This window comes from Luteibacter sp. UNC138MFCol5.1 (genome assembly GCF_900110505.1).
In the GTDB taxonomy this organism is placed as follows: domain Bacteria; phylum Pseudomonadota; class Gammaproteobacteria; order Xanthomonadales; family Rhodanobacteraceae; genus Luteibacter.
The window spans coordinates 2,499-58,817 of record NZ_FODZ01000007.1; the positions used below are offsets into that span (position 1 = coordinate 2,499).

Sequence of the window (56,319 nt, forward strand, 5' to 3'; positions counted from 1 at the left end):
CCTACCGAAGGGTGGGAGCCGATCGCATCGGCGATCCCGCGGCAGCGGGCACCCTCGCGAACACCACCAACCGAAGCGGGCAGCCGCCACTCGCATCGAGTGACGGTTCACCCGCGCCATGCGACAGTCCGCACATGCGCACCTTCATCTTGCTCGTCATCGGCAGCTTCGTAGGCACCGCCCAGGCGAACGCGATCGACCTCGCGCGTCCCGACGCCACGCTGCGCGTCGCGACGACCAACGCGACGCTCGACCCCACGATCCGCAAGACCGCCACCGGCGAGCCTCTCGTCGCCGCCACCTTCAACCCGTCACCCAGCCCCGCGCTGACGCTCACGCCGGCGCAGGGCGCCTGGCACTGGCCCGCGAACGGCACGATGCGTCTGCGCGTGCAGAACGGCATGCCGTGGCCCGTGACGCTGACGATCGACGTCGCATCCGACGACAAACACCTCACGGCGACCGTCGGCCTGCCACCGGGCCCGCCGCAGACGCTGTCGCTTCCGCTGCACGCCACCTCGCCGCGCGCCTTCGGCATGCACGCCGGTCCGCCGATGCCATTCGACGACGGCACCACCCGGCGCCTCGTCGCCACCAACGTCGACGGCGCCATCGACGCGAACGCGATCACGCGCGTGACGTTCTCCATGCCGCAGCCCGGCGCGCCGCAGACGCTGCTCTTCGGCACGCTCGACGACATCGCGGGCGACGACGATCTGCGCCGCGCATATACCGGCATCGTCGACCGCTACGGTCAGTTCACCCGCGCGACCTGGCCGGAGAAGATCGCCGACGACGCCGCATTGAAACAGCGTGCGAACGCGGCGTCCGCCGCGACACCCGCGGCGAATCTCGATCGCTATGGCGGCCGCACCGACCTTCCCGCCATGCAGGCGACCGGCTGGTTCCGCACCCAGAAGCAGGGCGATCGCTGGTGGCTCGTGACCCCCGAAGGCCATGCCTTCTTCTCACTCGGCGTCAACGCCGTGAACCTCACCGACGGACGCACGTACGTGCAGGGCCGCGAGTTCATGTTCACCGCGCCGCCGAAAGCGGGCGCCCCGCATACCGGTAGTGCAGACAGCCGCAGCGACCAGGGCTCGCAACGCGACATCGGCATGAACCACGGCCTGTGGTGGGACATCTATGCCGCCAACGTCGCCCGTTCCCTCGGCGACGATGCGAACGCCGCGTGGCGTCGGCGCACGGTCGACCGCCTGAAGCGCTGGCGCTTCAACACGCTCGGCAACTGGAGCGATCCCGCGTTCGCCGGCGACCACCGCATCGCGTACACCGTGCCCATCCTGATCGTCGGCAGCTACAACACCGTCGCCACCGGCTTCGATTACTGGGGCCGCATGCCCGATCCCTTCGATCCGAAGTTCGCCGCGGCGACCGACGCCGCCGTGGCGAAGGCGACGAAGGGCGTGCGCGACGATCCCTGGCTGCTCGGCTACTTCGCCGACAACGAACTCGCGTGGGCGGGGCAGGGGCCGCAAGGCCGCTGGGCGCTGGCGGCCGGAAGCCTCGCGCAGGGTCCGGAAAGCCCCGCGAAACAGGCCTTCCTCGCTTACCTGAAGAAAACCCATGGCGACGCGGCCGCCTTCGCGAAGGCGTGGGGCGTCGCGGTCACGTCGTGGGATCAGGTCGCGGCGAGCGGGTTCAAGGCGCCGGATCCGAACGAAGCACACCCGGCGATCGCGGCCGACGACATCGCCTTCCTGAAGCTCTACGCAGGGAAGTACTTCGAGACGGTCGCGACGTCACTGAAGAAGGCCGATCCGCATCACCTCTTTCTCGGCGGACGCCTCGCCGTGCGCACGCCCGAAGTGGAGGAAGCGAGCGCTCGGTATGCCGACGTCACCAGCATCAACACGTACACCGACGTGCCCGAACATGGCTTCGACATCGCCGCGTTCCGCCGCTACGACAAGCCCGCGATGATCACCGAGTTCCACTTCGGCTCGTCGGATCGCGGCCCGTTCGGCAACGGCGTCGCCGCGGTGGCCAGTGAAGAGGAGCGCGGCAAGGCCTATGCGCGCTTCGTCGATGCCGCCATGGCGTCGGGCATCCTCGTCGGCACGCACTGGTTCCAGTACGTCGATCAGCCGGTGACGGGGCGTGTGCTGGACGGCGAGAACGCGCACATCGGGCTGGTCGGCATCACCGACATTCCGTTCGAGGGTTTCACGCGCTCCGTGACCGACACCAACGCCCGCGCGGGCGGTGGGTCAGGCGGCGGCCGATAGGCGAAGGCCGCCTTTGTCGCCGCGGGACATGTCCCGACCCAACGCGAACGCGATGGGCTCGGCGATGCCGACGATCGTGCTGATCGCGACGTTCTGGTTCACGGCGTAACTCATGGAAAACGCGATGCTGAAGTGCGTCGCGGCGAACTTGATCTTGCGGGCCATGGCGAGTCACCTCAATACGAATGACTCTCATTATGGGGTCGGCGTCCCCCGAGTCCAATGGTTCTTCCGAATGGTGCCGATAGTCCGGCGCTATCGGTGCAGCGCGGTGCCGCCGATCATGGCCACCACCATCACCAGGGCCACCACCATGCAGGCGCTGGTCGGCTTCACGCGGCGGGCGTCGACGCGCGGCACGAGCCGCCAGATCAGCCAGACGCCGGCGAGCATGTCCAGCACCAGCGCGGCGCGCATCCAGGGCAGGGCGAAGACGGACTGGCCCACGGCCTGCCCATGCTGCGCGGCGATCACCAGACCGCCCGTGAGCACCGCCAGCAGCATCCACAGCAGGCTGGCCAGGTAGACACGGTTAAACACCACGGGCACCCGTTCGAGCCAGCGCAGGGCGAACCAGCCGATGACGGCGGGGACGACGGCGGCGGCGCTCGAATAGATCACCCACCAGATCGCGGCGGAAAGCAGGGTCAGGAGGGTCTGGGTCACGTCGGGTCGTTCAGTAGGACGGGCCGAACCGGCCGAGGGCCTTGCTCATCAGCCACGCGGGGCCGATCAGCAGGTACTGGAGGTCGGTGAGGAAGGAGGGCCGGCGGCCTTCGATCCGGTGCCCGATGAATTGCCCGATCCACGCCACCACGAACACCACGATGGCCAGCCAGAGCAGGCCGCCGCTGCCGATGGAGCGATAGAGCATGTCGGTGAACAGCGCCAGCACGATGAACGCCCCGGCCATGGCCAGGCCGATGCGCCGCGACAGGCGGAAATAGTAGAAGCAGAAGGCCAGGAACATGGCGAGCACGGCCCAGAACCCGGGCCGGCCGAGCCAGCCGGGCACGGGGATCAGCCAGACGAAGGCGACCACCGTCCAGGTGATCGCCGGCACGCAGATCCAGTGGATCAGGCGATTGGTGGCGTTCTGGTGGTCGCGGCTGTAGTTGCCGAACCAGGTGGCTGCGTCGCGCATGGCTTCCCCTCCGTGCTGCCTTCGTTCCGCCAAGCTTAGTCCAGTCGGATGCCGGCCAGCTTGTCGAGCGCCTCGGCGTACTTCTCGGCGGTGCCGCCGATGACGTCGGCGGGCACCTTCGGCGCGGGCGGCGTCTTGTTCCAGCCGATCTGCTCCAGGTAATCGCGGACGAACTGCTTGTCGTAGCTGGGCGGGCTGATGCCCACCTGGTAGTCGTCGGCGGGCCAGAACCGTGAGGAATCCGGGGTGAGCATCTCGTCCATGATGTGCAGCACGCCGTTCTCGTCCGTGCCGAATTCGAACTTGGTGTCCGCAACGATGATGCCGCGCTTCGCCGCGTATTCCGCCGCGAAGCGGTAGATCTCGAGCGTGGCGTCGCGCACGGCGTTCGCCAGATCGGCGCCCACGGCCGCCACCACGCTGTCGAAGCTCACGTTCTCGTCGTGGTCGCCCACGGCCGCCTTCGTCGACGGCGTGAAGATCGGCTCCGGCAGCTTTTCCGCCTGCTGCAGACCGGGCGGCAGCGTGATGCCGCAGAGCGCGCCGGTGGCCTGGTAGTCCTTCCAGCCCGAACCGATGAGGTAGCCGCGCGCGATGGCTTCCACCGGCACCGGCTTGAGACGTTTCGTGATCACGGCGCGCTTCGCGTACAGCGCCGGGTCGACGCCCGCGGGAAGCACCAAGGCCACGTCCTCGCCCGTCAGATGGTTCGGGATGATGTGCTTCGTCTTGTCGAACCAGAAGTTGGAGATCTGCGTCAGCATCTCGCCCTTGCCCGGAATCGGATCGGGCAGCACCACGTCGAACGCCGACAGCCGGTCCGTCGCCACCATCAGCAGGCGGTTGCCGGGCAGGGCGTAGACGTCGCGCACCTTGCCGCGGTGGATGAGCTCCAGGCCCGGCAGGTCGGATTGCGAAAGGGTGGTGGGCACGGCAAAGCTCCGGTGAGGCGGGGAATCCGCCCATTGTAGCGGTGTCGCCGCGAACGGTCGGCGTCCCGCCTACCGAAGGGTGGGAGCCGATCGTATCGGCGATCCCGCGCCAGCGGGCCCAGGCTCACCACCCTGCTAGAATTCCCGATCAACGCCCCCATAGCTCGCCCATGCGCATCCTCACGACCGCGGCAATCGCCCTGGCCCTTTCCGTCCCTGTCCTCGCCGCACCGCCTGCGAAGCCGGCGCGCCTCGGACTGTGCGCGGCCTGCCACGGCGAGGACGGCGTGGCGAAGATCCCCGGCGCGCCCAACCTCGCCGGGCAGAAACTCGACTACCTGCGCGAAGCGCTGCGCCAGTATCGCGACGGCCGCCGCGACATCCCCGTGATGCGCGCGGCGACCGGACCCCTCACCGACGCGGAGCTCGACCAGCTCGCCCAGTGGTACTCCGCCCTGACCCCGCCCCGGGCCGCCCCATGAATTTCACCGCCACACTCATCGGCGCCGTCATCGGCATGTCGGTGACGCACAACCTGCTCGGCGCGCTCGTCGGCGGCATCCTCGGCTTCATGTTCGACGCCAGCCGTCAGCAGCGCCAGCGCACCCCGACCCAGGGCGGCTACGTCGCGCCGCTGTTCGCGTTGATCGGCGCGGTCGCCAAGGCCGACGGCCGCGTGTCCGAAGCCGAGATCGCCATCGCCGAACGGCTCATGGCGCGCATGGGCCTCGACCAGGATGCCCGCCGCGTCGCTATCGAAGCGTTCAACGAAGGCAAGCAGCCCGAATTCGACGCCGCGGCCGTGATCGACGAACTGCGCCAGTGGGTCGGCCACCGTCGCGATCACGCGTTCCCCGTGATCGACGTGGTGATCGAGACGGTGCTCGCCGAAGGCCAGCCGTCCCCGGAGAAGATGGCCATCCTGCGCCAGCTCGCCTTCGCGCTGCGCGTCAGCGACATGGAGCTGATGGCGCTCATGGCGATGAAGGGCTACGCCTGGAACGCCAGCGCCGGTGGCCGCTCCTACGGTGGCGGCCGCGCGAATGGCGGCGGCTACGTGCCCCCGCAGCGCAACCCGCAGGGCCCCGATCCCTACGCCGTGCTCGGCATCCAGCGCGATGCCGACGACCGCGCCATCAAGCGCGCGTACCGCAAGCTCATCTCCGAACACCACCCCGACCGCCTCGGCGATCTGCCCGAAGACATGCGCCGCCGCGCCGAAGCCCGCGCCAGCGAAATCAACGCGGCCTACGAGCGCGTCAAGGCGGAGAGAGGCTTCAAGTAGGAGCGCGCCCTGCGCGCGACAGCTTTTGAGGCCGAGTGCAACAGGGCCCAGGCTCGCGCGCGCGGACGCGCTAATACGAAAGAGGCCGCGGCGACCGATTCGTCCGCGTCGACAGCCGCCCGACGCGTTACCCTTAATGTTCCGCCGCCCGAACCCGGTACCCACCATGGCCAAGCAGTCCCCCGTCATCGCCCCGTCCATCCTCTCCGCCGATTTCGCCCGCCTCGGCGAATCCACGCGCAAGGTGCTCGACGCCGGCGCGCAGTGGGTGCACTTCGACGTGATGGACAACCACTACGTGCCCAACCTCACCATCGGTCCGATGGTGCTCAAGGCATTGCGCGACTTCGGCATCACCGAGCACATCGACGTGCACCTGATGGTCAAGCCGGTGGACCGCATCGTTCCGGACTTCGCGAAGGCGGGCGCCCGCAGCATCAGCTTCCACCCGGAAGCCACCGAACACGTCGACCGCACCATCCAGCTGATCAAGGACGAAGGCTGCGAGGCCGGCCTCGTGTTCAACCCGGCCACGCCGCTCTCGTGGCTCGACTACGTGATGGACAAGATCGACATGGTGCTCATCATGTCGGTGAATCCGGGCTTCGGCGGGCAGAAGTTCATCCCGACCGCGATCGACAAGATCCGCCACGTCCGCGAGCGCATCGACGCCAGCGGCCGCGACATCCGCCTCGAAGTGGATGGCGGCGTGAACGCCGACAACATCGGCCAGATCGCCGCCGCGGGCGCCGACACCTTCGTCGCCGGCTCCGCCATCTTCGGCGCCCCCGACTACGCGGACGTCATCCGCCGCATGCACGCCGCGATCGAAAAGAACTCCTGACGCAGTCTCAAGGCCGCGCGCGGCAGGCCCCGATGCTCTGCCGCCGCCACCCGCCAGCTAAACAAGATTTCACGAGCAAAAAGCAAACTCTGTAGTACTGTAAACTCTGCTCTCGGGTGAGCCCATGGAGGATACGCTGATGAAGTCGTCGTCCGTTCTTGCCTTGCTCCTCGTTCTGGCCACGCCGATGGCGGCCCTCGCCGGACAGCGTCCGCAGCCCTTGCCCGATCAGAAAGACGTCGTCGCGAAATCGCTGATGCCGTGCCCCGGCGGACTCGAGCGCTTCCTCCCGGGCGATTACTACTTCTGCTCCGCGGCTCGCAGCTACTGGAGCGGGCACGAAGGCCTCGCCCGCGAAAGCCTCAAGGATGCCGCGCGCTGGGCCAGCAAGCCCGCGCAGTACGCGCTCGGCGTCATGTACTTCAACGGCGACCACGCGCAGCGCAACCGTCCGCTCGGACTCGCCTGGCTGGCGCTCGCGGCGGAGCGTCACGATCCGTCCTACGAGCCCGCGTTCATCTCCGCCTTCCAGCAGGTCACGCCCGAAGAGCGTGCGCAGGCCAATGCGTACTGGCAGGAGCTGAAGGAAACCTACGCGGACGCCGTCGCCGCTCCCCGCGCGGAGCGCCGCTTCGATCGCGAGTACCAGCAGATCGCCTGGGCCACCAACTTCGGCGGCAGCGTCTTCATCGACGGCGTGACGATCCCCTACGGTTACGGCTTCGCCGAGGACGCACCGTTGCAGAGCGGCTTCTCGCTCGGCCGCCTGCTGCAGAGTCAGAAGGCCATCTACTTCTACGGCTACAACAGCCACGTCTTCGTGGGCGACGCCGAACTCGTACCCATCGGCACCATCGCGGCCCGCACGCCGAAACCCTCCAGCGACTGACCCGGTAGGAGCGCGCCCTGCGCGGGACATCTTCTCGCGAGGAGCCGCCTCCTACCCACCCACGGAAACACGACCACGGGAGAAGGACATCATGTCGGTAAGGCGTATCGCGTTATCCCTGCTCTGCACCGTCTTCGCCGCTGGCGCGATCGCCGGCGAGGCATCTCCCTCGAATCCCAAGGACGTGATCCGCCAGACCGTGCGTTACTGCGCCACCGGCCTCGAGCGGCTCCTCCCGGGTGAATACTATTTCTGCGCCGCGGTCCGCGATTTCGGCAAAGGCCACAACAACCTCGCCGCCGAGCGCCTGCGCGACGCTGCCTACTGGGCCAGCAAACCGGCGCAGTACATCCTGGGCCTCATGTACTACAACGGCGACGAGGGCAGGGTGAACCGTCCGCTCGGCATCGCCTGGCTCGCCATCGCGGCCGAGCGCCACGATCCGACGTACGAAGCAGCCTTCGCCCGCGCGTATCTCGAAAGCACGGCCGAGGAACGCGCCCAGGCGAACGTGTACTGGAAGGATCTGCGCGAAAACTACGCCGACACCAGCGCGGGCGTCCGCGCCCACCGTCGTTACCAGTCGGAGATGCGCATGATCGAGGCCGCCTCGTTCTTCGGCGGCTCCGTCTTCATCGCGGGCCTCACCCCGCCAGGCGACCCGACCGGCCAGTTCGGGGACGGCACCGACACCTCGCGCATCGGCGGTGTCTCGGGCTACTCCGTCGGGAAGATGATCAAGAACGACGCCGACGAGTACTTCCGCGGCATGGTCGGCACGGTGACGGTCGGCGAGGTGCAGCCGGGCTACGTGGCGATCGGCCAGGTGGCAGGTGCGGTCAGGGCGCCGCGGTGACGCGCGACAAAAAGCTCCCCCGGCCAGGCGGCTGGGGGAGTGAAGGGAGGCTCCGTCAGGAGCGTCTCAGGGGGAAAGGGTGACCGGTCAGACCGGCTGCCAGTTCGGGTCGGGTTCCGCCGCCCCGGCGACTGGCGCGCTTCCGTGCGCGCCAGCCGCGCCATGACCTTCCATGGCCGGTTCCACGAAGTCGTCGAAGAGATCCATGAGCTTCCTCCGTCAATGCATGCCGAAGAGCAGGCCAAGAGCCAGGGCGCCAAGGGCGAGGGCCACGCGCAGGGGCTCGAAGTCGCGATCGAGTTCGGTGTTGTCGGCGTCGGGTTTGGTCTTCATGGGTTCTCCTCCGGCGCCGGTCGGTGCGCCGTCATGGACAGTTGAACGCCGATGACGGCGGCAGGAACGTCCCCTGTAGGGCATTCCGCAGACGGTTTATGGCAAATGGATGGCAAAGTTTTCGTGACGTGGCGGACGCGGCCCGGACCCGGCGCGCCACGGGGCGAAACGCGGGCAAATCGGGCACGGGCCTTGCAGATGGGGCGGCCGCATAGCACCCTGCGCGCAGTCCGATCCACTCACCGGAAGCGCCCCATGGCCCGCAGTATCGCCATCGTCGAAGACGAACCCCTGATCCGCGCGAATTACGTCGAGGCGCTGAACCGTTTCGGTTACGAGGCGCGCGGCTATGGATCGCGCGGCGAGGCGTCCAACGCGTTCGCCATGCGCCTGCCCGAGCTGGTGATCATCGACATCGGCCTCGGCGACGAGCCGGAAGGCGGTTTCGACCTGTGCCGCGAGCTGCGCGCGAAGTCGGCCACCTTGCCGATCATCTTCCTCACGGCGCGCGATTCCGATTTCGACGTGATCTCGGGCCTGCGCCTCGGCGCCGACGACTACCTCTCGAAGGACACCAGCCTCCATCAGCTCGCCGCGCGCATCGCGGCGCTGTTCCGTCGCATCGAGTCGCTGAAGACGCCGACGGCGTCGGAGACCGTGATCGAGCACGGGCCGCTGAAGCTGGAATCCGAACGCATGCGCGTGCTGTGGAACGGCATCGAGATCCCGCTCACCGTCACCGAGTTCTGGATGGTGCACACCCTCGTGCGTTTCCCCGGCCACGTGAAGAATCGCGACCAGCTCATGCGCGAAGCGGAGCTCGTGGTCGACGACGCCACGATCACCTCGCACATCAAGCGCATCCGCAAGAAGTTCGTCGCGCTGGCGCCCGATTTCGACGCGATCGAAACCGTGCACGGCGTCGGCTACCGCTGGACCCCGTGACACCCCCGACCATCCTCGGTAGGAGCGCGCCCTGCGCGCGACATCTTCTGGAGCCGTGCGCGACAGGTCCTGCGGCTCTTCGCGAGAAGCTGTCGCGCGCAGGGCGCGCTCCTACGGGTTCCCCATGACCCTCCGCCAGAAACTCCTCCTCGTCGCCCTCTGCACGCTGGCCCTCCCGGTCGCCGGCTGGCTCTACGTGCGCCAGATGGAAACGCTCCTGCGCGAAGGCCAGGCGCAGGCGCTCGTCGCCTCCGCGCGCGCGATGGCCCGCAGCCTCGTCGTGGTCGACGCGCCGCTGCCGCCCGCGGGCCCCGCGTGGTACGTGCAGCGCACCGCCGTCCCCATCGCCGTCGACGGCTACGGCGACGACCTGGCCGCGCTCAGCCCCTGGGCGCAGACCTTCGGTCGCAACGCGCGGGTGATCCTCGCGGAGGACGACCACTGGCTCTATTTCTTCATCGACGTCCGGGCGCCGCAGCGGCACCGCGCCGACGCGACCGACCGCCTCGCGCTCAACGCCGACCACCTGATCGTGGCCATCGGCAGCGGCGACGACGCGCAACGCTATCTGCTCGCCAGCGCGGCGCCCGGCGCCACCACGGCGATCGCACTCGACGCCGAGGCCGGCGTGCTGCCCGACCGCATCAACGCGCAATGGCAGGAAGACGGCAGCGGCTTCCGCGCGGAGTTCCGCCTGCCGCGCGGACTGCGGCTCGACCGCTTCGGCCTCGGCGTCCATGTCATCGCCGATGGCGACCACGAGCCGCTCACCGCGGAAAGTCGCCCGTTGCTCGACTTCTCGCCCGCGCTGTCCCAGGAAATCGCACGCCTCGCGCCCGACGGCGTCCGCGTGCGCGTGCTCTCGGACGGCGCATGGCTGATGGCGCAGAGCGGCAAGCTGCAGCTGCCGGATCTTCCGTACAGCGAACGCCCCGGATGGTTCGCGTCGCTCGTCTACCGCTCGCTGCTCGCCACGCGGCTCGATGCCGACAGCGCCTGGGCCGAAGACGCGCCGCGCATCGATCTGCCCGAGGTGCGCGAGGCCCTGCAAGGCAAACCCGCCACCGCGTGGCGCGCGGGCGAAGCGCGCGGCAGCGTCGTGCTCGCCGCCGCGATGCCGATTCAGATGCGCGGCAAGCTGCACGGCGTGGTGCTGCTCGAACAACCGAGCCGCGCCGTGCCGCTGCTCGCGAACCGCGCGCTGTTCGGCCTGCTGCTGACGAGCTTCGCCGTGCTGCTCGTCGCGGGTGGCGTGCTGCTCCTTTTCGCCACGCGCCTCACCATCCGCCTGCGCCGCCTGCGCAATGCCGCCGAGCGCGCGCAGGACAACGACGGCCGTCTCGACGGCCCGTTCCCGCTCACCGACGCCACCGACGAACTCGGCGACCTGGCGCGCAGCTTCGAGCGATTGTTCGAGGTGGTGGGCGGCTATACGGATTACCTGCGCACGCTCGCGTCGAAGCTCTCGCACGAGCTCAACACGCCGCTCGCGATCGTCAAATCCTCGCTCGACAACCTCGACCACGCCGGCCTGCCCGCCGAAGCCGAGCCCTACCTCGCCCGCGCACGCGACGGCGTGGCGCGCCTCGGAGCGCTGGTTCGCGCCATGAGCGAAGCCAGCCGCATGGAACGCGCGATCGCCGCGGCCGAGGCCGAGGACGTCGACCTCGCGGACATCGTCCGCGGCTGCGCCGAGGGCTACCGCAACCTCACGGGCAACCGGAAGCTCACGGCCGAGATGCCCGCAACACCCGTCTTCATGCATGTCGCGCCCGAGCTCATCGCGCAGGCGCTGGACAAGCTGTTCGACAACGCGCTGTCGTTCACGCCACCCGGCGGCTGGATGCGCATCGCGCTCCGCCCCACGCCCGAAGGCGCCGACATCGAGCTGGCCAACCAGGGTCCGCCGCTGCCCGCCGCCATGCAGGGCCGCCTGTTCGATTCGCTGGTGAGCCTGCGCGACAAGGCCACCCCCGGCGACGCCCCGCACCTGGGCCTGGGCTTGTACGTGGTGCGCCTCGTGGCCGAGCGCCACCAGGGTGTCGCCAGCGCAAGAAATATCGACGACGGCGTGGCTTTCACCCTCCACCTCAAGGGCATGCCCCGCCAGCGGCTGGCGTGAACGCCGCGCTGCGCAGGAGATCGCCGATACGATCGGCTCCCACCCTCCGGTAGCCAGTCCCACCCACCGAAGGGGTAGGAGCCGATCGCATCGGCGATCCCGCGCAGCGGGCACCCTCGCGAAGGACTCACCGACCGAAGGGGTAGGAGCCGATCGCATCGGCGATCCCGCGGCAGCGGGCCAGATCGCCGTTACAATCCCTGATTCACCCCAACACGTCGCCCCCACGACCCCATGATCTCCCGCGAACAGTTCGACGCCTACGCCGCGCAGGGCCACACCCGCATTCCGCTGGTGCGCGAGGTCTTCTCCGACCTCGACACGCCGCTGTCGGTGTACCTCAAGCTCGCCGATGGCCCGTACACATTCCTCTTCGAATCCGTGGAAGGCGGCGCGACCTGGGGACGTCACTCCATCATCGGCCTGCCGGCCCGGCGCGTGTATCGCCTCCGTGGGCACGAGCTCGAAGTGGAGGAGAGCGGCGAAGTGGTCGAACGCCGCCACCTCGACGATCCCCTCGCGGAGATCGAAGCGCTGCGCAAGCAGTACGACGTGCCGAAGCTCCCGGGCCTGCCCGACTTCACCGGCGGACTCGTCGGTTACTTCGGCTTCGAGACCATCGGCTACATCGAAAAGCGCCTCGCCCAGTGGGACAAGCGCGACGAACTCGGCACGCCCGACGTGCTGCTGATGCTCGCCGACGAAGTCGCGGTGTTCGACAACCTCAAGGGCCGCCTGTACCTCATCGTCCACGCCGACCCGTCACGCCCGCAGGCGTACGCCGAAGCCTCGCGCCGCCTCGACGCGCTCGCCTTCCGCCTGCGCCAGGCCGGCGTCTCGTACCCGCAGATGCTCCAGCCAGCCGCGCTCGACGAATCGGATTTCAAATCGTCGTTCACGCGCGAGGAGTACGAGGACGTGGTGCGCAAGGCGCAGGAATACATCCGCGCCGGCGACATCTTCCAGGTGGTGCCGTCGCAGCGCCTGAGCATCGGTTTCAACGCACGCCCCGTCGATGTCTACCGCGCGCTGCGCGCCACGAATCCGTCGCCGTACATGTATTTCATCGACATCGGCGCGACGCAGATCGTCGGTTCGTCGCCGGAGATCCTCGTGCGCCTGAAGAACGGCCGCGTGGTGCTGCGCCCGATCGCCGGCACGCGTCGTCGCGGCAAGGACGACGCCGAGGACATCGCGCTGGAAACCGAGCTGCTCGCCGATCCGAAGGAACGCGCCGAGCACCTCATGCTGATCGACCTCGGGCGCAACGATGTGGGCCGCGTGAGCCAGACGGGCAGCGTGGAGCTCTCGGAATCGTTCGTCGTCGAGCGCTATTCGCACGTGATGCACATCGTGTCGCAGGTGGAAGGCGACATCAAGGACGACCTCAGCTACATGGACGTCATCAAGGCCACGTTCCCCGCCGGCACGGTCAGCGGCGCGCCGAAGATCCGCGCGCTGGAGATCATCCAGGAGCTCGAGCCCTTCAAGCGCAACATCTACGCCGGCGCGATCGGCTGGCTCGGCTGGTGGGGCGACGCGGATACCGCGATCGCCATCCGCACCGCCGTCATCCAGGACGGCCGCCTCCACGTGCAGGCCGGCGGCGGCGTGGTCTACGACTCCGACCCCGGCGCCGAGTGGGAAGAAACCATGAACAAGGGCCGCGCGCTGTTCCGCGCGGTGGCCCAGGCCGCCAAGGGCCTCTGATCATTCGACCGACCCCGTAGGAGCGCGCCCTGCGCGCGACATCTTTTGGGGCCGTGCGCGACAGGTCCTGCGGCGCTTCGCGAGAAGCTGTCGCGCGCAGGGCGCGCTCCTACGAGACCATCGTCCAGACAATCCGGTACAGGCATCGCCAACCATGACCACCCGAACCCTGATCGCCGCCACCTCCCTCGCCGTCCTCGCCGCCACCGCGCAAGCGCGCGAACCGTGGAAGGACGACGTCGCCTCCCGCACGCAGGTGCTGGCGCTGCTGCAGTCGTTCAACGCGGATCTGCTCAGCCATCCCAGCGCGACCCTCACGCTCGAACGCTGGTGCGGTGCCCATGGACTGGCGCCGGAAGCGAAGATCGTCGCGCATCGCATCAAGGGCCAGGACAAGCCGTTGCCGGACGACGCGCGCGAAACGCTCGGGATCGGCAAGGACGAACCGGTGCGTTACCGCCGCGTGCAGCTCGCCTGCGGCGAGCGCGTCCTCTCGGAAGCCGACAACTGGTACGTGCCCGCGCGCCTCACGCCGGAAATGAACCAGATCCTCGACACCACCGACCAGCCGTTCGGCAAGGTCGTCCAGGCGCTGCATTTCCGTCGCCAGACGATCAGCGCGGAGCTGCTGTGGTCCCCGCTGCCTACCGGCTGGGAGATGGACGCGCCGCTGCCGCCCGCACGCGACGCCCGCCTCGCGATCCCGCACGACGTGCTCCGCCATCGCGCGGTGCTCTACACCGAGACCAACCAGCCCTTCAGCCTGGTGGTCGAAACCTACACCGACGAGGTGCTGGCCTTCGGCCGTCGTTGATACCTGCGGGCCGCGCTTCGCAGGAATCGCCGATACGATCGGCTCCCACCCTCCGGTAGCCAGTCCCACCTACCGAAGGGGGTGGGAGCCGATCGCATCGGCGATTTCCCGCGGCAGCGGGCACCCTGGCCGCACCCCACCAACCCGCGTATCCCATCCGGCCGACTTGGCACCCGCGCCGGACCGCCGGAAGCTGTCCCCGACCCCTCCCGGAGCGCGACCCGTGTCCTCGGTGCCGATGCCAAAGCGCAAGCCCCCTGCGCCCGCCTTCCGCGGCGCGAGTGGCTATGCCTCGCTGCTGAGCATCAGCAACGCGCCGAAGCTCGGGCCGCAGCCCAATTCCCTCGACCTTGCGGTCAGCTGCGCCACGCATTGGGTGCGCATGTCCGACGGGCGCCGGCCCGACGCGATGTGGCTCGAAGCCGGCGCGATGATGCAGAAGCTCGTCCCCCGCGCGGAGTGGGTGCGCTACCTGCGCAAGATCCGCCTCGATCGCGGGGCGCTCGTCGGGCGCGAATGGTTCGAAGTCACCCGCGTGCGCGATCCCGCCGGCCTGCCCGCGGGCGATTACCTCAACGTGATCTTCGTCGCGCACTATGCCCGCGCGGTCATCTTCGAAACCGTCTCGCTCGCGCCCGGCAGCGGCGGCTGGCTCCCGGTGGGCTACGTCATTCGCCCGGTGCAACGCGAGATCAGCCTCTCGCAGTAATCGCCCACCGACCTTCGGGGGGGAGCGCGTTCACGCGCGACGGGTGCTCGCGATCCCGTCACAACACGCCATCCAGCGCCCGATAGAACCGCTCCGGCGCCTCGATCATCGGCGAATGCCCCAGCCCGTCCAGCGGCACCAGCGTCGCGCCGGGAATGCGCGACGCGGCCTCCTTGCCGAGCGTCGGATAATCCCCGAGCTTCGCCGCGACATCGGCGGGCGTGCCGTCCTTGCCGATCGCCGTGCGATCCCGCTGCCCGATGATCAACGCCGTCGGCACGCGGATATCGGGAAACTCGTACACGACCGGCTGGGTAAAGATCATGTCGTACGTCAGCGCTCCGGCCCATGCGGACGCCTCACGCCCGTCGCCTTCGTACATCCCCGCCTGCATGAGCGCCCAGCGGTCGTACTCCGGCTTCCACTTGCCGTCGTAGTAGCTCTTCAGCTGATACGCCTTGATGCTCGCGTACGACGTCTTCAGCTCGCTGGCGTACCACGCGTCGACGCTGCGCCAGGGCACGCCCTTAGCCTTCCAGTCCTCAAGCCCGATCGGATCGACGAGCACGAGTTTCTCCACGCCCTGCGGATACATCAGCGCATACCGCGCGCCAAGCATCCCGCCCATCGAATGCGCGACCACCGTCGCCTTGCCGACGCCGAGGCTCGCCAGCAGGTCGTGCGTGTTCGCCGCGAGCTGGTGAAAGCTGTACTGATACCCGCGCGGCTTCGACGATTTGCAGAAGCCCACCTGATCGGGGATCACCACGCGGAAGCCCTTCGCACGCAGGTGTTCGGCCGTCGCCGCCCAATACGGCCCGCAGAAATTCTTTCCATGCAGAAGCACCGCCGTCCGGCCGTTCGGGTGTTCCGGCTTCAGGTCCATGTACGCCATCTCCAGCGCCTGCCCCTGACTCTTCACCGGGAACATCGACACAGGATAGGGATATTCGGCACGTTCGAGCCGCGCGCCGAGGGCTTCGGCCTTCGGAGCGTCGTCGGCGAGGGCGGGCAGGGTGGCGGCGAGGAGCAGGGCGGTGACGAGTGGGCGAAGCATCGGAAGTCTCCGGTGAGGCATCGGTGCAGGCTACCGCAAGGCCTGCAACGTTCCGTCACGTAGGAATCGCCGATACGATCGGCTCCCACCCTCCGGTAGCCAATCCGACCTACCGAAGGGTGGGAGCCGATCGCATCGGCGATCCCGCGCAGCGGGCAAGCTCGCCCCACCGACGCGGGCACCGCCGGGCATGGAAAGCCGATACCGCCCCGTGATCCCGCCATATTCCGATAGCCATCCCCGAGGCCGATGGCATACTCCTCGAAACGCGCCACGCAGGAAGCTCGAGATGCCCGACTTCGACTCAACGAACCACGTCTATACCCGCCCTCCGATGACGCGCGGCGTCGATCCGCAGCGCATGAACTGGCTCTGGCAGCTGATCCTGCAGGCGACGGATCTCGATCCGTCCGACGTGCGCGCGGCGCTCGTCGCCGCCGGCGTGGGTGGCGCGGAAAAGCGCATCGCCAGCTGGCAGGCGCGCGAGGGCGACGACAACTACTTCCCGCTGACGATCGCGGAACTGGAGCGCAATCTGCGCTCGGTCGTGGCGTGGAAGGAAAAGCGCGCGCAGCAGAGCGAAGCGGTTGGCGCGGGGGATGGCGATACCGAAGGTTGACCTCGCCTTTGGATGCCGCGCTCCGCAGGAATCGCCGATACGATCGGCTCCCACCCTCCGGTAGCTAACGACGGGTGGGAGCCGATCGCATCGGCGATCCCGCGGCAGCGGGCACGCTCGTGAAGAACTCACCTACCAAAGGGGTGGGAGCCGATCGCATCGGCGATCCCGCGGCAGCGGGCACGCTCGTGAAGAACTCACCTACCAAAGGGGTGGGAGCCGATCGCATCGGCGATCCCGCGGCAGCGGGCACGCTCGCGAAGAACTCACCTACCAAAGGGGTGGGAGCCGATCGCATCGGCGATCCCGCGGCAGCGGGCACGCTCGTGAAGAACTCACCTACCAAAGGGGTGGGAGCCGATCGCATCGGCGATCCTGCGGCAGCGGGCCTATCGCCGATGACGCCGCTCCGCGAGATCAGGAATACCGCTCCGACAGGAACCGGAAAAACGCCCGCAATCCCTGCGCCTCGCCTCCGCGCGGATGCGCCGGCCGATCGCCGTCGTTCCACGAGTACGTGTCCAGATGCATCCAGTTCTGGCTGTCCGGCACGAAACGCTCCAGATACAGCGCCGCGGTGATCGCACCGGCGTGCCTCGACGGCCCCGCGTTCGCGAAGTCCGCGATGCCCGACTCCAGCATGCGCCGGTACGGGCGCCACAACGGCAGACGCCACAACGGATCGTGCACGGACTCGGCCGCGTCGATCACGCTGTCGGCCAGCGAATCGCGATTGGTGAACAGCGCCGGCAGCTCGGGACCGAGCGCCACGCGCGCGGCGCCCGTCAGCGTGGCGAAATCCACGATCAGGTCGGGCACCTGCTCCACGGCGTAGGCCAGCGCGTCGCACAGCACCAGACGGCCCTCGGCGTCGGTGTTGTCCACCTCCACCGTATGGCCCGCGCGCGTGCGGATCACTTCGCCCGGACGCATCGCGTTGCCCGCGATCGCGTTCTCCACCGCGGGCACGAGCAGCGTCAGGCGCACCGGCAGCTTCGCCTGCATCACCAGGCCGGCGAGCGCGATCGCGTGCGCGGCGCCGCCCATGTCCTTCTTCATCCAGCGCATGCCATCGGCCGGCTTGATGTCGAGGCCGCCGGTATCGAAGCACACGCCCTTGCCGACGATGACGAGCTTCGGGTTCGAGTTCTTGCCCCAGGTGAGCTCGATCAATCGCGGCGCACGATGGCTCGCGCGACCCACGGCATGGATCGTGGGGAAGTTCGCCTCGAGCAGTTCGTCGCCCACCCACTCCTGCACCTTCGCGCCGTGCGTGTCGGCGTGCACGCGGATGGCCTTGGAAAGATCTTCCGGCCCCATGTCCTCGGTGGGCGTGTTGACCAGGTCGCGCACCTGCGCCGTCGCGGCGATGAGTGGAGCGACCGCCCGCAGCGTCGCGGGCGTGACGGCCAGCTGCGCCGGCTTGCGATCGTACGTGCGGTAACGATCGAAGCGATAGGCGCCCAACGCCCAGCCCAGCGCGGCGAGCTCGACGTCGTCGATCACGCTCTCGGCGTCGAGATCGTACACACCCTCGGGCAAGCGATACGGCAGGGCGCCCAGCGCCATCAGCGGATGACGACGATCGACGCCGACGAGCACGCGGGCGATCTCGCCCTTCGGGCCCGGCACCACGACCAGCGAACCGGGTGTCGGACGGAATCCGGTGGAGGTCAGCCAACGACGCTGTGTCGCGTCCAGTCGGCCCTCGGCGGCTGCCATGCTCGAAGCGTCGACGGCCTCGATGGCGATGCGTTTTCCGGATTTGCGTTCGATGAGCGGTGACATCAGGCCTCCCGTGCCTCGCGGTTGCCAACCGCGTCAAATGTTTCGTCGGTGAAACGCTATTCTAGCGGCCGTCCGCCGCCGCTGCGTCAATCCAGTCGGCGAGCGATGCCATGTCGGCGAATTCGAGATCCGGTGCCGGCCCATGCGACCAGCGCTCGCCCGTGCGGTTGAGCCACACCGTGCGCATGCCTGCTTCCCGCGCACCGACGACGTCGAGCAGCGGATCGTCGCCAACGTGCAGGATGTCTTCGGGCGCCATGCCGAGGGCCTCGGCGGCTGCCAGGAAGATCTGCGGATGCGGCTTGGCCACGCCCACGCCGCTGGCGTTGAGGCGCGTATGGAAGAGGTGGTGTAGCCCGATTATTTCAAGATCCGCATTGCCGTTGGAAATGCTGACCAGCGGCATGCGCGACGCGATGCGCTCGAGGGCGGGCAGGGTGTCGGGATACAGCTCGACATTGTTACGAGCCGCGAAATAAATGCGCCACAGCTCGTCGACGGGCGCGTCGTCGATGCCGCAGGCCGCGAACGCCTCGCGAATGGTGATCCGCCGCTGTTCGCTGAAATCGTGCGAGAGGTGCGTGTGTTCCCGCGCCACTTTCTCCCGGAGCTCGCGCATGGCCTCGATGGGCCATGCGGTCGCGACATCCGGGTGGTGTTCCTTGAGCCAGCGGTCGACGCAGTGCTCGGCCTCGATCAGGGCCGGAAGCACCGGCCACAAGGTGTCGTCGAGGTCGAGCGAGACGGCGCGGACGGGCACGGCTTAGCGCGCGCCGACCTTCAGCACCTGGCCGAGACGGACGTTGTTGTCCTTCAGGCCGTTCATGGCGCGCAGCTGGTTCACGTCCACCGCGTTCTTCTTCGCGATGGAGTAGAGCGTGTCGCCCTGGGCCACCTTGTAGGTGCGCGAGGCGGCGGCCGGCTTCTTCTCCGCTGCCTTGGCGACGGCGGCCTTGGCCGGCTTCGCGGCCGGCCTGGCTTCCGCCACCTTCGGCGTCGCGACGGCGTTCGACTTCTCCGAGGCGTCCGCCGGGGCGGTGACCACCGGCTTGGCGACCGGCTTGCCCTTCACGGTGACGGCATCGGCGAGCACCTTGGCGAACTTGCCGCCGGCCTTCGCGTTGTCCGAAGCGGTGAACGCTTCCGAGCGCACGCCGAAGAAGCCCATGTGCGCCGTGGTGGTGACGCTGGCGACGACGTGGGCGAACTGCGACGGCTCGGCCGTGGTGGCGACCGACGCCTTGGTGTCCTTCGCGGCCTTGGCGCCCTTGCCGGCGACCTGTGCCTTGGCGACCGCGGCTTCCTTCGCGACGGCCGAGGCGGCGAGCGCCGGTGCGGCGGCCGGAGCGGCGCTCGGGGTGGTCATCGCCTGGCCCACGTTGGCACGCGTGCCGACGGTGGATGCGATGGCGGCGCGGCGGGCGGCGTCCTTCGAAGCGAGCGCCGCGCCATCGGCGTACGGCACGAGGCTGTGCGCACGCAGCAGTGCGCTGCCGGCGCTGGAGGTGACGAACGACACGAAGTCCTTCGCTTCCGCGGCCTTCGGGCCGGTCTCGTTGGTGACCAGGTAGATCTCGGTGTACAGCGGGTAGGTGCCGCTGCCGACCGTCGACATCGAGGGCGCGACGCCGTCGATCGAGAGGATCTTCACCTTCTTGTTCGAGGCGACGCCCGCGAGGGTCGTGGCGCCGAGGCCCTGCTTGTCGAGGGTGACGCCCTCTTCGAGCTTCGCCACGTTCACGTAGAGGCGCGGCGCGGCCACCGGCTGGTTGCCGCGACCGAAGAGCAGCTTGCGCAGGCTGTATTCCACGCCGTCGGCCGGGCTGGCCACCGCGTAGAGGTTGATCGGGGCATCGTTGCCGCCGAGCTCCTTCCAGTTGGTGATGTGCCCCATGTAGATCTCATGGAGCTGCTTGAGCGTGATGTTGCTCACCGGGTTGGACGGGTAGGTGACCATGACCAGGGCGTCCCACGCCACCGGCGTGAAGGTCAGCGACTGCTCCGCGCCGCCGATGCCCGGGCGGGCCGAGCCGGCGAGGTCTGCCGTGCCCTTGGCGACGGCGTCGATGCCCGAGGCCGTGTTGAACGGCTGCAGTTCGAGCTTGCCCTTGCCGGCCTTCTCGTAGGCCTTGGCGACGTCGGTGACCACGCCGCGCGCGGTGGTGATGTCGCCGCGCCAGACCAGTTGCGGTCCCGCGGCAAGAACGGTGGCGGAGGCGCTAAGGCCGATCAGCGTGGCGGTGAACAGTCGCGCGAGACGAAGAGACATGGACGGCAAGAACCTCGGATGGGGCTGGGACAGGCAAGCAAGGCCGCAATTGTGGGCCATCGAGGCCCCGCGCGCCATTGACGTCATTCAACATCCTGCCGAGGCGAAACGGAACGTAGGCTGTCGGAACCCCACCGACCTGCCCTCCGGGTAGGAGCGCGCCCTGCGCGCGACATCTCTTGAGGCCGAGCCCAGGAGCTGGCGCGCGCGGTCGGCACACCAACGCCGCCCCCCGTGTAGGAGCGCGCCCTGCGCGCGACATCTCTTGAGGCCGAGCCCAGGAGCTGGCGCGCGCGGTCGGGGCACACCAACGCCGCTCCCCCGTGTAGGAGCGCGCCCTGCGCGCGACATCATCTTGAGGCCGAGCCCAGGAGCTGGCGCGCGCGGTCGGGGCCTGGCGCGAGAAGATGTCGCGCGCAGGGCGCGCTCCTACGGGGAAACGGCGCCCCCGAAGGGGTGCACTACAACACCGCGTAATACACCCCACCATCCCGCACCACGGTCAGCAGCAGCTGCCGCCCGCCCAGCTTGCCCGTGGTGGGGAAGCTCTTCACCCCCATCACCCGCTGCTGCGACACGGCCACCACGATGTCGCCATCCTCCAGCCCCGCGGCGTCGGCACGCGAACCCCGCTTGATGCCGCTCAGTGCCACGCCGTACAGCCCCTGCGCCTTCTGCTCCGCGGTGAGGTCGCTCAGCGTGACGCCCGCCAGCCGCGGATCCACCTTCGCGCCATCCAGCGTCGCGATCTTCGCCGCGGCGACCGTCGCTTCCACCTCCCGCGTGGCGCCATCGCGCTTCACCGACAGCCGCACCTTCGCCCCCAGCGGCAGCAAGCCTTCCGCGTTGCGCACGTCCTGCGCCCCGCGCACCGGCTTCCCATCGACAGCCGTCAGCACGTCGCCCGTCTGCAAGCCCGCGCCATCGGCGGGCGAGCCATCGTTCACGCGCGTCACCACCGCACCCGCCGCATCCTTCAGCCCCAGCGCGGCCGCGATGCGCGGCGTGATGTCCTGCACCTCCACGCCCAAGTTCCCGCGCCGCACCTTCCCGTACGCCAGCAGCTGCTTCATCACGCCGGTGGCCAGATCGGTGGGAATGGCGAAGCCGATGCCGACATTCCCGCCCGAGGGCGTGAAGATCATCGAGTTGATGCCCACCAGCTCGCCCCGCAGGTTCACCAGCGCGCCGCCGGAATTACCTGGATTGATCGACGCATCCGTCTGGATGAAGTTCTGGAAGCCCTTGCCCAGGCCCGAGCGCCCCAGCGCCGAGACCATGCCCGAGGTGGCCGTCTGCCCGAGGCCGAACGGATCGCCCACCGCCACCACGAAATCGCCCACGCGCAGCTGCGACGAATCCGCGATGGGCAGCGCCTGCAGGCGCTCCGCCGGCACCTGCAGCAGGGCGACGTCCGTATCCGGATCGCTGCCGATCAGCTTCGCCTTCAGATCGCGCCCATCCTGCAGCGTGACCGTGATATCGTCCGCGCCCCCCACGACATGGTGGTTGGTCAGCACGTAGCCCTTGGCCGCGTCCACGACCACGCCCGAACCCAGGCTCTGCTGCACGCGCTCGCGCGGCACGCCCTGGTTTCCGAACAACTGGCCGAACAACGGATCGTCGAAATAGGGATCGCGTGCCCGCACGCGCGTCTTCGTCGAGATGTTCACCACGGCCGGGGTCACCTTCGCCAGCATCGGTGCCAGCGAGGGCACGGGCTGGCCGTCGACGGCCGCCGGCAGCGACGCGAACGCGGGCGTGGCGGCGGCGAGCGCGAGGGCGAAAGACAGGGCAAGGCCAGTGGTTCGCCGGTAAGTGCTGGCGGGCATGGGAAAGCTCCTTGAGTGGTGTGTCCGGGACGCATTCGACCACGACACCGCCCACCAGTTTCAACCCCTGAGACGCACGTCCCGGACACTTTACATCGACCCCCTCCGGGCTTAAGGTACACACCGGCCGCAACCACAACATCTTGTGTTCCTTCGTTCGCCACTTACCAAGTGCTGGTGCTGCGGATACTCAGGTACAAGCTTCAAACCATCGCCGGTGAAGGCTTTTCCGGACGCCGCGATGGATGATCAGGGATGGTCGACGGGATCCGTGGGGGAGGCCGTCGACGGGTTGCGCCGACGCAAACCAATAAAAGGCCTGTCAAAGGTCGAGACCGAGGACGACACACACATGAGCACTGCACGTGCGCAAGCCATTGGGCTTGAGACTGCCGCCATTCCGCTTCAGCCCGCCTCGTACGACATCTGGGACAAGAAGTACCGCCTGAAGGCGAAGTCCGGCGACCCCGTCGACGCTTCCGTGGACGGCACCTACCAGCGCGTCGCCCGCGCCCTTTCCGATGTCGAAGCCACCGCCGAGCTGCGCGACCACTGGAACGAACGCTTCCTCTGGGCGCTGCGCCGCGGTGCGATCCCCGCCGGCCGCATCACCTCCAACGCCGGCGCGCTGGAGCACAAGCCCGCCACCTCCACGATCAACTGCACCGTGTCGGGCACCATCCACGACTCGATGGACGACATCCTCGAGAAGGTGCACGAGGCGGGCCTCACGCTGAAGGCCGGCTGCGGCATCGGCTACGAATTCTCGACCCTGCGCCCGCGCGGCGCCTACGTGTCCGGCGCCGGCGCCCACACCTCGGGCCCGCTGTCGTTCATGGATATCTACGACAAGATGTGCTTCACCGTCTCGTCCGCCGGTGGCCGCCGCGGCGCGCAGATGGGCACGTTCGACGTGAGCCACCCGGATGCCAAGGAATTCATCCGCGCCAAGCGCGAGGATGGCCGCCTGCGCCAGTTCAACCTCTCGCTGCTCATCACCGACGGCTTCATGGACGCCGTGGAGAACGACCAGGACTGGCCGACCGTCTTCCCGGTGCACGTGAAGGAGCAGGGCGAGATCGACCTGAACGACGCGTCCAAGGTCGTCTGGCGCGAGTGGCCCACCAAGGAAAACTACGTCACCCGTGAAGACGGCTTGGTGGCCTGCAAGATCTACGGCCACATCCGCGCCCGCCATCTGTGGGACATGATCATGGTCTCGACGTACGACTACGCCGAGCCGGGCTTCATCCTCATCGATCGCGTCAACGAGATGAACAACAACTGGTGGTGCGAGCACATCCGCGCCACCAACCCCTGCGGCGAGCAGCCGCTGCCGCCGTATGGCTCGTGCCTGCTGGGCTCGGTGAACCTCACCACGTTCGTGCGCGATCCGTTCGGCCCGAAGGCCCGTTTCGACTGGGACGAGTACCGCGAAGTGGTGCGCGTCTTCACCCGCATGCTCGACAACGTGGTGGAGATCAACGGCCTGCCGCTGCCGCAGCAGCGCGAGGAGATCATGTCCAAGCGCCGCCACGGCATGGGCTTCCTCGGCCTGGGTTCCACCCTCACCATGCTCAAGATGCGCTACGGCTCCGCCGACGCCGTGACTTTCACGGAAGACGTCTCCCGCGAGATGGCCGTGGCCGGTTGGGAAGTGGCTCTCGATCTCGCCAAGGAAAAGGGCCCGGCGCCCGTGCTCGCCCGCGAGTACGAAGTGACCGGCGACATGCTGCGCAAGCGCCCCGAGATGGTGAAGGACGGCTGGAAGGTCGGCCAGAGCATCAAGGGCAGCGTGCTGCACGCCAGGTACTCGCGCTACATGCAGCGCGTGGCCGAGGTCGCCCCGCACCTGGTCGACGCCCTCGCCGAGACCGGCGCGCGCTTCACGCACCACTCGTCGATCGCGCCCACCGGCACCATCAGCCTGAGCCTCGCCAACAACGCCTCCAACGGCATCGAGCCCAGCTTCGCGCACCACTACTCGCGCAACGTGATCCGCGAAGGCAAGAAGTCGAAGGAAAAGGTCGAGGTCTACAGCTACGAGCTGCTGGCCTACCGCGCCCTCATCAACGGCGACGCCATGCCGTTCTCCGACGACCCGAAGACCCGCCTGCCGGAGTACTTCGTGGCCGCCGACGACATCAGCCCCAAGGAGCACGTCGACATCCAGGCTGCCTCGCAGAAGTGGATCGACTCCTCCATCTCCAAGACCGCCAACGTACCCACCGACTACCCGTACGAAGACTTCAAGGACATCTACTTCTACGCGTACAAGCAGGGCCTGAAGGGTTGCACGACGTTCCGCTTCAACCCCGCCGCGTTCCAGGGCGTGCTGGTGAAGGAAACGGATCTCGAGAACACCCTCTATCGCTTCGAATTGGAAGACGGTAGCGTTGTCGAACTGAAGGGTAACGACGAGGTCGAGTACGACGGTGAAATGCACACCGCCGCGAACCTCTTCGATGCCTTGAAGGAAGGCTATTACGGCAAGTTCTGACCCCGCGGAGAGGGAATACGTATGTCGAGTGAAAACCAGGTCGTCGAGGGTGAGCTGCCCGACGTCGACACCAACGAGAGCGACACCACGCCGGTAGCGGAGACGGAAGTCGCCGCTGAAGAAACCCCGGCACCGGTCGTCGCCAAGAAGGTCGTCAAGCGCAAGCCGGTCGCCCGCAAGGTGATCGACGCCGCGTCGCCGGCGCCCGTCAGCGACACGTCGGGTGACGACACCCGCGCGGCCGAAGACATCTTCGAGCCCGTGGTGAAGACCCCGAAGGCTCGCAAGGCCCCGGTGAAGAAGGCCGCCGCCAAGAGCGCCGGCTCCGCCGAGTCCACCGAGACCACGGCCGTCGCCGAAGCCCCGGCAGCGAAGAAGGCCGCGAAGCGCGCACCGGCGAAGAAGGCCGCTGCGAAGAAGGCCCCGGCCAAGAAGGCCGCCGCGAAGAAGGCGACCAAGAAGGCCGCTGCCAAGAAGGCTGCGCCGAAGAAGGCCGCTGCCAAGAAGGCGGCACCGAAAAAGGCTGCCGCCAAGAAGGTCGCCGCCAAGAAGGTCGCCGCCAAGAAGGCGGTGAAGAAGGCCGCCGCGAAGAAGGCTCCGGCGAAGAAGACGGCAGCGAAGAAGGCCGTCAAGAAGTCGGCCGGCCGCAAGGTCGCCACGAAGAAGGTCGCCCGCAAGGGCGCGGCGAAGACGGCCGCTCGCAAGAGCCCGGCTCGCGCCGCCAAGAAGGCCACCGGCAAGGTCGCTCGCAAGAGCGCTGGCCGCGCCCCGGTAAAGAAGACGGTCCGCAAGGCCGCCGGCAAGACGACCGCCCGCAAGGCGGTTGGTAAGAAAGTCGCCAAGGCGACGAAGAGGTCCACTGCCAGCAAGACCGGTCGCACGTCGGCGCGCAAGAGCGCGGTCCGTGGCCGCCGTAAGTAAGTAGCACCCATCCGGCCCGGCGTACGCGCCGGGCCGGATACCCAAGAGAGAAGACCATGGCGATCAAGATCGAAAAGAAGATCAAGGGCTACAACGTCGTTAAGCCCGAGGACAAGGCCGCCCCGGCCCCCGCGCCCGTGCCGGTGAAGGAAGCCGCGCCCGTGGCCGAAGTGATCCAGATGCACGAGAGCCTCGAGCGTCCGGAAACCCTCGTCGGCAACACGTACAAGATCAAGTCGCCGCTCTTCGAGCACGCGCTGTACGTGACCATCAACGACATCGTCCTGAACGCCGGCACCCAGCACGAACAGCGCCGCCCCTTCGAGCTCTTCATCAACTCGAAGAACATGGACCACTTCCAGTGGATCGTGGCGCTCACCCGAATCCTGTCCGCCGTCTTCCGCAAGGGTGGCGACGTGACCTTCATCGTCGAAGAGCTCAAGGCGGTGTTCGACCCCCGCGGCGGCTACTTCAAGGCCGGCGGCATCTACATGCCCAGCATCGTCGCCGAGATCGGCGGCGTGATCGAACAGCACATGAAGTCGATCGGCCTCATCCACGACCCCGAAATGAGCGAGGCCACCCGCCAGCTCATCGCGGAAAAGCGCGCCGCCTACGAAAAAGCCACGGCCAAGCCCACCCCCACCCCCGCTGTAGGAGCGGACCTGGCCGCGATTGCCCCTAGCGACACGGCCCAAGCCGCCGCCTCCCCAGCACCCCACACCAACGCCTCAGGCTTCCCGCCCGGCGCCACTCTCTGCGCCAAGTGCAACACGCAGGCCCTGGTGCTGATGGATGGTTGCCAGACTTGTTTGAATTGTGGGTATTCGAAGTGCGGGTGAGGCAATCGCGGAACAAAGCAGGTTGACTTGCTTTGAGCATTGTGGGTTCGTATCAGGCAGGGCGCTTCCGTGCGGAGCGCCCTTCAGGAAAACATCGAACTGAAAAGTGATTGCGGTCATAGCCGCAAGCGAATATGGAGGTTCGTTCGATATGAGCAACTTTGACGATTACGTGGCTGAGCGCACCGCTGCGGCGCGCGCGTGCCTGACTGATCTAGGTTGTCAGCCAGTTCTTTTCCTTGGGAGTGGCTTAGCTCAGCGATACGCCAGCGGCCCTTCATGGGCTGGGCTATTGGAAAAGGCGGTCGCGCTCAATCCAAACCTTGATGATGAGTTCGCCTATCTGCTTCAGAAGCATGGCACATTGCCCGCGCTTGCTCAGGGGCTCGTCGAGCCGTACCACAGCTATGCTTGGTCGAAGGCGGGAAAGCCGAACTATCCCGCTGAGCTATTCACCACGGATGCGTTGAAGCATGACTATTTGAAGTACTCAATCGCAACGATTGTCACTCAGCACGTACCGCTCGATGCCCTTGCTAAGTGCAATCGCGCGCACCTCGCGGAAATCGAGAAACTTAAAAAAATTCGCCCTAACTCGGTCATTACGACCAACTACGACACCCTCGCCGAGCAAGTTTTTCCCGACTATAAGCCGGTGATTGGACAGACGATCATTCGAAGTTCGAGTGCAATGATCGGTGAAATATTCAAGATCCACGGGTGCATCTCGAATCCTTCATCGCTAATCTTGACGTCCGAAGACTACGATCGTTGGTCCGAGAAGAAAAAATATCTTTCTGCGAAGCTTCTTACCTTCTTCCTGGAGCATCCAATATTAATCGTTGGCTATGCTGCTCAGGACGAGAATGTCATTGCAATCCTTCGCGACATCGATGAAATTCTGTCGAGTAATGGCGGTCTTGTATCGAACATCTTCTATGTCGTACACGATCCCAAGATTGGGGTTGATTCGTCGCCTCCAAGAGAGGCTGTACTGGATTTGAGGGACGGCAAGTCGATGCGCGTCAACTCAATTCATGCTTCCGATCTCGGTTGGGTGTACGACGCGTTTGCAGCCGCTGAGGGACTTCAAAACGTCAATCCCAAGCTCTTGCGAGCGCTCGTCGCTCGGACGTACGACTTGGTCAGGCACGATATTCCTAAGATGACCATGGAGGTCGACTTTCAAACACTGGAACGTGCAGCAGAGGCCGAAGGAGAGCTCCCCAGACTACTGGGTATCACAGGTCTCTCGGATCCAGAGACATTTAATGCAACCTATCCCTTCTTGACGACCACCCTGGGCCGGCGTCTGGGATTCCCGGGATGGCACGGTGCTAGGCAGCTCTTGAACAAGGTTGCGTTAGAGAGCGGTGTCGACATCTGCGCTAGCGACAATCAATTTCACATATCTGTGAAATCAGGCACTAATTCTTTCATACATAAGTACAGCGATGCTGCAGTTGAACTGCTAAGTCGAGTGCGGGATGGACAGGCCTACGACCCAAGCATTCGCAAAAGGGTCGTAAAGAAGAATGCTAAGGGATAGGCTACGGCTGTAACTCCTCTGGCTGGACTGGCGGTAGAGCGCTCCTACGTAATGGTTAGTGCTACATGGTGATTAAATTTAATGACATGGATGCGCGGCTTGCCATTCGGTCGCAACTGTTGAGGAATCGTCGACCAGGTGCGTCGGCGCTTGTGGTTGAGGAGCTAGGAATCGAGCATGGAGCGGTTCGTGTGGACATTGCGGTAGTTACCGACATCCTTCACGGGTATGAAATTAAGAGTGCATCTGATCGACTATCTCGTCTTCCGGCGCAGGTCGCGGCTTATTCTCGATGCATGGATCGCGCGACTCTGCTCACGTCAGAACATCATCTAGCAGCTGCGACGGCCATGCTGCCAGAGTGGTGGGGCATTAAGGTGCTTACCGCCGGGAAGCGGGGAGGCATTGCTATTCGCACCCTAAAGCGTGCGAGCAAGAATCCCGCGGTTTCAGCGTTCCATCTTGCTCATCTTTTGTGGAGGCCTGAGTGCATTCTCGCTCTGACAGAGAAGAGTTGCACCGGTGGTGCCTCGCGGATGACTAGGCTGCAGATGTACGAGCGAATAGTCGCGCTTTACTCGCTCGATGACCTTCGCCGCTTTGTTAGACGGGCGCTGGTAGCCCGAAGTGGCTGGCGATCTCCCGAACCGAAACTGTAAGATGCCGGTTTGTCGTTACGGTGGGCCAAGTGGACGTGCCGCCGGTGGAACCCCCGCTAGCACATGCTGATATAAATGCATCGCCATAACAGTACGCAGGCCCTCCAAAGATTGGAGGTGTTTCGTTGATTATCTCTTGGCTCAGATTTCCGTATTGGCCTCTGCCGTTACGACGTACCTGGGTTCCAAGCGCAATGAACCAGCTCTTCTCGGTTGCGTACTTGATCTTCGCATTGGGATCAATAAATCGTGGATCCATCTCCACCATGCTTGGGTTGAGCACCCCATAGTCCCCAAACGTTGGTATGCGAGGCATCTTCAAGTTCGTCAATGCCTTATATGCGATCCACTCGTCTCGCGCTATGTATTTGTTCGTCTTCAGCGCGGCAGCACTGAATGTAGCCGGTATGGCAGAACTCGCGACCGTGAGTGTCGCGTAGCGTGATGCAAATGGGATACCTGTAATCATGGCTTGCCAGGCGGCTGCTTGCCCAGTCGCGTTCTTCAGAAGGTCAGTGCCGACATCCAAGACCAGGTGAACCTCCTCTGGCATCAGGCCCAGCAGTGCCAGGAGTCGCTGGATACTTGCGATCACGGTATCGTTTAAATCTTGCGGATTTAGTCGCAAACACACGCCCCTCCTGTCAACACCGATGATCGAAGCCACCGCCGCTTGATAACTAGCAGAGCGTCTTAGACCAGTTACAGGTATCGCCGCAGCTCCAGCTAGGCGCGCGAGTTCGAAAATGTGGCCCATGTGATGGGCGCCAGAGGCCATCATCGTGTCGGCTGCGATATAGCAAGAATCGACGAAACATGGGGCCTTTCCCCACTTTAGGCAAAGCCGTTTGCCGAAATGAAACAGGTGCTCATCAAGCGTCTTAGACGGTGCGCCTAGCTCAAAATCCCAAGTCTCCTTGGGAACTTCGATAAGCGGCGTTACCCATTCACGAACCGCAGGTGTCAGATGATGAAGAGCCTGATATTCGCCCATTCGCCACTTGAGGATGGGGACGTAGTGCTTATGATCAAACATAGAAATCCCTTCTTGTGCTCGCGCCTTGCACGGACTCAATACCTAATCGGCAAGCTATGAGCGGCCTTGAGGTGCGAAGTCACGGTGATCATGAGAATACATAAGCAAATTCGGCATATAGCCCACTTTGCACCTGCTCAGGAACTGATACGACCCGCGCTCACAGCGACGCGAACGAAAGCACTTCAGGGTCAATTTCTTGATCGCGGGGCGTTCCATCGAGGTCCATAACCTCACATACCTCTGGCATCGGAACGAGCATCTCGGATCAGAGCCCTCAATTCGCTAATGGTTAGCGCTGGATCGCGACGATGAATCATGGCATGGCAGTTCGCGCAGACCGGGACGAGGTCGCGAATGGGATCCACGACGTACGATTGCTTGATTGATGAGAGTGGGAGGTGATGGTGAACGTGTATGTAGCCAGCGCCGTGCGCACCGTAGAACACACCAAAGTCTATTCCGCATGCCTGGCACACAGTGCCGAAGTGAGCCAGGCATTGAGCGCGCGCGGCAGTGCTTCGTTCGTAGCGGTTCACTCGGACTGTCGTCATCGATCCTTCGCTTGAAGGTCGAAGTGACGTCGTTGACTCTACGTCTTGAGCCAATGTGTCCTCGTCGTCAGCAGGTGCGAATCGCCAGCGGATGCCAACAGGGCATTCATCATTGACGAACACAGCGCGAGCAAGTCCAACGTAGGCAAACTCTTCCCAGCCCGGAATTCGGAAGAAAATGTGCACTTCACTATCGGGAGCAATGAGCCTCTGTATCGACGGATGCGCGCGCCGAGACTTTGTCTTTCCGGTCCAAAAAAGATCGTCGCCTACAAACTCATTGGGATAGTTGTGGCCGGTGCGACCTGGGCCACCCACGTTACAGAAAATGAAGTGAGCTCCGCGGTATTGAAAGTAGCCATTAACCCACGGGCCCCACTTTGGCACCGGGTCCATACCGACGAGTCCGAGCACGGCAACTCGCGTATAACGGGCCCCGGTCTGAAAACTGAATGTGGCCATCGCTTCCCCCTGGAAGTGCGTGGCGACGATTGTACCAGGTACGTGAGAATGTTCTCATGCCATCGCTTGGCGGAAACATGCGAGCGATCATAGGCTTAGTGGTGCCTGCGGGCGGATCGGTAAGCCCGGATGAGAGTATGGTCGTTCGTGCCTCGGATTTGCGTCGCATAGACGCCTAGAGTTTTGAGATAATTCTCCACGAGACTGGTGCTCAGCTTCGTGAGAAGGAAAGCTGGCGCTGTTTGGGGAAGGTCAACGCAAGGGGCGGTCATGGACACCAAGTGTCTGCAGGCAATGCTGCAGGAATTCGCTGACGTACGCGATTGGGATAAATTCCATAATCCCAAAAATCTGGCTATCGCACTTGCTGTGGAGGTTGGTGAAGTTCTTGAGCTATTTCAGTGGCTCAGCGAAGCCGACGCCGCGGATGTAAGGATCAATGAACAGCTCAAGGCCAGAGTCTCAGAGGAGCTAGCAGATGTTGCGATTTACCTCCTCCGTCTAGCCGACAAATCCGGTGTCGATCTCGATGCCGCCATTGCTGAAAAAATATTGAGTAACGGCAAAAAGTACCCCGTCGATCGAGTGTTCGGTTCTGCAAAGAAATACACGGAGTACTGAAGGTTATGTCTGTCTTCATTATTCCCGCGGCGAATTCCGCCGCACAGAAGAACTACGGAAAGACGCTTCTCGCACCTATTAGCCGTGAGCGGCTTGAGCTGCTGTCCAGTGATCGCTTGGTATCAACCGATGAGCTATATGCATGGGGCTTTCCGCGCAATCACAAGAACCTAGTGCTCCGAGAGCGCATGAGTCCCGGTGATATTTGCTTCTTCTACATGAAGGTTAAGGGGGCCAGCGGATACCTGCTGGCTGCACGAGTGCTACAAGTTGTTCCCGAGTCTGAGGCAGTGGTGACCTCGCAAGCTCTCTGGGATAGCCCGAACTTTCTCCCGTACTACTTGGCGAGGCCGCTGCGCATCGCCGTGAGCACTAACGTTCTTGCGTCCAGCCTCTCGAAGGACGGCGACTACTTGGCGTCTCATCCACAGAGCTCTATGGTGCTCGGCGATGAAATGCGAGCGGCCGCGGCGCTCTCGCAATATGGAAGCTTCGATGAGTGGGCCGTCGACTTCCTGGAGAGGTATGCACTTGATGTCGCGCTGGGCGAGGTTGACGGGTATTTTTCTGCCCAGGTCCGAAGCAGCGACATCCCGATCCCATATGCGAATGATCTTTTCATGCCGCCAAAGAGCCGCCGGACGACATCAGTAAGAAGTAGCCTGCAGCCCGCGCCACGTTGGTCAAAGCGATCTAAGCTAATCGGAGACGCGGGCGAAGCTGCTGTATTTGCGCATCTCATCGCAACATTGGATCCTAAGCTAGCATCAACCGTACGGTGGGTGGCTTCTGAAGGCGAAACCCCTGGCTGGGACATTGAGTATCGGGATGCGCGCGGTGAATTGGTGCGCGTCGAGGTGAAATCCACTACCGGCGATAAATTCGTATCTTTCGAAATAACCGCAAACGAGCTTGCTGCGGCTAAGAGTTACGGTGCGCAATATCACCTTTACCTCGTTGCGAACTGCCTGTCCCTGAATCGCAGGAAGCTCCAGGTTTTTATGGATCCTTCAAAGATTTTCGATGGAATGTTTTTGCCTTCCGTCTACAGGGTCGGCTTCTAGGGTGGCTGCCCCAGGTTACGCGCGCGTCTGCACCCCTACAGACACAGCTGCTCGCTTTTGCTACGGTCGCGTAGTTGCCTGCACGGTTCTTCTTGAGATCGGATGCAGGCGACAGTCGCCAAATGCGATGAAAGCGCGAGCCAGAGGCGCTGCAACGCCCCCGGCCCGCTAACCACAACCAACTGTATTGGAGTCGATAGTGGCTACCCACGATCATACGGCACACGCTCGCCCGCCGAATCCCCTTGGCGACACCCCACCCGGTTACCGGGCTGTCTGCGTCCGTCGCAGACACGGTTGATCGACCGGGCGTCAGCGCTTTTCTGAGGTATTTCTCGGCCGTGTGACCCGGCGCGTCCTCTTGCGTGCCGCGTTCACGGGCTGACGCCTCTCCACGTCGTCAATCAAGCTGTCCGGCGCCCGGTCACGGGCAGCCGGTGAAACCGCGAGTCCTATGGTCCGCGGCACGTCGCTGTGTGGGCGTGCCGCGTCAGGAAGCGGGTGATTCTTTCCAGGGAGGTTGCTTATGTCTTTGCCGGGTCGTTCTTCGACGCTCCGTGCCGTCTACCCACTCGACCCCGAAGCCACCACGCACGACCTGTTGAACGGTGCAGTGGAGTGGCTGGGGTATGCACGCACCCTTACCGAATTCCTTGCCGATCTGATCCACGAGTCCGACACCGTGGAGTGCGGGCGTATGGCGTTGTCGCTCGAGGCGATCGCCTCGCTCGTGCAGATCGGGGCGCATTGCACGGCGCAGGCGCATGCGCGGATGACGTGGGGGAGGGTGCAGGGCGATTGAGACACTTTTCCGAAAACTTCCATATATCGCACCCGAAGGTTGGCGTACCGTGCCGAGGACTTACGGCCGGCGCTTGTTTCGGTCGCGGTCCCTCAAGGAAAGAGTTCTTGCCGTGCAACGAGTACTGACGACATCTGCGTCCTATCCGCGCGTTCTCGGCGTCCTAGCAGGGTTGATTGCCGTGTTCGGCAACGCATCGCAGGCCGCCGCCATTGCCCGCTCTAGCGACAGCCGTAAGGGCAGCGGGCAAGAGGAAGAGGCGAGGGCCTTGTCGGCAACGTCGATCACGGGTCTCTGGGAGAGCCTTACATGCTCGCCATCAGGATCCGACGATCTTGCGACATGCGATTTCTTTTATTTGACGCTTTTGCAGGAAGGCAACGACGTATGTGGCCAGCACGACGCCGGCCTGGCTGGCGCGTCTCGTCTCGACGAAGGATATGCGGGTTCAGTGATGGGCAGCGTGAGTACTACGGGCGCGGTGGTCGGTATCCGAAGCGGCCGGTCGGGTGCTCTGCTTCGGGCTCGAATCGTTGAGCGATCCGACACCCTGGTCTGGAGCGTCGTGGGCACGATCGAGCCCGCGAGGTACCCGGACATATCGAGCATTCCTAGTGAAACAGTGCTGAGAAAGCGATCCGCTCCGTTAGCTGATGCAGACGTCGATCGATTGGAGGGTGCCTGCACGGGTGTAGCCCAAACAGAGGGGTGAACGGTAAGGGTGTGACCCTCGGCTGGATCAACCCAGTCGAGTCTCTTTCAAGGGACGCCCGCAGCGATTCGAATGCTGCTACGGCATGAGAGTTGATCATGTCATGTCTGGCAGAAACGATTTGAGCCGACAGGAGTAAGAAATGAATCTGATAAGAGCTGCCGCCGCCGCGATGATTGCGTCATCCGTAGGTGTAACCGCGCGGCTGAGTGCAGCCCCTTCGGATACGTTCGTCGAGAATACCGTTGAAGCAAACGATGGGCATCAGCCGGACGTAGTTCGCCCTGCAATCGATCATTTCAGAAGATACGACTCAGCCGGGTTTGGAGATAGACGATGCACAGTTGGAGCGTCAACCGACGAAGATGGTCTCAATCAAAGGCCCTATGTTTTCGTATCCGACGTAGCCAGCAGGAAGATCGTCTGGGGGCGATATATCCCTTTCGCGCGCGAGTTCTATGAGGGTCGAGCAACTCATTGCCTCGCACATGACGGCCATCTGTATGTTCTTTTACAGGTTGACACGGATTCGCATCAAGCAACGAATCAGACCATTGTCTCCGTTGTAAAAATGCGTGAGAGCGACGGAGAGGTCATTCGGATTGTCGAGAATCGCTTGCATGGCGTGACCGGAGCCGTGACGGAGTGGGTCAGCCACAGGGAGGGGACATTTCGTGTGGAGAACGACCATATTTTGGTCGCTGGATCGTATCGAAAGCTTGACTCCGAAGACATCAAGACGTTTTCGACGGTTGTGGGTTTCTGACTATTCATATGGAGGTTTGATTCATGGATGCAAATGAGGAGTTCATCAAGCGGATTTATCCGGCCGCGATAAAAGTCGCTCAGGAAACCGGCATGTCATGGGAGCTTCTCTTGGCTCAAGCGGCACACGAAACCGGTTGGGGAAAAAAGGTGCTCGAAGGCACTAACAATGTCTACAACATCAAGGCGAGTTCGGAGTGGAGGGGAAAGACGAAGACTTTCCGCGTCTGGGAGCGGGATGCGGTTAGCAACGAGAAGTACTGGACCGAAAGCGCCTTTCGGGTATATGACTCGGTCGAGGAATCAATCCGCGATAGAGTGAAGTTCTTGCGTGACAATCCGCGCTACGCGAAGTCGGGATTGTTCGATGAAGGCACGCTAGGCGATCTTCGGAAGGAAGCGGAGGCCCTAGAGCGTGCACGCTTTGCGACCGATGAAAATTATGCAGACAAGATCGTCGAAGTCTTCCACGGAAGAACGATGCGCAGGAGTATTGCCGCAGCGCAAGCGGGCGAGGTGGAATCAGTCAATCCATCGAGGTCGTCTCCTACCGTTCTCAAAGAGGGCGCAAGGGGCCAGCAGGTCGCGCAGTTACAAATGCAGCTAGCACGCCTTGGCTACTTGTCGGCGGAAGGCGCACACGTGGATGGTCAGTTCGGGGAGCAAACTCGGCTAGCCTTACAGGCGTTTCAAAGGAATCATGATTTGAGGACGGATGGCATCGCCGGTCCGCTAACGTTCGCCAGTGTTGCCAACGCCATTCGAATCGAGACCCGCACCATTGGGAGACCTGATGCGTCGTACCTACTAGAGGCGGAACATCGTCGATTCGTCGAGCCCTATCAATCGGTACCTTCGCGACCAGTCCCATCACTCGGAACTGCGCTCGATCGGATGCCGCGCGAAGATCAAGCGCTTCAGGTAGATGCGCTTCATGCATCGCGGTTCGACGCGCCCGATTCGGCCGCTACGATCCGGCTTCAAGAGAGCCTTAACACGCTTGGCATGACGGACCATCGCGAAGAGCCTCTATCGGTCCATGGCGTCTACGATCTCTCGACCAAGGAGGCTGTTGCACGCTTCCAGCGGCAGGAAGGTCTCCCGATCACCGGGCTGGCGGATGAGGCGATGCGGCGAACAATTGACAGTCACGCTTTCATGGTGGAGCTACGGCGGGGACATCAGACAAGCCGCTACCAGGCGGACTGGATGCACGACGGCGCCGCGACAAGGGAGAGCCAAGCGCATTCGATGGCGCGCTCCGCTTCTGTTGATCCCATCCAGCCTGTCGATGCGGTCTCGATTGAAGTGCCGACCATCCAGTGGCGCGATAAAGAAGGTCCAACCATTCAGTGGAGGCAGCCTGCGGTCGATCCGTTGGAGTCAGACCGTATGCCTGGACCGGAACGCAGTGCCGGCGTCCCGCGTTCAGGGTATGACGCGCCGCCGACCGAATCGCGAACGCCGGAACCCAAGCCGAGCCTCTCGGACCCCCGCCACCCCGAGAACCCACAGCATGGCCTCTACACCGAACTGGGGCGCCGCATACCCGAGGCCTCAGAAGACCGCCTGCTCCAGTTCACCGCCGCCTGCCACACCAGTCGGATCACCGCCGACAACCTGAGCATCTGTCACCTGGACGAGCGGAACCTGACGATGGGCTTCCTCGGAAATGGCCCTCTCTCCTTGCCCGTTACCGTCGACCTGAAGAAGGCGCCGCCGGAGCCCGAGCAGGCTATCGAGCAGATCGCTCAGTACGACCAGCAGCAGGCGCAGGTGCGCTCCGAGTACCTGGCCCAGCAACAGCAGATGAGCAGGAGCGGGCCGTCCCTGTGACGGTTCCGCCTTTGGCCGATCAGCGCCTCATCCGCTGACGGTCGACCACGCTCAGGTGTCTCGGCCGGGCGGATTCCGGCCGGGACGAGACTTTTTGCGAAGGAAAGCAACGATGTTTGATAAGAAACGAATGGCCGCCATGCTTGTTCTATTGGCGGCTGCGCTTGTGGCCGGCGAGTACGCCTCCGGTTACCTGCTCTACTGGCTCACGAACTGGAATATCGATCCGGGCTTTCTGACCTACTGGACCTATATCCGCGCGGTAGACGTGCCCGAGTTCGCACCGTTCGTCCTGAAGATGAAGCTCAGCGGAGTGATCGGGTTCGCGTTGCCGATCGTTCTCTGGCTTGGCATCAGCTTCAAGCTGTTGCAGGCGCAGCCTGAACCGACGCACGGCAATGCGCGCTTCGCCGACCTGGCCGATCTCAAGAAGGCCGGGCTGCTCAAGCCGAGCCCGGACGCGGTTCTCATCGGCAAGTACAAGGGCTACTACCTCTGGCTCAGCGGCGCGCAGCACGTCATCACGATCAGCCCGACGCGCTCGGGCAAGACGACCTCGATCGCGATTCCTGTGCTTCTGTCCTACCTAATGTCGATGATCGTCCTCGACATCAAGGGCGAGCTCCACGCCTCGACCAGCGGGTGGCGTGCGGCGCAGGGTCAGAAGATCTGGGTCTGGGCGCCGTACGACGACGCCGGCAAGACGCATCGCTTCAATCCGATGACGACGTTCGTCGGCATGGACCCGGGCAAGCGCATCGGTGAGATTCAGACGATCGCCGCGATTCTCTACCCGGATCAGCCGGGCGGCGATCCGTTCTGGATCTCGCAGAGCCGGGCCGCCTTCACCGCGTTCACGTCGTTCATGTTCGAGCGCTGGGATGAAAGGATCCGATGGCTCACCAAGAGCAACGCCGCCGCCGAGCTCATGCCCGATCCCAACGTCTGCGATCAGTTCCCGAGCTTCGAGCGGGTGCTTCGCCTTTCGAGCGGCACCGACGAGATGGAGACGAAGGAGCTCCTGACCACGATCGTCAAGGATCGCTCTTACGCGTTCGTCAGCTCGCAGACGAAAACGGTCTTCCGCAACCTGATCGGTCTGCCCGATGAGACGTTCTCGTCGGTCATCGCGAGCATGCAGGCGCCGTTGCAGCAGTTCCTCAGCCCGATCCTCGCCGCGGCCACCAACGCCACCGACTTCAAGGTCGAGGACTTCCGCAAGATCCTCAGCACCCTCTACGTCATCATCCCGACCAACAAGCTCGACGAGAGCGCGAAGCTGCTGAACATCTTCTTCAGCACGGTGATCGGCAAGAACCTCGACAAGCAGCTGGGCGAGGAGCCCGACCTGAAGTACCAGCTGCTGATGCTGATGGACGAGTTCACCGCGATGGGGCGCGTGGACGTCTGGGCCAAGCGCATCTCGATCTCGGCAAGCTACGGCGTGCGCGACCTCTGCATCATCCAGAGCCGCGCTCAGCTGAAATCGGCCTACGGCGAGAACGACGCCCAGAACTTCATCACGAACCACGGCGCCCAGATCGCGTTCGCACCCCGCGAACAAGCCGATGCGAACGAGTACAGCGAGATGCTCGGCTACAAGACGGTGCGCAAGCGCCAGCAGAGCACCAGCCGGGGCGGTGGCGGGCAGCAGGTATCGACGAGCTACGTCGAAGAGCGCCGCGCGCTGATGCTGCCGCAGGAGGTCAAGGAGATGCCGTCCGACGACGAACTGGTGTTCTACGAAGGCTGCCGTCCCATCCGGGCGAAAAAGAACTGGTTCTTCAAGGACAAGATGTTCAAGGAGCGGGCGGCTGTGCCGCCTGTCGAGGTGAGTGCGGCTCAGCGGAGTGCGGCGATCATCGCGATGCCTGCGCCACTGGAGATGCCGACGGACGCTGCCAAGGCGGCCCTTTCTCGGGCGGCGAAGGCAGCCTGATACCGAGCCATCGAGTAGGAGTGGTGCATGAAGAGGCAGGTTGCGATGTTTGCTGTTGCTCTGGCGGTTACGTGTTCTTCGGTCGCTGGGAACGCTCGGGCCGATCCGAGAGAGAAGTCACCAAAGCTTGGGCCCCAGTATCGAAAAGCAGAAACCGTTATGGAGTTTCGACGAATGCTGCTCGCCGATGGATGGATACCGGAAGAAAATCCGGATTGCCTTGAAGCGGTCATCGGCGGTGACTACGAGGAGACGTGTCGTGACGATCCAGAGGGACGTCTATGCCGCGTCTGTACGCTGGTGCCGGAGATTGCCGTAAGTACCGGGAGCGGACATACGATTCTCGCGTACACCAAGGAAGGGACAAGACTCTACGTAGAGCTATATGGTGCGATCGGCGACATCGACAAGCCACCGCCCAACGATCTGGGGATCATGGATTGGAGGTTTCACTGATTCTTCAATGACAATAGGTTCCGTAAGAGGGGGGCCAACGCCATCTAAGGGCCTGGATCACCATGAGGATGAATCGATGAAATGGAGTCTCGTGTTCTGCCTGTGGGTGGTGTCCAGTGCGGCCGGCGCCGTCATCACCCGGGCCGATGTGGACGATGCGCGGTATCGGGTCGACCCGGGAGTGGTGCCTGCGCTGGCGGACTTGCCGAGTGAGGGGCACGGCGTGCTCATCGCCCCCCGGTGGGTGCTGACCGCCGCGCATGCCGCGCCCATGATGATGGAAGGCATGGAAACCGATGTGTCGATCGGCGGGGTCGCGCGTCGGGTGTCTCGGGTGGTCGTCCACCCGGGCTATCGAAAGGTGCCGGAAGCGCTCATCAAGGAGGTCCTGGCGTCGGGCGACTTCGCCAGGCTGTATGCCTCTCTTGGCTCGTCGGACGACATCGCGCTGATCGAGTTGGCGTCGCCCGTCAGCGGTGTCGCGCCCATGCCCCTCTATCGCGGGGATCAGGAAGCCGGGAAGACGGCGGAGCTCTTCGGGAAGGGCGCCACGGGCCATGGCGATCATGGCCAGGATCCCGCGAGTGCGCATCGCACCGTCCTTCGCCATGCTTTCAACGTGATCGAGGGTGCGGACGCGCGCTATGTCTGGTACCGCTTCGACGCACCGCCGGCCGGCCTGCCGCTCGAAGGCATCACGGGTGGTGGCGACAGTGGAGGCCCTTTGGTCATCGGCACGGCCGCATCGGCGCAGCTCGTCGGCCTTGGTTCGTGGAGTCGCTACCCGAAGGATCACCCGTTCTGGAAGGGCTGGACGCCGGATCGCCCGTTCGTCGGAGGCCTCTATGGTGTGGTGGTGTATGCCGTTCGCGTCTCGCGCTACGCCCCGTGGATCGATAGCGTGATGGCTGCGCCCGAGGAAGCACATGTGGAGACGCCAAAGTGATCACGCTTTCCGACCCGAACGATTCGTCGACCCAGCCAACCCCGGCACCCGGCTTCGCGGTGATCTACCGGTGGCGCATCCACGCCGACCGCGAAGTGGACTTCGTGGCCGCATGGTCGAGGATCACCGGCCTGTTGAAATCCGAGCGCGGATCGCTCGGTGCACGCCTCCACCGCGGGCAGGATGGCATCTGGTACAGCTACGCCCAGTGGTCGACGGAAGCGGCGCGGGCCGATGCGTTCTCGCTCGGCCCTGTGGACGAAGCGGCACAGGCGGTGATGAAGGCTGCCATCGCGGAGACGTTCCCCGAGATCCTGCTCGAACCTGTGGTCGATCTGTTCGCTGCGGGATAGCTGTGGTCTGCGACCGGGGTCGAATCGCCCGAATCACCGACAAGTGTCTTCAGTCACCGTCGGTAGCCGCGAAAGCCCGTGCTATATCGAACCTTCACTTCCGGAGGTCGCAATGAACAGACTCGCATCCGTTGCCATCCTCATCGCTTTGGCGTGCGGCGCATGGTCCGCACGCGCCCACGCCGACGAAACCCTCGACGGTCGATTCGACATCGGCGGTCGCTCCATCAAGCTGAAGTGCGAGGGCAGCGGCGCGCCGGTCGTGGTGGTGGATGCGGGGCTGGGTACCGCACCCGCGGAAGATCCGGGTTGGCTTGGCATCGCGGCCAAGGTGGCGCCGGTCACGCGCGTGTGCCTGTACGATCGTGCCGGCGTCGGCGGCAGCGATCCGGCGAAGACACGTCCGCGCACCAGCAAGGATGCCGCGGAGGATCTGCACGCCGCCCTGAAAGCGGCGCACGTGCCGGGCCCGTATCTTCTGGTCGGGCATTCCATCGGCGGGCTGCACGCGCAGGTATTCGCCAGCATGTATCCGAACGACACCGCTGGCCTCGTCCTTGTCTCGTCGACGCATCCGGATCAATCGAGCACGTGGCTGTCGGTCCTCGGGCCCGCGAAACCTGGCGAAGAAAAAGCGGTGACCGAGGCACGCACGTTCATCAGCACGGTGCAGACCGATCCGGCGAAGAACGAGGAAGGCCTCGACATCACGCCAAGCCTCGCGCAAGCGAAGCAGCTGCACTCGCTTGGCGCGAAGCCCGTCATCGTCGCGACGCACAGTCCGCGCTTCCGCATGGTGCCGGGCCTCTCGGAGCCGATGTCGATCAAACTCGAAGACGCCACGCAACGCCTGCAGAAGCAATTCCTCACGCTATCGAGCAACGCGCACCAGAACATCGCGGCGACAGCCGGCCATGGGCTGCCGCATGAGGATCCCGCGTTCGTGGTGGCGAACATCCTGCAGGGGGTGAAGGCGGTACGGGCTCAATCGCCCTGATAAACCGCCTCGACGTTCACGCCATCGGGGTCGAGCACGAACGCCGCGTAATAGCGCGAGTGGTAGTGATCCCGGATCCCGGGCGGGCCGTTGTCCCGGCCACCTGCGGCGAGCGCCGCTTCGTAGAACTGCCTGACCTCGGCGCGACTGGCCGCCTCGAAGGCCACGTGCATCACCTTGCCCGGCGCGGCGTGGTCGTGCAGCCACAGGCTCGGGTACTCGTTCGCGCCGAAGCCGAGCCGCGTGCCGCCGTTGCGCGTCTCATTCGGGCCGATGGTGACGAGGAGAGTCACGCCGAGCGGTGCGAGCGCGCGCTCGTAGAACGCCCGGGCCTTCTCTATGTTCTCGACGGCGAATTCGATGTGGTCGATAAGCGGCATGCGTGGCTCCGGCGCGTGGCTGATGGGGCAATGTCGGATAGTTTTGGCTGTAGATCAACGGGTGGAGGGTGATGAGCCCTTGTTGGCTGCGGCGGAGCGGATCGTGTCGCTTCGTCGTTCGCGCGCGAGCGCGCTCCCACCTGCGGGGTGGGGCGTGGTGTGATCGTGCGGCGCAGCAGGGGCGGGGTCGGAATCGCTGTAGTCTCGCCGGGTGGACCACTGCGCCGAGAGGATTGTCACCATGCTCACCGTCTATGGGTTCTCGAGGGTGAATGCGTTCGCACACGGTCTGACGCGCGACCTTCGGGTGCTGTGGGCGCTGGAGGAAATGGGGCTTCCGTTCGAGATCGCCGGGCTGGATCACACGGCGCATGAGCTCAACACCGAGGCCTATCGGCACTACAGCCCTTTCGAGCAGATTCCGTCGATCGACGACGATGGTCTCGCGGTGTCGGAGTCCGGCGCCATCCTGGTGTATCTCGCCCGCAAGTCGGGGCGGCTGATACCCGCGGACCGCGCGGCGGAAGCGCAGGTGCTCCGCTGGTGTTTCGCGGCGATCAATACCGTGGAGCCGCCGATACTCGCGCTGCTGGTGCACGACTGGACGGCCGAGGGCGGTTGCGAGAAACCGCGCGGTTTCCTGGTCGACTGGGTGAAGCGCGTGCTGTCGAACCTGGAGCGCTGGCTCGAGGGGCGCGAGTTCGTCGCCACGGATGCATTCACCATTGCCGACATTCTGGTGTCGCACGTGCTCGTGCAGGTGAAGGACGAGCAGTTGCTGGCCGCCTATCCGGGAGTGTGGGCGTATAGAGATCGCTCGTTCGCGCGGCCTGCGTGGAAACGGGCATACGAGGCCTATTGCTCGCGCGTCGAAGCCGCCTGATCGTAGACCTTGGGGAGAGACGATGACCATCACGATCACCGCGTTCGAACGCTCGCCCGACGGCGGCAAGGGCCTGGCGCGCGACACCCGCGTGCGCTGGGCGCTGGAAGAGGTGGGGCAGCCCTACGAAGTGCGCCTCGTGCCGCATCCGCAGATGAAGCAGCCGGACCACATGGGCCTGCATCCCTTCGGCCAGATTCCCACCTACGAGGAAGACGGTCTCGTGCTGTTCGAAACGGGATCGATCGTGTTCCACCTGGCGGAGCGATATGGCCACCTCTTGCCGACCGACGCCAACGCCCGGGCACGTGCGATCACGTGGATGTTCGCGGCGCTCAACTCCGTGGAACCGCCGATCCTCGACATCTTCATCGCGAAGATCCTCGAAGGCGACAAGCCATGGGCGACCGAGCGCGCGCCGATCGTGATGGAGCGCGTGCGTCAGCGACTGAAGCTGCTTTCGGATCGACTGGGCGATGCCGAGTGGCTGGACGGCGAGTTCAGCGCGGGCGACCTGCTGATGGTCTCGGTGCTGATGCGCGCGCGTCCGTCGGGAGCGCTCGCGGAGTTTCCGCGGTTGGTGGCGTACGTCGAACGCGGCGAGGCGCGGCCGGCATACCAGCGAGCATTCGCGGCACAGCTGGCGGTCAACACCGCCTGACCCTTCACCCATTGGCGCCGTATGGCGACGACGGCCAGATCGCCCGGCTATCGCCTACCGCTGTGGGAGCGGACCTGGCCGCGACAGCCTTTTGCCGCTGGGCAACAGGACCTGTCGCTCTTTCGCGAAAAGCTGTCGCGGCCAGGGCCGCTCCCACAGTGAGAGGTTGTCGCGAGTAGCCACGCCGCACGGACCTGTTAAAGGTTGGCGTGCCGCTGCCGATACGGGTGCCGCCAGCGGTCCGCCTGCTGGCGCTCACTCAATCAGGGGAATCTTGTTATGGAAAACATCGAGCGTATCGATGAGGCCGTGCCTGCTACCGCTTTCAGTCTGTCCTGGGTCGCGTACGTGCGACCGACGGTGTTCTTCCTGATCGCCCTTGGCTTCGCCGGGCTGTTCAAGGGTGCCATCCACCTACTCCTCTCGCTCCTGGCCGCGGCCTGGTTCGTGTACCTTATTCTCGACGCGCGCGCGGTTCGCTTGTTCGTGAACAATGATGGCATCTGGGTTCGTAGCGGCATTCTTCCCTGGAACAAGGGCGTGAGCGGCCTGCTCTGGCGCGATCTGGATTCGGCGTCGTACTACACAGGCTTCATCAGCTGGGCCGCGAAGTCGTACAAGGTGCGGATCGGCCACCGTTTCACGAAGAGCAGCGAGATATTCCTCCAGCACGTGCGGGACGGGAATCGCGCTGTGGAAGTGATCAACGGCATGCATCGCGAGATGGTTGCGGACGCTCGCGTATAAGCGGACGAGGCGGCGACGACGATGGATCGCACGGTGGTATGGGGGAGGGCGCTCCTTCTCCGGCTCCCTCACCTGACCGTGGCAACGGCGCTTGCCTATGGCATGGGTGTCGAATTTCGCATCCGTTACTGGCGTGCGATGGGCTTGCCGCTTATGGCATCGGATCGCCCATTTGCTGAAACGGTTCGCGAAGGCTTTCTGGGGTTCAGCGTCTGGTTCTCCCGCATGCTGACCGTGCGAAACGTGACCGTAGCGATTCTTGGGGCTGCCGCCGTCTATGCGCTGGCTCGTTTCGCATGGGGAGCCTTTGACCGGCGGCTCACCGAGCTGGTCGCCGAGCGGAGGAGGAATCGCCTGATTCTGGGCGAGGACGATCGGCCCATTCGGCCGATTCTTCGCCATCTGGATGCGTTAATTACCCATGCAGACGCCGTTGTCGTGCCTCTGTCATCCGCCGTGATCGTCGTCGGCCTGTTGTTCCTGTCGGTGTTGGTTCCCTGGACCGCGGTAGGCGATATTGGGGCCGAGCAGGGGGTGTCATCGCTGAGGGCGTACGAGAAACGCTCGCATGAGCTTCGGGATGGCCTGGTCGACATCGCTGCCGTGAGCGTTCGTACGCTTCCTGGTGATGTGACTGTGTCGGCTATTCCCATTGAGTGCCAAGGCGACCGATGCGCAGCGATGATCGAAGCTGGACCGATTTCACTGCCGAAGGATCGATTCCTCGAAGAGTCAGTCGTAAAAGCGGTCTGGGGTCCGGACTGCCTTTCCGAGGCCGGGCTTCGTCGGCGGGCGGCGCACGATGGGGTGTCGACGAGTCTTTAGCGTCGACGCTTCGTCATTTCGAAGAAACGGGGTTGTAGGAGCGGACCTGGCCGCGACCGCTCCTCGCGAGGAGCAACAGGCCCTGCTGCCCAGCGGCGAAAGGCTGTCGCGGCCAGGTCCGCTCCCACGACGGCTCGCTTTACGAGCGGGCCGCCTGCGACCACTCCACCGCGTCCGCGCCGGCGGGAATGCGCATCGGGGCCGATGCGTCGGTGGCGGCGCGCCAGACGGCTTCAGCGACGTCGCTCGAATGCGTGACCGGGCCGTCGGCTGTCATGCCGCTGAAGACCTGCTGCATGAAGTCGGCATAGGCGGGCGACGGGGGCTGCATGCGGGCGCGGGCGTTTTCGCCGAAGCGCGTGTCCGGGGCGCGGCCGGGGAGCACGAGATGCGCGCGCACGTTGAAGGGTGCGAGCTCGAGCGCAAGCGATTCGGTGAAGGCGTTCACGGCCGCCTTGCTCGCCGAGTAAACCGACAGCAGCGGCAGCGGACGGTACGTGACGCTCGACGTGACGTTGATGACGACGCCGTTCTTGCGCTCGCGCAGGTGCGGCAGCACGGCCTGCGTCATGGCGATCGTGCCGAGAGTGTTGGTTTCGAAGACGTCGCGGACGGTATCCATCGTCATGCCTTCCAGCGCGCTGAGTACGCCGATGCCCGCATTGTTGACGAGGACGTCGACCGGGCCCGCTTCGTCGATCGCGCGACGGATGCTCGCCGCGTCGGTCACGTCGAGCGCGAGGACGCGCATGCGGTCGGACGCCGGGAAGAGGTCGGCGCGCGGCGTGCGCATGGTGGCGACCACGTTCCAGCCCTTCTCGTGGAAATGGCGAGCGATATCGAGGCCGAAGCCGGACGAGCATCCGGTGATGAGGACGGTCTGCATGGTGACTCCTGGGGTGAGGGTGCCTGCCGGCCACGATAGGCGCCCGGCCCCGGACTCGCTACACTCTCAAGTCCGAATTTCGTTTGCGAGAGTCCGGCCATGATCGACCCCCTGGCGGAAGTGGTCACCCTGCTGCAGCCCAGCCTGCGGCGGTCGAAGCTCGTCTCGGCGGCCGGGTCGTGGGGCGTCCGCCAGGCGGAGCAGGGCAATCCGGTGTATTGCCTGATCCTCGAAGGATCTTGCCGCCTGACCCTTGGCGACGACGAGCCGATGGCGCTGCAGGCGGACGATTTCGTGTTGATCCCGGCATGGCGCGACATGCTGCTGTCCGGCAACGAGCCGCCAAGGCCGGAGGACATCGACAGGCATCCCGTGGAACTCCCCAATGGCGAGCACCGTCAGGGCACGCCGGAGGGCCCGCACGAGGTTCGCTTCCTCGCGGGCCTGTGCGAGTTCGGGTCGCCGGACGCGGCGCTGCTCGTGTCGCTGCTGCCGCGGGTCGTTCTGGTCCGCGACGAGCCGCGGCTCTCGACGCTGGTACAGCTGGCCAGCGACGAGGCGCGCGCGCAGCGTCCGGCGCGTGAGGTGGTGCTGGCGCGTCTGCTGGAAGTGCTATTCATCGAAGCGCTTCGTTCGACCGCGGGAACCGACGCATCGCCTGGTCTGCTGCGCGGTCTAGCAGATGCGCGTCTCGGCATCGCCATCCGCCATATGCACGAGAATCCCACGCGCGCGTGGACCGTCGTGCAGCTCGCGAAAGAAGCGGCCCTGTCGCGCTCGTCATTTTTCGAGCGCTTCAGTCGGGAGGTAGGTGTTGCGCCGATGGAGTACTTGCTGGCCTGGCGCATGGGGCTGGCGAAGCAACTTCTGCGGCGCGGGGGCGGAACGGTGGCGGAAGTGGCCGAGCGCGTGGGTTACAGCTCGGCCAGCACGTTCAGCGTGGCGTTCGCGCGGCATGTGGGAATGCCGCCGATGCGCTTCGCGCGAGTGTCGGGTGGGGTCTGATCGAACGGCGGTTACATGCCCGCGGCGTCAAGCATCGCATTGCCCGTCTTGCCGGGTACGCCGCCCGCCTTGTAGGCACTAACCATCTTCCCGGCCTTGTCGAATTCGATCACGGTCGATTCGTGCACGCTCGGTCCGCCGGGAAACACCGAAAGACGCGTGTAGTAGTAAGTCCACACCTCCTTGCCCTTGAACTCCTTCTTCTCGGGCGGATGTCCGATGGCTGCGATCACGTCATCGGTCGTGGTAACGCCTTTCTTGAAGTTCGCGAGTTTGTCCTGCGTTACCTCGATACCGGTCTTGTGGTCCAGAGGGGTCGCGCACCCCATGAGTGCAACAGCGACCATCGCGGCGGCGAACAGAACGGAACATTTATTCATCGTGGCTCCATAGTTGTTTAGGGATATCCATAAGGCTGCACAGCCGCTCGAGGTTCGTCGCGAATCCAGCGCGGCGACGAATGCTCGCACTCGTCGCCGCTCGACAACAATCGGATGACAAGCGAATCGCGCAAATATCCGGAATTTTCAGAAAAGTTCTATGTCGATGCGCATTTTGTTTGAGAAGTAAAGAGGCATGTCCCACGAAATGCGCGCATTTTCTGGCTTGCGTCGCTGCTGACATCCGCAGTGGCCGAGCTTGTCTCTTGCCGCCTCACAGCACGTCTCCGGCGATCAGGGATCAGCCATGTCGCGCGCGGGCCGTTCGGGCGGACTAGGGCTCGGCCACTACGTCCAGTGGGGCGTTCTCACGCATGTGGGGTGAGGAGCGCCCGCGGTGTACGGGAAGGGCGCCACGGCGTCGGTGGCCGCTTGATGTCTGCGAGAATCTATTCATCGAGTGATCCCGAGAAAGCGTAAGCCCTTGGCATTCAGGGAATTTCACGCGGGGAATCTATTCAAGAATCTATTCACTTCGCGACATCCCATGCTGTTGGAGCGCACCTGGGCGCGACGTCTTCTGAGGCCGTGAGCGGCAGGTCCTGTTGCTCTTCGCGAGGAGCTGTCGCGCCCAGGTGCGCTCCCACAAGCCAAGCTGCGGGCGACGGGTGCGACTTGGCGAAGCGCTGTTGGAGCGCACCTGGGCGCGACATCTTTTGAGGCCGTGAGTGGCAGGTCCTGTTGCTCTTCGCGAGGAGCTGTCGCGCCCGGGTGCGCTCCCACAAGCCAAGCTCCGAGTGGCGGTTGCGAGGGGGCGAGCCGCCGTTGGAGCGCACCTGGGCGCGACATCTTCTGAGGCCGTGAGCGGCAGGTCCTGTTGCTCTTCGCGAGGAGCTGTCGCGCCCAGGTGCGCTCCCACAAGCCAAGCTGCGGGCGATGGGTGCGATGTGGCGCTGTTGGAGCGCACCTGGGCGCGACATCTTTTGAGGCCGTGAGTGGCAGGTGCTGATGCTCTTCGCGAGGAGCCAAGCCGCGTTACGGAACCGATGGCGTCGTTTTTTCCAGGATGCGCATCGACTCGGCGTTGGCCGCTTCCCATGCGGCGATTTCCGCTTTCGTGGTCGGGAGGTGGGCTGGCATCGCCGCGTGACCGTTCATCGTGCTCGCGGGCGACGACTCCACCGGCGTGCTCGGCGCGGTGGCCACGTGGCGTGCCGTGAGGGCCTGTGCCGCCAGCACGCGCATGGCGCCCTGGGTCGCGCGTACGGCGTCGGTGCGCGCCTTGAGGACCGTCATCGCGTAGTACTGCCACAGCACGGCCAGGGAAACGGCCATGGTCAGGAAGGCGGCTGCGACGGCGACGATGGGGGCGCGGCTACGCCTGCCGCGCTTCGATGGTTGTCGCGAAGCGCTCCACGACGGCATGGCGTCGAACGAGGCGAACGGAACCGCGGGCTCCTCGATCGGCCCGAGCATCGCGCGCACGGCCTTGCCGTCGATCAGACGGATGTGCCGGAATTTCGCGGCGGCCTCGATCGCGGCATTGGTGAATTCGCCGGAGGTGATGACGATGGCACCAGTCGCGGCCGCCGTGTGCATCACGCCGATGAGCTGGTGCACGTCGTTGTGCGGCACCTTCCAGCAGTTCCAGTGCTTGCACTGCACGACGATCGTTTCGAGGCCCTGGCGCAGGATCAGGTCGATGCCGCCATCGGTGCGGCGCGGGCCGCCGCCGGTGCCGACGTGGTCCACCTCGAATCCCTGCGCGCGGTAGTAGTCTGCGATCAGGTGCTCGAACGCGTCCCACGAGACGCGGGTGAGCGCGTCGTCGTAACGGAAGCTCACGGGCTTGAAGCCCGTGCTCATCGGATGGTGCTCTGGTGCGGCATGCGATTCCCCTGTTCGCACGACGGCACCGCCCCCCGGCTGGCCGCGTGGAATCGGCCGACTATACCCAATTCTCGGGTGCGTTCCTGTAGGCGAAGGACTACAACATTTCCGGGTCGGGAGCGTTCGGCGCGTGTCTCCTAGAATGGTCGGAGTGCACCCGCTCACCGAGGAGACGTTTCGTGAGGATCACTGCCACCCTACTGTCGCTCGCCTTCGCGGCCGGCACCTGTCATGCCGCCGGATTCGATTGCGGCAAGGCGTCCACCGCCGTGGAGAAGGCCATCTGCGCGTCACCGGCGATCTCCGCGCTGGATGGCGATCTCGGCGAGGCCTTCCGGGCGGCGTTGAAGAACCACCCGGACAAGGCCGACGCGCTGAAGCTCGACCAGCGCCACTGGCTGGCTGAGCGTGACGCGTCGGTGGCCGCTTACCTAAGCGATCACCCGGGAAAAGCACTCGCGGCCGACGTGGCGCGGTACCCCGCGCGCATCGCCTTCCTGCGCGGCCTGGATGCGAAGGCGCCGAAGCCGCTCGATGTCGTGCAGGCGTCGCTGCCACGGTTGCCGAAGGGGTCGGACGATGTGCTGGCGGATCTCGCGAAGGCGGGGGCGTCCGTCGCCGTGGCCGCGGAGGTGTCGCTCGACGATGCGAAGGCGTTTCCGTTCGAGCCCGATGCGGCCGTGAAGAAGGCGCTCGCGGAACTCGACGCGTCGTCGGGCTACCGCAAGCTCGACGGCATGCCGGTCAGCTCGGTGTTTTCCGTCGGGGGCACGGCGTCATGCTGGACCGAAGTGCCGTTCCGGATCGACGGCCGCAAGGCGATCGCGGTCGACGCGCCGGGCGCATGGGCGTCGGACTGCATGTCCCGCCATGGCATGGCGCGCGTCGGCAGCGACGTCATCGCGACCGTGCTGTCGAATCCGTCGCCCGACGAGATGAACCTCGGCATCAGTCGCTGGGAAGGGACGCGCTTCGGGCCCGATGCGCAGCTGACGATGCGCTTCGATCACGCGTTGGTTTCCGGTGGCAGCGCGTGTGCGCCGAAACAGTCGCCCTGCGAGGATTTCGCCGCCGTCGCGATGGCGGCGGCTGCGCGCTACGAGCGCAGCCCGGTGCAGGGCACGCTGGATCGCCCGCTGAAGGGCGCCGCGAAGGCATCGTACGACGCGCTGCTCGCGGCGGCGCGGGCGCCGGGTGGTCTCGCGCCGAAGGGCGAGTCGGCCACGTTCCGGGACCTGCCGGATTTCGGCGGCGCGGTCGGCGAAGGGATGATGACCGGCTACGGCGATGAGGCCACGTTCTTTCCGATCGACTTCCGTGGAGAGACGTTGCTGGGGTACATCGGGCATGGCCACGTGGGCTGGCGCGTCAACGACGATTGGATGCTGTCCGCGTGGCGGCTGAAGGCGGGCACGCTGGAGCCCGTGGCGTCGATGTACGTGAAGGTGGAGCGCGGCGCGCTGTTGCTGTCGGCGGTGGTGCCGGCGCCGGAGGCTGAGTCGCGCTAGTACGTTTCGCTGTCGCTAGCCCCGATCGCGCCCAGGTGCGCTCCAACAGGCTTCTAGGTCCGGGTGGGAGCGGCCTTGGCCGCGAAGGGTGCTTGCCGCGAGCACCCCTTCGCGCCCAGGTGCGCTCCAACCGCGGTTTCAGGCCTTGCGGCGGCGTAGCGCGTAGCCGATGCCCAGGATCGCGAACCACACCGGGCTGGCGATCAGCGCCTGGCGCGTGTCGCTTTCCAGCGCGAGCAGCACGAGCACGAACGCGAAGAACACGAGGCAGGCCCAGCACATGAACACGCCACCGGGCATCTTGTACGCCGACACCGCGTGCAGTTCCGGACGCTTCTTCCGGTAGGCCATGTAGGCGATCAGGATCAGCGACCACACGAACATGAAGAGGATCGCGGCCAGCGTCGTGACCAGCGTGAACGCGGTGACGAGGTTCGGGATGACGTACACCAGCATCGCGCCGCCGAGCAGGCACAGGCACGAGAACAGCAGGCCACGCGAGGGAACGGCGGCCTTCGACAGGTACCGGAAGGTCGAAGGCGCGTGGTCTTCCTCGGCCAGGCCGTAGAGCATGCGGCTGGTGGAGAAGATGCCGCTGTTCGCCGACGACGTGGCCGACGTGAGCACGACGAAATTGATCAGGCTGGCCGCGGCCGGGATGCCGGCGAGCACGAACAGTTCGACGAACGGGCTCTTGCCGGGCAGCACCTGGCGCCACGGCGTCACGGACATGATCACGACCAGCGCGAGCACGTAGAACAGGATGATGCGGACGGGGATCGAGTTGATCGCCTTGGGCAGGTTGCGCTCCGGATCGGCCGTCTCGGCGGCGGTGGTGCCGACGAGTTCGATGCCGACGAACGCGAACACCGCGATCTGGAAACCGGCGAAGAAGCCGCCGATGCCGGTGGGGAAGAGGCCACCGTCGTTCCACAGGTTCGCCAGCGACGCCACGTGGCCGTCCGGCGAGCGGAACGCCCAGGCCACCATGCCGAAGCCGGTGACGATGAGCGCGCAGATGGCGATGATCTTGATCAGCGCGAACCAGAACTCCAGTTCGCCGAAGAGGCGCACGGTGGTCAGGTTCAGGCAAAGCAGGAGCGCGACGCACAGCAACGCCGGCACCCATGGCGCGAGCCCGGGGAACCAGAACTGGGCGTACGAGGCGATGGCGATCACGTCCGCGATCGCGGTGATGATCCAGCAGAACCAGTACGTCCATCCGCAGAAGAAACCGGCCCATGGACCGAGCAGGTCGGTGGAGAAGTCGATGAACGACTTGTACTGCAGGTTGGAGAGCAGCAGCTCGCCCATCGCGCGCATGACGAAGAAGAGCATCACGCCGATGATGAGGTAGACCAGCAGGATCGACGGGCCCGCGAGGCTGATGGTCTTGCCCGAGCCCATGAACAGGCCCGTCCCGATGGCACCGCCGATGGCGATCAGCTGCAGGTGGCGGTTCGACAGGCTGCGCCTGAGGTGCTCGGGGGACTGCTCCTGCGGATGCGACATCGGGCGGCTCGGGGTTGGGACGGAAGCGGGCACCATACGGGGGAGGGGGAGGGGTCGGCAAGGCACGGCATCACGCGCACCGGGGCCGCTGCCGCGGATCGCCGATACGATCGGCTCCCACCCTCCGCACGGTCGCCGGCTTCGTTACTATCCGAAACGCCCACCGTGCTGGATACCCTCATGACCGACCCGTTCCGCCAGGCCCTGATCGACGCCTACATCGACGCGTACAACCGCTTCGACATCGAGGGCATGCTCGCCGTGCTCTCCGACGACGTGCGCTTCGAGCACCACGCGGGCGGGGCGATGAGCGTCGCGACCGACGGCAAGGAGGAGTTCGGGAAGCTGGCGCGGGTGGGCGCGGCGCTGTTCGCGTCGCGGCGGCAGGAAGCGACGGCGGTCCGCGACGAGGGCGACACGGTCGTCGTGGACATCGCCTTTCACGGCGAGATCGCCGAAGACATCCCCGACGGCCCGGGCGCGGGCACCGTGATCGAGATGGTGGGGACGTCCGAATTCGCGTTCGACGGCGGGAAGATCAGCCGCGTGATCGACCGGGCCTGACTTCCGTCAGGCGGCCAGGTCGCGGATCGCGTTCAGCAGGGTCTTCCGGTCGTAGGGCTTGGCCAGATACCGCATGCCCGGCCGGAGCCAGTCGTGCTGTTCCGGGGCCTCGCCGGAGGTCACCAGCACGCGCATGTCGTGGTGGCGGATGGCCAGCTCCTGGCCACCGATCCGGCCGGGCATGTTGATGTCGGTGAACAGGACATCCGCCTTGCCGGTCGCCAGCCAGTGCTCGGCCTCGTCCCCGTTGCGCACGGAATGCACCTCGTAGCCTTCCATGTCGAGGATCATTTCGGAGAGGTCGCGGATGGCGTCGTCGTCTTCGACGAGCAGTACGACCGGGAGGGGTTGGGACGACATGGGACGGGCTCTGGTAAGGGACGCTGGACGAGGCGATTAGCCCGTCCGCCGTGAACACGATGTCAACGCGTTCGGCGACGAACTGCACTATTCCATTGTGCCGGGTGTGAACGCATCATAGCGTTTTCACAGGGGATGCCCATGGCCGCACTGTCTCAGCGCACGATCGACGCCGTTCGGAAGAACGAATCCAGCCTCCTCGCGGAGTGGACCGCGAATCTGGACGCCAGCGGCGCCTCGCGCGACGCGCGCATCGGCCACGCCGAGTTCGAATCGCAGACGAAGGAATTCCTCCGCCTGCTCGTCATCGGATCGGCCACCAGCGAGATCAACGGCGCCGGCGGCAACGAGTGGAGCGAGACCCGCGGCTTCCTCGAGCGCCTCTCGCGCAGCCGCGCCCTGCAGGGGTTCGACTCGCAGCAGACCGCCAGCTTCATCTTCTCGCTGAAGCGCCCGCTCTTCGACCTGCTCCAGGTGGAATACGCCAGCGAGCCGACGGAGCTCGCCGGTCAGCTCTGGGCCGTCTCGGAACTGCTCGACGGTCTCGGCCTGCACACCATCCGCACCTTCCAGAAGTCGCGCGAGGAAGTGATCGCGCGTCAGCAGGAAGAACTGCTCGAACTGTCCACGCCCGTGGTGAAGCTCTGGGACGGCGTGCTCGCCCTGCCGATGATCGGCACGCTGGATTCCCAGCGCACCCAGGTCGTCATGGAATCGCTGCTCCAGCGCATCGTCGAGACCGGCGCCGAAATCGCCATCATCGACATCACGGGCGTTCCCACGGTGGACACCCTGGTCGCGCAGCACCTGCTGAAGACCGTTACCGCCATCCGGCTGATGGGCGCCGACGCGATCATCAGCGGCGTGCGTCCGCAGATCGCGCAGACCATCGTGCACCTGGGTCTCGACTTGCAGGGCATCGTCACCAAGGCCAATCTCGCCGACGCGCTCGCGCTGGCACTGAAACGCTCGGGCTTCGTCGTCGGCAAGGCAGGCTGATCGCCATGGAGCGCATCCCCATCCTGCGCATGGGCGAGTTCCTGCTCGTCACCATCCAGGTCGACATGCACGATCAGCTGGCGCTGACCCTGCAGGACGACCTCTCCGAGCGCATCAGCGACACCGGCGCGCGTGGCGTCCTCATCGACATCTCCGCGCTCGACATCGTCGATTCCTTCATCGGTCGCATGATCGCCACGATCTCGGGCCTGTCGAGGATCATGGACGCGGAAACCGTCGTGGTCGGCATGCAGCCGGCCGTGGCGATCACGCTCGTGGAGCTCGGCCTGACGCTGCCCGGCGTGAGCACGGCGCTGGACGTGGAGCGCGGCATGAAGCTGCTGCGTGACCGCGTGTCCGCGCGATGAACACGATCAGGCAAGGCACCCAACCGATCCGGATCGAACAGGATGTCGTGCTCGCGCGACAGACCGCGCGCAAGCTCGCCGTCGAAGCCGGGCTGCGCCTGGTCGACCAGACCAAGCTGATCACGGCGGCCAGCGAACTGGGCCGCAACACCGTCATCTACGGCGGCGGCGGCGACATGGACTGGGAGCTACTGGAAGACGGCGGGCGCAAGGGCCTGCGCCTGATCTTCCGCGACGAAGGTCCCGGCATTCCCGACGTCAAACTCGCGATGACCGATGGCTGGACGTCGGGCAGCGGCCTCGGCCTCGGCCTCACGGGCGCCAGGCGTCTCGTCGACGAATTCTCGCTGGAGAGCGCGGCCGGCGCGGGCACGCGCGTGACGATCTGCAAATGGACGTGACCTTCAGCGGCGAACCGACCCGCATCGTCGCGATCGAGGACGCCACGCAGATCGGCCAGGCGCGGCGCGTCGCGCAACTGGCGGCCAGCGGCGCGGGGTTCGATGCCACCGACGCGGGCCGCGTGGCCCTGGTGACCACGGAGCTGGCCACCAACGTGCTCAAGCATGCGCGCAGCGGCGAGATCCACATTTCGGTCATGCAGGGCGACGGCGCCTATGGCGTCGAGGTGACGGCCGTCGATCGTGGCCCCGGCTTCAACCTGGCCGATTGCCTCCCCGACGGATTCTCGACCGGCGGCACGCGCGGCGAAGGCCTCGGCGCGGTGCGCCGCCAGTCCGACGTCATGGACATGTACGCCGACCATCGCGGCTCGGTGGTGATGGCGCGCCTGTACCCGAAGGGCTTCGCGAGGGCCGACATCCGCTTCGCCGCCACCCAGCAGATGATGCAGGACGAGACCGTCTGCGGCGACGGGTGGGGCGTGGCGCTGGACAAGGACAAGGTGTCGATCCTGCTCGTCGACGGGCTGGGGCACGGCATGTCGGCGCATGAGGCGGCGAATGCCGCGCTGGCGACGTTCCGCGAGGCGCCGCTCGAAGAGCCGGTCAACCTGATGGGTGCCCTCAACAACGGCATGGCCGGCACGCGCGGTGGCGCGGTCGCGGTGGCGCAGTACGTGCGCGAGAGCGGCGTGCTCCGCTACGCGGGCATCGGCAACATCGCGGGCGGCCTGCTCACCATCGAGGGCTCGCGCGGCCTGGCGTCGCATCCCGGCATCGTCGGTGTGCAGGCACGCCGCGCCCAGTCGTTCGACTTCCCGCAGTCGCAGGGCAAGTTGCTCCTGATGTACAGCGACGGCCTGCAATCGCGCTGGAACCACAAGGAATACCCCGGCCTGCCGAACCGGCACCCGGGCGTCGTCACGGCCCTGCTGTACCGCGATTTCAATCGCGGCCGCGACGACACGACCATCCTCGCCATGACCCTCGGAACCGGCCTGTGAGCGACAACGACGACATCGCGCGGCTGACCGCGGAAAACGATTCCCTCCGCGCGGAACTGGAAGAGACCAACCAGGGCGTGCTAGCGCTGTACGCCGAACTCGACAAGCAGGCCGAGCAGCTGCGCCAGGCGTCGGAGCTGAAGAGCCGGTTCCTCTCGTACATGAGCCACGAGTTCCGCACGCCGCTGGGCTCCATCCTCAGCATCGCGCGCCTGATGGCGGACGGCATGGACGGCCCGCTCAACGGCGAGCAGCAGAAGCAGGTGTCGTTCGTCGCCAACGCCGCGCGCGAGCTGAGCGACATGGTGGACGACCTGCTCGACCTGGCGAAGATCGAGGCGGGCCGCATCACCATCTCGCCGGCGTGGTTCGAGCTGATGGACCTGTTCTCGGCGTTGCGCGGCACGTTCCGCCCGATCGTGGACGCGACGGAGGCCGACCTGATCTTCGAGGATCCGGAGCACATGCCGAAGCTCTACACGGACGACAAGAAGCTCGCGCAGATCCTGCGCAACTTCATCTCCAACGCGCTGAA

General features: G+C 65.2%; 54 protein-coding genes and 1 pseudogene (1 of these 55 cut by a window edge). 38 read left to right on the plus strand and 17 right to left on the minus strand.

Annotated features, from left to right (window positions below; translation table 11 throughout):
- Positions 1-134: 134 nt before the first annotated feature.
- Positions 135-2,249 (plus strand): beta-agarase, encoded by a 2,115-nt coding sequence (locus BMY69_RS16960; RefSeq protein ID WP_090180487.1) that lies wholly within the window; start codon positions 135-137, stop codon positions 2,247-2,249.
- Here the strand turns inward: BMY69_RS16960 and BMY69_RS16965 are convergent.
- The 4 genes from BMY69_RS16965 to BMY69_RS16980 all read right to left on the minus strand — a co-directional run bounded on the left by BMY69_RS16965 (position 2,232) and on the right by BMY69_RS16980 (position 4,325).
- Positions 2,232-2,414 (minus strand): DUF2061 domain-containing protein, encoded by a 183-nt coding sequence (locus tag BMY69_RS16965; RefSeq protein ID WP_090055440.1) that lies wholly within the window; start codon positions 2,412-2,414, stop codon positions 2,232-2,234. The two genes, BMY69_RS16960 and BMY69_RS16965, sit on opposite strands and share 18 nt — an antisense overlap.
- A 90-nt stretch (positions 2,415-2,504) precedes the next feature.
- Entirely contained in the window at positions 2,505-2,915 is a 411-nt protein-coding gene (locus BMY69_RS16970) for a hypothetical protein (protein ID WP_090055437.1), read from the minus strand.
- Between the two features lie 10 nt (positions 2,916-2,925).
- Positions 2,926-3,393, minus strand: a complete 468-nt coding sequence (locus tag BMY69_RS16975) for an Mpo1 family 2-hydroxy fatty acid dioxygenase (protein ID WP_090180490.1) — start codon at positions 3,391-3,393, stop codon at positions 2,926-2,928.
- Between the two features lie 35 nt (positions 3,394-3,428).
- Positions 3,429-4,325 carry a phosphoribosylaminoimidazolesuccinocarboxamide synthase gene (locus tag BMY69_RS16980; RefSeq protein WP_090180493.1) on the minus strand — a complete coding sequence of 299 codons (897 nt, stop codon included), beginning with the start codon at positions 4,323-4,325 and terminating at the stop codon, positions 3,429-3,431.
- A gap of 170 nt (positions 4,326-4,495) precedes the next feature.
- On the opposite strand from BMY69_RS16980, the gene BMY69_RS16985 reads away from it, so the two are divergent.
- From BMY69_RS16985 to BMY69_RS17030, 10 genes are all read left to right on the plus strand, one after another.
- On the plus strand, positions 4,496-4,807 hold the full coding sequence (locus tag BMY69_RS16985; RefSeq protein WP_090055427.1) for a c-type cytochrome: 312 nt from the start codon (positions 4,496-4,498) through the stop codon (positions 4,805-4,807).
- Positions 4,804-5,610, plus strand: a complete 807-nt coding sequence (gene djlA / locus BMY69_RS16990) for a co-chaperone DjlA (protein WP_090055424.1) — start codon at positions 4,804-4,806, stop codon at positions 5,608-5,610. The genes BMY69_RS16985 and djlA overlap by 4 nt, the downstream gene beginning before the upstream one ends.
- Positions 5,611-5,776: 166 nt before the next feature.
- Positions 5,777-6,454, plus strand: a complete 678-nt coding sequence (gene rpe, locus BMY69_RS16995; protein ID WP_090180495.1) for a ribulose-phosphate 3-epimerase — start codon at positions 5,777-5,779, stop codon at positions 6,452-6,454.
- 139 nt (positions 6,455-6,593) lie between these two features.
- Positions 6,594-7,343 carry a hypothetical protein gene (locus BMY69_RS17000; protein WP_090180498.1) on the plus strand — a complete coding sequence of 250 codons (750 nt, stop codon included), beginning with the start codon at positions 6,594-6,596 and terminating at the stop codon, positions 7,341-7,343.
- Between the two features lie 91 nt (positions 7,344-7,434).
- The gene (locus tag BMY69_RS17005) at positions 7,435-8,199 is read left to right on the plus strand and encodes an SEL1-like repeat protein (protein ID WP_090180501.1); all 765 of its coding nucleotides are present in this window, start codon (positions 7,435-7,437) and stop codon (positions 8,197-8,199) included.
- Positions 8,200-8,787: 588 nt separating this feature from the next.
- A complete protein-coding gene (gene pdsR, locus BMY69_RS17010; RefSeq protein WP_090055412.1) occupies positions 8,788-9,477 on the plus strand; it encodes a proteobacterial dedicated sortase system response regulator in 690 nt (229 codons plus the stop codon).
- 124 nt (positions 9,478-9,601) lie between these two features.
- Positions 9,602-11,599, plus strand: coding sequence for an ATP-binding protein (locus BMY69_RS17015; RefSeq protein ID WP_090180504.1), 1,998 nt, complete (start codon positions 9,602-9,604; stop codon positions 11,597-11,599).
- Between the two features lie 234 nt (positions 11,600-11,833).
- Positions 11,834-13,309 (plus strand): anthranilate synthase component I, encoded by a 1,476-nt coding sequence (gene trpE / locus BMY69_RS17020; RefSeq protein ID WP_090055406.1) that lies wholly within the window; start codon positions 11,834-11,836, stop codon positions 13,307-13,309.
- 154 nt (positions 13,310-13,463) lie between these two features.
- The gene (locus BMY69_RS17025) at positions 13,464-14,123 is read left to right on the plus strand and encodes a UTRA domain-containing protein (RefSeq protein ID WP_090055403.1); all 660 of its coding nucleotides are present in this window, start codon (positions 13,464-13,466) and stop codon (positions 14,121-14,123) included.
- 223 nt (positions 14,124-14,346) lie between these two features.
- Positions 14,347-14,832, plus strand: coding sequence for a DUF4019 domain-containing protein (locus BMY69_RS17030; RefSeq protein WP_090055400.1), 486 nt, complete (start codon positions 14,347-14,349; stop codon positions 14,830-14,832).
- Between the two features lie 58 nt (positions 14,833-14,890).
- Here BMY69_RS17030 and BMY69_RS17035 read toward each other — a convergent pair whose 3' ends face one another.
- Complete coding sequence (locus BMY69_RS17035) at positions 14,891-15,889, minus strand: alpha/beta fold hydrolase (protein WP_177191208.1); 999 nt, start codon at positions 15,887-15,889, stop codon at positions 14,891-14,893.
- Between the two features lie 289 nt (positions 15,890-16,178).
- On the opposite strand from BMY69_RS17035, the gene BMY69_RS17040 reads away from it, so the two are divergent.
- Positions 16,179-16,508, plus strand: a complete 330-nt coding sequence (locus BMY69_RS17040) for a hypothetical protein (RefSeq protein ID WP_090180509.1) — start codon at positions 16,179-16,181, stop codon at positions 16,506-16,508.
- Between the two features lie 417 nt (positions 16,509-16,925).
- Here BMY69_RS17040 and BMY69_RS17045 read toward each other — a convergent pair whose 3' ends face one another.
- The 4 genes from BMY69_RS17045 to BMY69_RS17060 form a co-directional block, all read right to left on the minus strand.
- Complete coding sequence (locus tag BMY69_RS17045; RefSeq protein WP_090180511.1) at positions 16,926-18,296, minus strand: leucyl aminopeptidase family protein; 1,371 nt, start codon at positions 18,294-18,296, stop codon at positions 16,926-16,928.
- Positions 18,297-18,357: 61 nt separating this feature from the next.
- Positions 18,358-19,056 carry an HAD family hydrolase gene (locus tag BMY69_RS17050; RefSeq protein ID WP_090180514.1) on the minus strand — a complete coding sequence of 233 codons (699 nt, stop codon included), beginning with the start codon at positions 19,054-19,056 and terminating at the stop codon, positions 18,358-18,360.
- Between the two features lie 3 nt (positions 19,057-19,059).
- On the minus strand, positions 19,060-20,565 hold the full coding sequence (locus BMY69_RS17055) for a LysM peptidoglycan-binding domain-containing protein (RefSeq protein WP_090180517.1): 1,506 nt from the start codon (positions 20,563-20,565) through the stop codon (positions 19,060-19,062).
- A 461-nt stretch (positions 20,566-21,026) separates the two neighbouring features.
- A complete protein-coding gene (locus BMY69_RS17060; protein WP_090180520.1) occupies positions 21,027-22,397 on the minus strand; it encodes a Do family serine endopeptidase in 1,371 nt (456 codons plus the stop codon).
- A gap of 352 nt (positions 22,398-22,749) precedes the next feature.
- On the opposite strand from BMY69_RS17060, the gene BMY69_RS17065 reads away from it, so the two are divergent.
- The 4 genes and pseudogenes from BMY69_RS17065 to BMY69_RS17080 all read left to right on the plus strand — a co-directional run bounded on the left by BMY69_RS17065 (position 22,750) and on the right by BMY69_RS17080 (position 28,209).
- Entirely contained in the window at positions 22,750-24,897 is a 2,148-nt protein-coding gene (locus tag BMY69_RS17065) for an adenosylcobalamin-dependent ribonucleoside-diphosphate reductase (protein WP_090180523.1), read from the plus strand.
- Between the two features lie 366 nt (positions 24,898-25,263).
- A pseudogene (locus BMY69_RS19990) lies at positions 25,264-25,818 on the plus strand (hypothetical protein); the annotation flags it as partial.
- A gap of 56 nt (positions 25,819-25,874) precedes the next feature.
- On the plus strand, positions 25,875-26,660 hold the full coding sequence (locus tag BMY69_RS17075) for a TSCPD domain-containing protein (RefSeq protein ID WP_090180526.1): 786 nt from the start codon (positions 25,875-25,877) through the stop codon (positions 26,658-26,660).
- A gap of 151 nt (positions 26,661-26,811) precedes the next feature.
- The gene (locus BMY69_RS17080; RefSeq protein ID WP_090180528.1) at positions 26,812-28,209 is read left to right on the plus strand and encodes an SIR2 family NAD-dependent protein deacylase; all 1,398 of its coding nucleotides are present in this window, start codon (positions 26,812-26,814) and stop codon (positions 28,207-28,209) included.
- Positions 28,210-28,812: 603 nt separating this feature from the next.
- Here BMY69_RS17080 and BMY69_RS17085 read toward each other — a convergent pair.
- Positions 28,813-29,904, minus strand: a complete 1,092-nt coding sequence (locus BMY69_RS17085; RefSeq protein ID WP_090180531.1) for a beta family protein — start codon at positions 29,902-29,904, stop codon at positions 28,813-28,815.
- A 233-nt stretch (positions 29,905-30,137) separates the two neighbouring features.
- Positions 30,138-30,920 carry an HNH endonuclease gene (locus tag BMY69_RS19995; protein WP_143070503.1) on the minus strand — a complete coding sequence of 261 codons (783 nt, stop codon included), beginning with the start codon at positions 30,918-30,920 and terminating at the stop codon, positions 30,138-30,140.
- Positions 30,921-31,190: 270 nt separating this feature from the next.
- Between BMY69_RS19995 and BMY69_RS17090 the strand changes: the two genes are divergently transcribed.
- The 10 genes from BMY69_RS17090 to BMY69_RS17135 all read left to right on the plus strand — a co-directional run bounded on the left by BMY69_RS17090 (position 31,191) and on the right by BMY69_RS17135 (position 41,411).
- Positions 31,191-31,541, plus strand: a complete 351-nt coding sequence (locus BMY69_RS17090) for a nucleotide pyrophosphohydrolase (protein WP_090180534.1) — start codon at positions 31,191-31,193, stop codon at positions 31,539-31,541.
- Positions 31,542-31,546: 5 nt separating this feature from the next.
- Complete coding sequence (locus tag BMY69_RS17095) at positions 31,547-32,605, plus strand: protein NO VEIN domain-containing protein (RefSeq protein WP_090180537.1); 1,059 nt, start codon at positions 31,547-31,549, stop codon at positions 32,603-32,605.
- A 526-nt stretch (positions 32,606-33,131) separates the two neighbouring features.
- Positions 33,132-33,407, plus strand: coding sequence for a hypothetical protein (locus BMY69_RS17100; RefSeq protein WP_090180539.1), 276 nt, complete (start codon positions 33,132-33,134; stop codon positions 33,405-33,407).
- Positions 33,408-34,261: 854 nt separating this feature from the next.
- The gene (locus BMY69_RS19430; protein WP_143070504.1) at positions 34,262-34,885 is read left to right on the plus strand and encodes a hypothetical protein; all 624 of its coding nucleotides are present in this window, start codon (positions 34,262-34,264) and stop codon (positions 34,883-34,885) included.
- 23 nt (positions 34,886-34,908) lie between these two features.
- Positions 34,909-36,720 carry a peptidoglycan-binding protein gene (locus tag BMY69_RS17110; protein ID WP_090180544.1) on the plus strand — a complete coding sequence of 604 codons (1,812 nt, stop codon included), beginning with the start codon at positions 34,909-34,911 and terminating at the stop codon, positions 36,718-36,720.
- A gap of 139 nt (positions 36,721-36,859) precedes the next feature.
- A complete protein-coding gene (locus BMY69_RS17115; protein ID WP_255364596.1) occupies positions 36,860-38,659 on the plus strand; it encodes a type IV secretory system conjugative DNA transfer family protein in 1,800 nt (599 codons plus the stop codon).
- 27 nt (positions 38,660-38,686) lie between these two features.
- Positions 38,687-39,115 carry a hypothetical protein gene (locus tag BMY69_RS17120; protein WP_143070505.1) on the plus strand — a complete coding sequence of 143 codons (429 nt, stop codon included), beginning with the start codon at positions 38,687-38,689 and terminating at the stop codon, positions 39,113-39,115.
- 76 nt (positions 39,116-39,191) lie between these two features.
- Entirely contained in the window at positions 39,192-40,061 is an 870-nt protein-coding gene (locus BMY69_RS17125; RefSeq protein WP_090180551.1) for a trypsin-like serine protease, read from the plus strand.
- A complete protein-coding gene (locus BMY69_RS17130) occupies positions 40,058-40,414 on the plus strand; it encodes an antibiotic biosynthesis monooxygenase family protein (protein ID WP_255364597.1) in 357 nt (118 codons plus the stop codon). The genes BMY69_RS17125 and BMY69_RS17130 overlap by 4 nt, the downstream gene beginning before the upstream one ends.
- 112 nt (positions 40,415-40,526) lie before the next feature.
- Positions 40,527-41,411 (plus strand): alpha/beta fold hydrolase, encoded by an 885-nt coding sequence (locus BMY69_RS17135; RefSeq protein WP_090180554.1) that lies wholly within the window; start codon positions 40,527-40,529, stop codon positions 41,409-41,411.
- On the opposite strand, the gene BMY69_RS17140 is transcribed toward BMY69_RS17135, so the two are convergent.
- The gene (locus BMY69_RS17140; protein ID WP_090180557.1) at positions 41,399-41,791 is read right to left on the minus strand and encodes a VOC family protein; all 393 of its coding nucleotides are present in this window, start codon (positions 41,789-41,791) and stop codon (positions 41,399-41,401) included. The genes BMY69_RS17135 and BMY69_RS17140 overlap by 13 nt on opposite strands.
- 241 nt (positions 41,792-42,032) lie before the next feature.
- Between BMY69_RS17140 and BMY69_RS17145 the strand changes: the two genes are divergently transcribed.
- The 4 genes from BMY69_RS17145 (at position 42,033) to BMY69_RS17160 (ending at position 44,907) form a co-directional block, all read left to right on the plus strand.
- On the plus strand, positions 42,033-42,674 hold the full coding sequence (locus tag BMY69_RS17145; RefSeq protein WP_090180560.1) for a glutathione S-transferase family protein: 642 nt from the start codon (positions 42,033-42,035) through the stop codon (positions 42,672-42,674).
- A 22-nt stretch (positions 42,675-42,696) separates the two neighbouring features.
- The gene (locus BMY69_RS17150; RefSeq protein ID WP_090180562.1) at positions 42,697-43,335 is read left to right on the plus strand and encodes a glutathione S-transferase family protein; all 639 of its coding nucleotides are present in this window, start codon (positions 42,697-42,699) and stop codon (positions 43,333-43,335) included.
- A 279-nt stretch (positions 43,336-43,614) separates the two neighbouring features.
- Positions 43,615-44,082: a hypothetical protein gene (locus BMY69_RS17155; RefSeq protein WP_090180565.1), complete on the plus strand. Its 468-nt coding sequence runs from the start codon at positions 43,615-43,617 to the stop codon at positions 44,080-44,082.
- A 21-nt stretch (positions 44,083-44,103) separates the two neighbouring features.
- Positions 44,104-44,907, plus strand: coding sequence for a hypothetical protein (locus tag BMY69_RS17160; protein ID WP_090180568.1), 804 nt, complete (start codon positions 44,104-44,106; stop codon positions 44,905-44,907).
- Between the two features lie 139 nt (positions 44,908-45,046).
- On the opposite strand, the gene BMY69_RS17165 is transcribed toward BMY69_RS17160, so the two are convergent.
- Positions 45,047-45,793 (minus strand): SDR family oxidoreductase, encoded by a 747-nt coding sequence (locus BMY69_RS17165; RefSeq protein WP_090180571.1) that lies wholly within the window; start codon positions 45,791-45,793, stop codon positions 45,047-45,049.
- A gap of 99 nt (positions 45,794-45,892) precedes the next feature.
- Here BMY69_RS17165 and BMY69_RS17170 point away from each other — a divergent pair, with 99 nt between their 5' ends.
- Positions 45,893-46,798 carry an AraC family transcriptional regulator gene (locus BMY69_RS17170; protein ID WP_090180574.1) on the plus strand — a complete coding sequence of 302 codons (906 nt, stop codon included), beginning with the start codon at positions 45,893-45,895 and terminating at the stop codon, positions 46,796-46,798.
- 11 nt (positions 46,799-46,809) lie between these two features.
- Here BMY69_RS17170 and BMY69_RS17175 read toward each other — a convergent pair whose 3' ends face one another.
- Both BMY69_RS17175 and BMY69_RS17180 read right to left on the minus strand, forming a co-directional pair.
- Positions 46,810-47,178 (minus strand): hypothetical protein, encoded by a 369-nt coding sequence (locus BMY69_RS17175; protein ID WP_090180577.1) that lies wholly within the window; start codon positions 47,176-47,178, stop codon positions 46,810-46,812.
- 1,035 nt (positions 47,179-48,213) lie between these two features.
- The gene (locus BMY69_RS17180; protein ID WP_090180580.1) at positions 48,214-49,044 is read right to left on the minus strand and encodes a restriction endonuclease; all 831 of its coding nucleotides are present in this window, start codon (positions 49,042-49,044) and stop codon (positions 48,214-48,216) included.
- Between the two features lie 203 nt (positions 49,045-49,247).
- Here BMY69_RS17180 and BMY69_RS17185 point away from each other — a divergent pair, with 203 nt between their 5' ends.
- Positions 49,248-50,576: a lysozyme inhibitor LprI family protein gene (locus BMY69_RS17185; protein WP_090180583.1), complete on the plus strand. Its 1,329-nt coding sequence runs from the start codon at positions 49,248-49,250 to the stop codon at positions 50,574-50,576.
- A gap of 138 nt (positions 50,577-50,714) precedes the next feature.
- On the opposite strand, the gene cycA is transcribed toward BMY69_RS17185, so the two are convergent.
- Positions 50,715-52,088 (minus strand): D-serine/D-alanine/glycine transporter, encoded by a 1,374-nt coding sequence (gene cycA / locus BMY69_RS17190; RefSeq protein ID WP_090180586.1) that lies wholly within the window; start codon positions 52,086-52,088, stop codon positions 50,715-50,717.
- Positions 52,089-52,268: 180 nt separating this feature from the next.
- Here cycA and BMY69_RS17195 point away from each other — a divergent pair, with 180 nt between their 5' ends.
- The gene (locus BMY69_RS17195; RefSeq protein WP_090180588.1) at positions 52,269-52,652 is read left to right on the plus strand and encodes a nuclear transport factor 2 family protein; all 384 of its coding nucleotides are present in this window, start codon (positions 52,269-52,271) and stop codon (positions 52,650-52,652) included.
- A 6-nt stretch (positions 52,653-52,658) separates the two neighbouring features.
- Here the strand turns inward: BMY69_RS17195 and BMY69_RS17200 are convergent, their stop codons facing one another.
- Positions 52,659-53,012: a response regulator gene (locus BMY69_RS17200; protein ID WP_090055313.1), complete on the minus strand. Its 354-nt coding sequence runs from the start codon at positions 53,010-53,012 to the stop codon at positions 52,659-52,661.
- A 141-nt stretch (positions 53,013-53,153) separates the two neighbouring features.
- Between BMY69_RS17200 and BMY69_RS17205 the strand changes: the two genes are divergently transcribed.
- The 5 genes in view from BMY69_RS17205 to BMY69_RS17225 are tightly spaced (at most 5 nt apart) and all read left to right on the plus strand, a layout consistent with a single transcriptional unit that may run on beyond the window.
- Positions 53,154-54,011, plus strand: a complete 858-nt coding sequence (locus BMY69_RS17205; RefSeq protein ID WP_090180591.1) for an STAS domain-containing protein — start codon at positions 53,154-53,156, stop codon at positions 54,009-54,011.
- A gap of 5 nt (positions 54,012-54,016) precedes the next feature.
- Positions 54,017-54,379, plus strand: coding sequence for an STAS domain-containing protein (locus tag BMY69_RS17210; RefSeq protein ID WP_090055310.1), 363 nt, complete (start codon positions 54,017-54,019; stop codon positions 54,377-54,379).
- A gap of 5 nt (positions 54,380-54,384) precedes the next feature.
- Entirely contained in the window at positions 54,385-54,780 is a 396-nt protein-coding gene (locus BMY69_RS17215; RefSeq protein ID WP_217642653.1) for an anti-sigma regulatory factor, read from the plus strand.
- Positions 54,771-55,784 carry an ATP-binding protein gene (locus tag BMY69_RS17220; protein ID WP_090180593.1) on the plus strand — a complete coding sequence of 338 codons (1,014 nt, stop codon included), beginning with the start codon at positions 54,771-54,773 and terminating at the stop codon, positions 55,782-55,784. The genes BMY69_RS17215 and BMY69_RS17220 overlap by 10 nt, the downstream gene beginning before the upstream one ends.
- On the plus strand, positions 55,781-56,319 hold the 5' portion of the coding sequence (locus BMY69_RS17225) for a sensor histidine kinase (RefSeq protein ID WP_090180596.1). The gene runs 310 nt beyond the window's last position; 539 of the gene's 849 nt are visible here — the first part of the coding sequence; it begins with the start codon at positions 55,781-55,783; its stop codon lies beyond the right edge, outside the window. The genes BMY69_RS17220 and BMY69_RS17225 overlap by 4 nt, the downstream gene beginning before the upstream one ends.

Excerpts from the sequence above, each read along its gene's own strand:
- BMY69_RS16960 (WP_090180487.1), top strand. The coding sequence starts at position 135 with ATGCGCACCTTCATCTTGCTCGTCATCGGCAGCTTCGTAGGCACCGCC.
- BMY69_RS16965 (WP_090055440.1), bottom strand. The coding sequence starts at position 2,414 with ATGGCCCGCAAGATCAAGTTCGCCGCGACGCACTTCAGCATCGCGTTT.
- BMY69_RS16975 (WP_090180490.1), bottom strand. The coding sequence starts at position 3,393 with ATGCGCGACGCAGCCACCTGGTTCGGCAACTACAGCCGCGACCACCAG.
- BMY69_RS16985 (WP_090055427.1), top strand. The coding sequence starts at position 4,496 with ATGCGCATCCTCACGACCGCGGCAATCGCCCTGGCCCTTTCCGTCCCT.
- djlA (WP_090055424.1), top strand. The coding sequence starts at position 4,804 with ATGAATTTCACCGCCACACTCATCGGCGCCGTCATCGGCATGTCGGTG.
- rpe (WP_090180495.1), top strand. The coding sequence starts at position 5,777 with ATGGCCAAGCAGTCCCCCGTCATCGCCCCGTCCATCCTCTCCGCCGAT.
- BMY69_RS17000 (WP_090180498.1), top strand. The coding sequence starts at position 6,594 with ATGAAGTCGTCGTCCGTTCTTGCCTTGCTCCTCGTTCTGGCCACGCCG.
- BMY69_RS17005 (WP_090180501.1), top strand. The coding sequence starts at position 7,435 with ATGTCGGTAAGGCGTATCGCGTTATCCCTGCTCTGCACCGTCTTCGCC.
- pdsR (WP_090055412.1), top strand. The coding sequence starts at position 8,788 with ATGGCCCGCAGTATCGCCATCGTCGAAGACGAACCCCTGATCCGCGCG.
- BMY69_RS17015 (WP_090180504.1), top strand. The coding sequence starts at position 9,602 with ATGACCCTCCGCCAGAAACTCCTCCTCGTCGCCCTCTGCACGCTGGCC.
- trpE (WP_090055406.1), top strand. The coding sequence starts at position 11,834 with ATGATCTCCCGCGAACAGTTCGACGCCTACGCCGCGCAGGGCCACACC.
- BMY69_RS17025 (WP_090055403.1), top strand. The coding sequence starts at position 13,464 with ATGACCACCCGAACCCTGATCGCCGCCACCTCCCTCGCCGTCCTCGCC.
- BMY69_RS17035 (WP_177191208.1), bottom strand. The coding sequence starts at position 15,889 with ATGCTTCGCCCACTCGTCACCGCCCTGCTCCTCGCCGCCACCCTGCCC.
- BMY69_RS17040 (WP_090180509.1), top strand. The coding sequence starts at position 16,179 with ATGCCCGACTTCGACTCAACGAACCACGTCTATACCCGCCCTCCGATG.
- BMY69_RS17045 (WP_090180511.1), bottom strand. The coding sequence starts at position 18,296 with ATGTCACCGCTCATCGAACGCAAATCCGGAAAACGCATCGCCATCGAG.
- BMY69_RS17055 (WP_090180517.1), bottom strand. The coding sequence starts at position 20,565 with ATGTCTCTTCGTCTCGCGCGACTGTTCACCGCCACGCTGATCGGCCTT.
- BMY69_RS17060 (WP_090180520.1), bottom strand. The coding sequence starts at position 22,397 with ATGCCCGCCAGCACTTACCGGCGAACCACTGGCCTTGCCCTGTCTTTC.
- BMY69_RS17065 (WP_090180523.1), top strand. The coding sequence starts at position 22,750 with ATGAGCACTGCACGTGCGCAAGCCATTGGGCTTGAGACTGCCGCCATT.
- BMY69_RS17075 (WP_090180526.1), top strand. The coding sequence starts at position 25,875 with ATGGCGATCAAGATCGAAAAGAAGATCAAGGGCTACAACGTCGTTAAG.
- BMY69_RS17080 (WP_090180528.1), top strand. The coding sequence starts at position 26,812 with ATGAGCAACTTTGACGATTACGTGGCTGAGCGCACCGCTGCGGCGCGC.
- BMY69_RS17085 (WP_090180531.1), bottom strand. The coding sequence starts at position 29,904 with ATGTTTGATCATAAGCACTACGTCCCCATCCTCAAGTGGCGAATGGGC.
- BMY69_RS19995 (WP_143070503.1), bottom strand. The coding sequence starts at position 30,920 with ATGGCCACATTCAGTTTTCAGACCGGGGCCCGTTATACGCGAGTTGCC.
- BMY69_RS17090 (WP_090180534.1), top strand. The coding sequence starts at position 31,191 with ATGGACACCAAGTGTCTGCAGGCAATGCTGCAGGAATTCGCTGACGTA.
- BMY69_RS17095 (WP_090180537.1), top strand. The coding sequence starts at position 31,547 with ATGTCTGTCTTCATTATTCCCGCGGCGAATTCCGCCGCACAGAAGAAC.
- BMY69_RS17100 (WP_090180539.1), top strand. The coding sequence starts at position 33,132 with ATGTCTTTGCCGGGTCGTTCTTCGACGCTCCGTGCCGTCTACCCACTC.
- BMY69_RS19430 (WP_143070504.1), top strand. The coding sequence starts at position 34,262 with ATGAATCTGATAAGAGCTGCCGCCGCCGCGATGATTGCGTCATCCGTA.
- BMY69_RS17110 (WP_090180544.1), top strand. The coding sequence starts at position 34,909 with ATGGATGCAAATGAGGAGTTCATCAAGCGGATTTATCCGGCCGCGATA.
- BMY69_RS17115 (WP_255364596.1), top strand. The coding sequence starts at position 36,860 with ATGCTTGTTCTATTGGCGGCTGCGCTTGTGGCCGGCGAGTACGCCTCC.
- BMY69_RS17120 (WP_143070505.1), top strand. The coding sequence starts at position 38,687 with ATGAAGAGGCAGGTTGCGATGTTTGCTGTTGCTCTGGCGGTTACGTGT.
- BMY69_RS17125 (WP_090180551.1), top strand. The coding sequence starts at position 39,192 with ATGAAATGGAGTCTCGTGTTCTGCCTGTGGGTGGTGTCCAGTGCGGCC.
- BMY69_RS17135 (WP_090180554.1), top strand. The coding sequence starts at position 40,527 with ATGAACAGACTCGCATCCGTTGCCATCCTCATCGCTTTGGCGTGCGGC.
- BMY69_RS17140 (WP_090180557.1), bottom strand. The coding sequence starts at position 41,791 with ATGCCGCTTATCGACCACATCGAATTCGCCGTCGAGAACATAGAGAAG.
- BMY69_RS17145 (WP_090180560.1), top strand. The coding sequence starts at position 42,033 with ATGCTCACCGTCTATGGGTTCTCGAGGGTGAATGCGTTCGCACACGGT.
- BMY69_RS17150 (WP_090180562.1), top strand. The coding sequence starts at position 42,697 with ATGACCATCACGATCACCGCGTTCGAACGCTCGCCCGACGGCGGCAAG.
- BMY69_RS17155 (WP_090180565.1), top strand. The coding sequence starts at position 43,615 with ATGGAAAACATCGAGCGTATCGATGAGGCCGTGCCTGCTACCGCTTTC.
- BMY69_RS17160 (WP_090180568.1), top strand. The coding sequence starts at position 44,104 with ATGGATCGCACGGTGGTATGGGGGAGGGCGCTCCTTCTCCGGCTCCCT.
- BMY69_RS17165 (WP_090180571.1), bottom strand. The coding sequence starts at position 45,793 with ATGCAGACCGTCCTCATCACCGGATGCTCGTCCGGCTTCGGCCTCGAT.
- BMY69_RS17170 (WP_090180574.1), top strand. The coding sequence starts at position 45,893 with ATGATCGACCCCCTGGCGGAAGTGGTCACCCTGCTGCAGCCCAGCCTG.
- BMY69_RS17175 (WP_090180577.1), bottom strand. The coding sequence starts at position 47,178 with ATGAATAAATGTTCCGTTCTGTTCGCCGCCGCGATGGTCGCTGTTGCA.
- BMY69_RS17180 (WP_090180580.1), bottom strand. The coding sequence starts at position 49,044 with ATGAGCACGGGCTTCAAGCCCGTGAGCTTCCGTTACGACGACGCGCTC.
- cycA (WP_090180586.1), bottom strand. The coding sequence starts at position 52,088 with ATGTCGCATCCGCAGGAGCAGTCCCCCGAGCACCTCAGGCGCAGCCTG.
- BMY69_RS17195 (WP_090180588.1), top strand. The coding sequence starts at position 52,269 with ATGACCGACCCGTTCCGCCAGGCCCTGATCGACGCCTACATCGACGCG.
- BMY69_RS17200 (WP_090055313.1), bottom strand. The coding sequence starts at position 53,012 with ATGTCGTCCCAACCCCTCCCGGTCGTACTGCTCGTCGAAGACGACGAC.
- BMY69_RS17205 (WP_090180591.1), top strand. The coding sequence starts at position 53,154 with ATGGCCGCACTGTCTCAGCGCACGATCGACGCCGTTCGGAAGAACGAA.
- BMY69_RS17210 (WP_090055310.1), top strand. The coding sequence starts at position 54,017 with ATGGAGCGCATCCCCATCCTGCGCATGGGCGAGTTCCTGCTCGTCACC.
- BMY69_RS17220 (WP_090180593.1), top strand. The coding sequence starts at position 54,771 with ATGGACGTGACCTTCAGCGGCGAACCGACCCGCATCGTCGCGATCGAG.